This is a genomic window from Aquamicrobium soli, assembly GCF_042646345.1.
GTDB lineage: Bacteria > Pseudomonadota > Alphaproteobacteria > Rhizobiales > Rhizobiaceae > Mesorhizobium > Mesorhizobium soli_A.
In genome coordinates this window covers 1-57,671 of sequence record NZ_JBHRTK010000008.1, presented here as the reverse complement: position 1 = coordinate 57,671, position 57,671 = coordinate 1, and the positions used below count along the sequence as shown (strand labels likewise).

Sequence of the window (57,671 nt, the reverse complement as noted above, 5' to 3'; positions counted from 1 at the left end):
CGAGCGGCTCGACGTGCTCCTCGACGAGGGTTCGTTCGAGGAATACGACATGTATGTCACGCACCGCGCCACCGATTTCGGCATGGCAAGCCAGAAGGTGGCGGGCGACGGCGTCGTTACCGGCTGGGGCACGATCAACGGCCGGCTGGTCTATGTCTTTTCGCAGGATTTCACCGTGCTCGGCGGCTCGCTGTCGGAAACGCATGCGCAGAAAATCTGCAAGATCATGGACATGGCGGTGCGCAACGGCGCGCCGGTCATCGGCCTCAACGACAGCGGCGGCGCGCGTATCCAGGAAGGCGTCGCCTCGCTTGCCGGCTATGCCGAGGTGTTCAAGCGCAACGCCGACGCCTCGGGCGTCATTCCGCAGATTTCGGTGATCATGGGGCCTTGCGCCGGCGGCGCGGTCTATTCGCCGGCGATGACCGACTTCATCTTCATGGTACGCGATTCCTCCTACATGTTCGTCACCGGGCCGGATGTGGTGAAGACCGTCACCAACGAGGTCGTCACCGCAGAGGAATTGGGCGGCGCGCGCACGCACACGCAAAGGTCCTCCGTCGCCGACGGCGCCTATGAAAACGACATCGAGACCCTGGAGCAAGTGCGCGCGCTGTTCGACTTCTTGCCGCTCAACAACCGCGAAAAGCCGCCCGTGCGGCCGTTCCACGATGATCCGTCGCGGTTGGAAATGCGGCTCGATACGCTGGTGCCCGACAGCGCGGCCAAGCCCTACGACATGCGTGAACTGATCCTGGCGATCGCCGACGAGGGCGATTTCTTCGAGATACAGGAAGCTTTCGCGCGAAACATCATCACCGGTTTCCTGCGCATCGAGGGGCAGACGGTCGGCGTCGTCGCCAACCAGCCGATGGTTTTGGCCGGGTGCCTCGATATCGATTCCTCGCGCAAGGCGGCGCGCTTCGTGCGCTTCTGCGACGCCTTCTCGATCCCGATCTTGACGCTGGTCGACGTTCCGGGCTTCCTGCCCGGCACCGCCCAGGAATATGGCGGCGTCATCAAGCACGGGGCCAAGCTCTTGTTCGCCTATTCCCAGGCGACGGTGCCGATGGTGACGCTGATCACCCGGAAAGCCTATGGCGGCGCCTACGACGTGATGGCCTCCAAGCATATCGGCGCCGACGTCAATTACGCCTGGCCGACGGCCGAGATCGCCGTGATGGGCGCCAAGGGCGCGACCGAGATTCTCTACCGCTCCGAGCTTGGCGACCCGGAAAGGATCGCGGCGCGTACCAGCGAATACGAGGCGCGTTTCGCCAATCCGTTCGTGGCCGCCGAGCGCGGCTTCATCGACGAAGTGATCATGCCGCATTCCTCGCGCAAGCGCATCGCGCGCGCCTTTGCCGCCCTGCGCGGTAAGAGCGTGGAGCCGCGGTGGAAGAAACACGACACGATGCCGCTATGAGGTCTCGGATGTTCAGGAAAATCCTCATCGCCAATCGCGGCGAGATCGCCTGCCGCGTCATCAAGACGGCAAGGAAGCTCGGCATCGCCACGGTCGCCGTCTATTCGGATGCCGACCGCGAGGCGCTGCACGTGAAGATGGCCGACGAGGCGGTGCATATCGGGCCGGCCCCGTCGAGCCAGTCCTACATCGCCATCGCGAAAATACTGGACGCGGTGCGCACCACCGGCGCGGACGCCGTCCATCCTGGCTATGGCTTCCTGTCGGAAAACGCCAATTTCGCCGAGGCGCTGAATGCGGAAGGGGTTGCCTTCATCGGCCCGCCGCCGGTCGCCATCGAGGCGATGGGCGACAAGGTCACCTCCAAGAAGATCGCCGCCGACGCCGGGGTTTCGACGGTGCCCGGCCACATGGGGCTGATCGCGGACGCTGAAGAGGCCGTCCGCATTGCCGCTTCCATCGGCTATCCGGTGATGATCAAGGCCTCGGCCGGCGGCGGTGGCAAGGGCATGCGCATCGCCTGGAACGATGCCGACGCGCGCGAGGGGTTCCAGTCGTCGAAGAACGAGGCCAGGGCTTCCTTCGGCGACGACCGCATCTTCATCGAAAAATTCGTCACCCAGCCGCGCCACATCGAAATCCAGGTGCTGGGCGACCAGCACGGCAATCTCGTCTATCTGGGCGAGCGCGAATGCTCGATCCAGCGCCGCAACCAGAAGGTCATCGAGGAGGCGCCGTCGCCGTTCCTCGACGCCGCCACGCGCAAGGCGATGGGCGAGCAGGCCGTGGCCCTTGCCAGGGCCGTCGGCTATTTCTCGGCCGGCACGGTCGAGTTCATCGTCGACCAGGACAGGAAATTCTATTTCCTCGAAATAAACACGCGGCTCCAGGTCGAGCACCCGGTGACGGAACTCGTCACCGGCATCGACCTGGTCGAGGAAATGATCCGGGTCGCCGCCGGCGAAAAGCTGCGCCTTGCCCAGCAGGACGTGAAGCTGAACGGCTGGGCGATCGAAAGCCGGCTCTATGCGGAAGACCCGTATCGCAACTTCCTGCCTTCCATCGGGCGCCTGTCGCGCTACCGGCCGCCGGTCGAAGGCACGCGTGGCGACGGCACGGTCGTGCGCAACGATACCGGCGTCTTCGAGGGCGGCGAAATCTCGATGTATTACGATCCGATGATCGCCAAGCTGTGCACCTGGGCTCCGGGCCGGCTGGCGGCGATCGACGCCATGGCGCAGGCGCTCGACGATTTCGAAGTCGAGGGCATCGGCCACAACCTGCCCTTCCTGTCGGCGATGATGGATCATCCGCGCTTTCGCGAGGGCCGGCTGACGACCGCGTTCATCGCCGAGGAATTTCCGGACGGCTTTGCCGGGGTAGCGCCGGGTGAGGCCGATGCGCGGAAGCTGGCGGCCATCGCCGCCTTGATGAAGCTGCGCCGCGAACAGCGCGCGGTGCTGATTTCCGGGGCGCTCGCCAACCATCCGCGCAAGGTCGGCTCGGATTGGGTGGTGGCGCTGGGCGACTTCCGCTTCAGGCTTGCCGTCGAAGAAGAAGCCGAAGGCGCGACCGTCGCTTTCGACGGGGGCCCAAGCCTCGCTGTCGCCAGCGACTGGACGCCGGGCCGCGCCCATGCCTGCTTCGTCATCGACGGCGTGCCGGCGGGCGTCAAGACGGAGATGGCGGGCACCGGCATGCGCCTGCGCTGGCGCGGCATGGATGTGGTGGCGCATGTGCGCAGCCCGCGCGTTGCCGAGCTCGCCCTGCTGATGCCGGTGAAACTGCCGCCGGACACCTCGAAGATGCTGCTGTGTCCGATGCCGGGTGTGGTCACCAGCCTTGCCGTCAATGTCGGCGACCAGGTCGAGGCCGGGCAGGCGCTGGCCACGGTCGAGGCGATGAAGATGGAAAACCTGCTGCGGGCCGAGCGGCGCGCGACGGTGGCGCGCATCGCCGTTGAGGCCGGCGCCAGCCTCGCCGTCGACGAACTCATCATGGAATTCGAGTAGGGGCGGGACGATGGCCGAGCGCACCAGCCATGAGGCGTGGCACAGGCTTGCCGAGCGGGAGTTGAAGGCCTCGCCGGACGATCTCGTCTGGCGCACGCCCGAAGGCATCGACGTCAAGCTGCTCTACACCGAGGCCGACCTCGAAGGTATCCGCCATCTCGGCACGCTGCCGGGAATGGAGCCGTTCCTGCGCGGTCCGCGCGCCACCATGTATGCCGGCCGGCCATGGACCATCCGGCAATATGCGGGTTTCTCGACGGCGAAGGAAAGCAACCTCTTCTACCGCAAGGCGCTGGCGGCCGGCCAGAAGGGCCTGTCGGTGGCCTTCGATCTCGCCACGCATCGCGGCTATGATTCCGACCATCCGCGCGTCGAGGGCGATGTCGGCAAGGCGGGTGTCGCCATCGACTCGGTCGAGGACATGAAAATCCTGTTTGACGGCATCCCGCTGGAGGAAATGTCCGTCTCCATGACCATGAATGGCGCGGTGATCCCGGTCCTCGCCAATTTCATCGTCGCCGGCGAGGAACAGGGCGTCGCGCGTGAAAAACTTTCCGGGACCATCCAGAACGACATCCTCAAGGAGTTCATGGTCCGCAATACCTACATCTACCCGCCCGAACCCTCGATGCGGATCGTTGCCGACATCATCGACTACACGGCGCGCGAGATGCCGAAGTTCAACTCGATCTCCATTTCCGGCTACCACATGCAGGAGGCGGGGGCGACGCTGGTGCAGGAACTGGCCTTCACGCTGGCTGACGGGCGCGAATATGTGCGCGCCGCGCTCGCCAAGGGGCTCGACGTCGATGCCTTCGCCGGGCGGCTTTCCTTCTTCTTCGCCATCGGCATGAATTTCTTCATGGAAGCGGCCAAGCTGAGGGCGGCGCGGCTCCTGTGGTCGCGCATCATGGCCGAGTTCGAGCCGAAAAAGCCGTCCTCGCTGATGCTGCGCACCCATTGCCAGACATCGGGCGTGTCGCTGCAGGAGCAGGATCCCTACAACAATATCGTTCGCACCGCCTATGAGGCGCTGGCGGCAGCCCTTGGCGGCACGCAGTCCCTGCACACCAATTCCTTCGACGAGGCGATCGCGCTGCCGACGGAGTTTTCGGCGCGCATCGCCCGCAACACGCAACTGATCCTCCAGCACGAGACCGGCATCACCAACGTCGTCGATCCGCTGGCCGGCTCCTACTATGTCGAGAGCCTGACCAACGAACTGGCTGAAAAGGCCTGGGCGCTGATCGAGGAAGTGGAGGCCATGGGCGGCATGACGAAGGCCGTCGCGTCCGGCCTGCCCAAGCGCATGATCGAGGAGGCGGCAACCCGCCGCCAGGCCGCCGTCGACAAGGGCGAGGAAGTCATCGTCGGCGTCAACCGCTACAGGCTGGAAAGCGAAGACCGGATCGACAGCCGCGACATCGACAACAAGGCCGTGCGGCTGGCGCAGGTCCGCCGGCTGGAAGAAATCAGGCGTTCGCGCGACGATGCGCGGGTTGATGCCACGCTCGCCGCGCTGGAGGCCGTGGCCGCCGGAGGTCCGGGCAATATCCTCGAAGCTGCCGTGGAAGCGGCCCGTGCCCGCGCCACGGTCGGCGAGATTTCAGATGCCATGCGCCGCGCCTTCGGTGACCATACGGCCAGGCCCGAGGTCGTCGGCCGGATCTACGGCAAGGCTTATGAAGGCGAGCCGGAATTCCAGACGCTGGCGGCCCGTCTCGATGCCTTCGCCGAGATGCTCGGGCACAGGCCGAGGATCATGGTGGCCAAGCTCGGCCAGGATGGCCACGACCGCGGCGCCAAGATGATCGCTTCGGCTTTCGGCGACATCGGCTTCGACGTGCTGGCGGGGCCGCTGTTCCAGACACCTGCTGAAGCCGCCGAGATGGCCCTCGACGCCAAGGTTCGCGTGCTTGGCGTTTCTTCGCTGGCGGCCGGCCACAAGACGCTGCTGCCGCAACTGATCGGCGAGTTGAAGGCGCGTGGCGGGCACGAGGTCATCGTCGTGTGCGGCGGCGTCGTACCGCGCCAGGACTATGAGCTCCTGTTCGACCAGGGTGTCGCCGCCGTCTTCGGTCCCGGAACCAACGTGCTCGAGGCGGGGCGCGCCGTGCTCGACCTCATGGAAGGCAAGCTGAGGAACGTGGCTTAGGCGACGAAGCCGCCGCCTATTTCTTGAAGGCCTCGATCCGGCGAAACCGGTGGGGGCTCATTCCGGTCCAGTTGCGGAAGGCGCGGGAAAATGCCGACAGTTCCGAATAGCCCAGGCAAAGGGCCACGTCGGTCAGCGGCATGTCGGCGTTCTTCATGTAGTGCAGGGCAAGCTCCTCGCGGGCGGAGCGCAGGATGTCGTTATAGGTGACGCCGATTTCCTTGAGTTGGCGCTGCAAGGTCGAACTGCTCATCCCGAGGATGGCCGCGATGTCGCCGACGCCCGGCGTGCGCTCTCCCAGATACATCTTGATCTGGTTGCGCAGCACGGAAACGATGTCCTGCGGGTCTCCCATGAAGTCGCGCCGCGACCGCAGCAGGGCTTCGATGATGGCGAAGAGATAGGGGTCCGGCTCCGGCATCTTCGTGCTGAGGATGTCGCGGCGGAACGCGAAGGCGTTGGTGCGCCGGGAGAACTGGACGGGCGCGTTGAAATAGCGGGAATGGTCGCTGTCGCCTTCCGGCTTCGCGTGCTCGAACCGGACCTCCAGCGGCGCCCAGTTCTTGCCGAGCGCCGTGCGGAAGATGTTGCAGAACATTCCGAGCGACAGTTCCGCGTCCTGGCGGCGGTCGACGATGCGCGGGTCGGTGATCTGGTAGCTCAGCCAAACGATGTCGCCTTCGGGGATGAAGCCGAAGGTCGACTCGCCCTGGTGGGCCGGGAAATAGGCCTCGACGTTCCGCAGCGCGGCGCCCAGCGTCGGCGACGAGGTTGCGGCGTAGCCGATCGGGCCGAGTTCCCTCGGCTGGAACTGCGCGCCGAACTCGAGGCCGAAATTGTCGTTGCCCGTCTGCCTGGCGGCCTGTTCGAAAAGGTTGCAATACTGGTGCAGGTTGAGTTCGTTGGTCGGGCAGCCGACGTCCGACATACGGATCGCCGCGGACGCGAAGACCGCCTCGGCACTGCCTCCCTTTCGCCGGATCATGTCGATGACACCGTTGGCGGCCGATGCCAGTACCTTCGGTGGCGTGAACGAACGAACCTCGCCCGCCTCTAGCATTGTGCGGCCCCTCCCAGTGTCGCTACCTGCCAATGAAGACTTTGGGCCGATTATCCATCAGACCCGGAAACTTGCAAGACAAACTAATTTCGCACGACAAAGCAACAGCTCGCCGGCTGCGGCGCCGTCGCTCCCCACAAGGTCGTCAATACCGCGCCTTTTGTCAAATCCCCGCTGGCTCATGTCAAGCGGACCGCTTGCGGCCGGCGTAGACTGCCAAGCAAGGTCCGGAGAGACCGTTCGAAAATTTGGGATGAATGGGAGGAGATTCGATGAGGCTTTCGCGCAGGCAATTCAACATGGGGCTGGCCGGGATCGCCGGGGCCGGCATGATGGGGCAGGGGCGCCCGGCTTTCGCCGCCCGCGACAACGAACTGAACATTCTGTGCTGGGAAGGCTACAACACCGACAACGTGCTCGGGCCTTTTCGTGACCTGCACGCCGGTGCGCGCGTCCGTGCCGAAAGCGGCACTTCCGACCCGGACATGATCAACCGGCTGCGCGCCGGCGAGCTGAACGTCTGGGACGTGCTCAACGTCAACCAGCCCTGGGCGCGCCGCCTCGCCCCCGAAGGGCTGATCAAGCCGCTCGATAAGGGCCGGTTCATGCCTTACTTCGAGAAGATGAGCGGCGAGTTCGCCAAGCCCTATCCGCTGGCTTTCGCGGACAACGGCGACCTGCTCGGCATGCCGCAGCGCTACGGTCCGTTCAGCTTCGTGGTCAATACCGACAAGATCAGCCGCGAGACCGCCGAGGAGCAAGGCTGGAAGCTGTTCTTCGATCCGGCCATGAAGGACCGCTACGGCGTCCTCACCTATGGCGACTGGAATATCATGCACCTGGCGCTTGCCGGTGACCTCAATCCGTTCGAGGAAATGGACGAGGCCAAGCGCGCCACGTTCAAGAGCACGGCGGAAACCATCTTCGGCAACGCCAAGCTCCTGACCGACGACCTGGTGGCGATGACCACGGCGCTCATCAACGGCGAGATCGACGCCTACTTCACCGGCGGCACCTACACGGCCTCGCCTGCCCGCTTCGACGGCGCCTCGAACGTGCGCGCCATCACCCCGCGCTCGGGACCGGTCGACGGCAAGGGCGGCCTGGTGTGGGTGGAACTGACCTCGCTCATCAACAATCCCGACCCGTCCGGGCTGGCGGCGGACTTCCTCGAATTCGTGCAGCAGCCGGACGTCGCCAAGACCGTCAGCTTCGCCGAGGGCACCTACAACCCGGTCACCCAGATGGGCGATCCGGCGGTCTTTGCCAAATACTCGGCCGAGGAACTGGACGCCATCCAGTGGGATAGCCTCGAGGAAGAGCTGTCGCGCACGACCCAGTACAACGTGATCAAGGACTACGACGCGCTCAATGCCATCTACACGGCAGCGAAGCGTCGCTGACACCCCGCGCAGCTGGCGGGCAAACGCAGAGCGAGCGTTGATCGAATGTTGAGGGAAACACCGGCTCGCCTGCGCGGGCTGGTGTTCCAGGACAATGGCAAAGGCGCCCGGCGCCGTAGCGCCGGAGTGCATTCTGTTGCAGCAAGTCACGTCTCAACCCCAAAGCAGTGAGCAGGCCAAGCCCATTCTGCGGCTCGAAAATATCGTCAAGCGCTTCGGGGCGCTCACCGTCCTGCGCGATATCAGCCTCGATATCGTCGACGGGGAATTCCTCACCATCGTCGGCCCTTCCGGCAGCGGGAAAACCACGCTGATCCGCATGCTGGTGGGCATGGACGAGCCGACCTCGGGAGCGATCTGGCTGAGGGACCGCCGTATCGAGCGGGTTCCGGCAAACAAACGCCCGACCTGCATGGTGTTCCAGTCGCTGGCGCTGTTCCCGCATCGCAGCGTCGGGCAGAACATCGAGTTCCCGCTGAAGATACGCGGTGTTGCGGCCGCGCAGCGCAAGGAGCGCGCGCTGGAACTCATGGCCCTCCTGCGCCTGCAAAGGGACTACTACGACAAGAGGGTCACCCAGATATCGGGCGGCGAGCGGCAAAGGGTGGCGCTGGCGCGCGCTCTGGCCTTCGACCCCGAAATCCTTTTCTTCGACGAGCCGCTGTCGGCGCTCGACTACCGGCTGCGCAAGGTCCTGGAGAAGGAACTGAAGGACCTGCACGCGCGCACCGGCAAGACTTTCGTCTACATCACCCATTCGTTGGAGGAGGCAATGGTGATGTCGGATCGCATCGCCATCATGCGGGCCGGCCGGTTCGAGCAGATCGACGTCGCCGACGAAATCTATGCGCGCCCGCAGAGCCGCTTCGTTGCCGAGTTCATGGGCGAGGTCAATCTCTTCGATATCGAAGGCGCTGCCGGCGGCGGGTTGAGAGGTGCCGGGATCGAGATCAACCTTCCCGCGGGTTCGGCGCCGGCGTCGGTGTATCTAGCTCCCGGCGCCCGGGCGACGCTGATGGTGCGGCCGGAATTCATCCACTTCCTCGACAATGGCCATGTCAGCGACTTCCACCTGAGCGGCGTCATCCGCTCGGAATACCTGCTCGGCTCGCGCGTCCACTACGAGGTGGAGAGGCGCGACGGGACCATGGTGATCGTGGAAAAGCTGCGCGAGGATCGCTTCACGGGCAGGACCGGGGATGAGGTCCTGCTGGGCTGGGATGTGGAGAACTGCCACATCATCGCGGAACAGGCGCCATGACCGCGCGCGACCGCAAGCTCGGAAGCTTGTCGGCGCTGCCGCTGGGGCTGTTGCTGGCGGGCGGCTTCATTGCGCCGCTTCTGGTCATCTCCGGCTTTTCCATCATGCCGCAGCGCGTGTTCGACCTCGGGCATATTCCCGATTTCTCGGCCTATGTGCTGTTTTTCAAGCAGGGCTATTACAAGTCCCTCCTGTGGTCGCTGGCGATGGCTTTCACGACCACGGTGATCCTGTTCGTGCTGTGCTGGCCACTGGCCTACGGCATGGCCAAGGTGTTCGGCCGCTTCGGCCTCTTCCTGACGGTGGCCGTCGCCGTCACCCTGCTGGTGTCGGAGAATATCCGGCTGTTCGGCTGGGTGGTCACGCTCATGAAGGGCGGCCTGATCGACGGCTATCTCAATGCGCTGACAGGATGGCGCCTCGAAGGCGCGCTCTACAACGTGCCGATCACCATCTTCGGGCTGGTCTACGTCTATTTCCCGTTCATGCTTTTCCCGCTGGCGCAAGGCATCGCCATGGTGCCCGACGATGCCCGCCAGGCCGCGGCGGATCTCGGCGCTTCGCGCTGGCGCATCCTGTGGGAGATCGATCTTCCGCTGGCCGCGCCCGGCATCATGGTCGGCTCGCTGCTGTGCTTCGTCCTCGTCGCCGGGGCGCTCGCCGAATCCAAGCTGCTTGGCGGCCAGTCGGTCATCGTCATCGCCTCCGAGGTGGAAACGGCCTTCTCCTACGGGCAGAACTGGCCGCTGGGCTCGGCCCTGGCGATGAGCCTGATCGTCGTCATCGGTACCCTGGCGATCCTGGCCATTTCGCGCGTCGACCTCGACGCCCTGATGGGGCGGCGGCGCTGATGAAGACGTCGCGAACGGTATCGGCCCTTCTGGTTTGCTACGGCCTCCTGGTCGTGGCCTTCCTCTACCTGCCGATCGTCTCGGTGGGCTTCGCCTCCGTTGCCAAGGCGCGGTACCTGACCTTTCCCATCCGCAGCTACACGCTTCAATGGTACGACAGCGCCCTGACGAGCGGCACGGTCAGCGAGATCGTCGGCACGTCGCTCATCATCGCCACGCTGGTGACCGTCATCTCGATGGTGTTCGGGTTTTTCGGCGCGCTTGCCTTCGCACGCTACCAGTGGCGATACCGGACGCTGTTCCAGAAGTTCGTGCTGCTGCCGATCTTCTTTCCGCAGGCGGTCCTCGGCCTTGCCTTGCTGGTCTGGTTCAATTCGATCGGCATCGTGCCGACCTGGAAGACGGCGATCGTGGCGCATCTGGTCTGGATCGCACCGATCGCGACGCTGGTCGTCGCCATCCAGGCCTACAGCTTCGACCCGATGCTGGAGGAAGCGGCGCGCGACCTCGGCGCCTCCACCGGGCAGATATTGCGGGAACTGACCATTCCGCTGCTGATGCCGGGCGTGCTGGCCGCCGGCCTGTTCGCGTTCCTTCTCAGCTGGGGAAACTTTCCGCTGTCGCTGTTCACCACGGGCGCCGATTCCACGCTGCCGGAATGGCTCTACGCCAAGATGGTCTCCGGCTATTCGCCCCAGGTGCCCGCGCTCGGCATCATTGCCATCGCAAGCTCGGCCGTCATCGTGCTGATCGCGGTGCTCATCTCGTTGCTGTTCCGCGCCGTTCGCGCGGGCCGCGCCGCCAAGACTTGATACTCAGGGAGGATAAACATGCTGACGTCGATCAGGGGTAAAAGCGTCATCGTTACCGGTGGCTCGAAGGGCATCGGGCGCGGTATCGCCAGGGTGTTCGCTGCCCAGGGCGCCAGGATAATGATTGCCGCGCGCGGCAAGGAAGCCTCCGAGGCGGTGCTCGCCGAACTGCGCGGCATGGGTGCTACGGCCGAGGCCGTTGCCTGCGACGTCGCGGACTGGGAGTCCGTCCAGGCGATGGTCAAGGCCACGGAAGCGGCCTTCGGCGGCGTCGACATATTGTGCGCCAACGCCGGCATCTTCCCGCAGGCGAAAATGGTCGACCTCGATCCGGGCGAGTGGGATCGCGTCATGGCGACCAATCTCAAGAGCGCCTTCCTGACGGTCAAGGCGTGCATTCCCTATTTCGAAAAGGCGGGGAAGGGACGGGTCATACTCACCTCGTCCATCACCGGGCCGGTGACCGGCTATCCCGGCTGGACCCACTATGGCGCGTCGAAGGCCGGCCAGCTCGGCTTCCTAAAGACCGCCTCGATGGAGCTTGCCCGCTACAACACCACCATTAACGCCGTCATGCCCGGAAACATCGTCACCGAAGGGCTGGAAGGTCTGGGCCAGGCCTATCTCGACACCATGGCGGCCTCGATCCCGCTCAAGCGCCTGGGAGCGGTCGAGGATATCGGCAACGCCGCCCTGTTCTTCGCGTCCGACGAGGCCGGCTACATCACCGGCCAGCAGATCATCGTGGACGGCGGCCAGATATTGCCGGAATCGCTCGAGGCCATCGCCAGCATCTGAGCTGCCGGCCCTCGGGCAAATTAAAAACACGGACGGAGGTTGCGACATGTCGCAAGAGGTTACTCTTGAGCGGCTTCACGGGCTGGTGCAGCAATCGCTGAACCGTTGGGATGTCCCGGCGGGCACGTCCGCCCGCCTGATCAACATTTCGGAAAACGCCACCTATCTGGTCGAGGCTCCCAACGGGTTCCGCTCAATCCTGCGCGTCCATCGGGAGAACTACCACTCGCGCGACGCTATCGCTTCCGAACTGGCATGGTCGCGGGCACTGGGCCGCGAGGGCGGCGTGGAGACGCCGGATTATTTCCTCGGCCGCGACGGCAGCGCCATCCAGACGGCGACGGTCGACGGGCTGCCGGCCCCGCGCCACATGGTGATGTTCGCGTTCGTGGAAGGGCATGAGCCCGATCCCGATCACGACCTGGTCGCGCCGTTCCGCCAGCTCGGCCAGATAGCGGCGCGGGCGCACCTGCATTCGTCGTCGTGGCGGCGGCCGGCCGGGTTCCAGCGCATGACGTGGGACGAAAGCACGGTTTTCGGCCCGACCCCGACATGGGGAGACTGGCGCGACGGCCCCAACATCGATGCGGGCATCGCCAGCCAGCTCGAGCGGCTGGAAGCCCGGATCGTCAGTCGCCTGGCGAAATTCGGCAAGGGCGCGGATCGCTACGGCCTGATCCATGCCGACATGCGTCTCGCCAATCTTCTCGTTTACAAGGACAAGCCGCGCCTGATCGATTTCGACGACTGCGGCTTCGGCTGGTTCCTCTACGACTTCGCCACCGGCGTGTCCTTCATGGAGGACCATCCGCAGGTGCCCGCCCTGAAGAAGTCCTGGGTCGAGGGCTACCGCACGGTCCGCGATCTTCCGGCGGCCGACGAAGCGGAGATCGATACCTTCGTCATGCTACGGCGCATGGCGCTGCTGGCCTGGATCGGCTCTCACCGCGAGGTCGAGATCGCGATCGAGCTTGCCCCGGTGTTCGCCGAGGGAACGGCAAGGCTGGCGGAAAGCTATTTCAGCACCCACGGCTGAGCGCGCGCTGTCAATCCGCACCCTGTCACTGTCAAGCGGCGGGGTGCGGGAGCCCCTAAGGTCCATCGTGGCGCTGCGATCAAGCGGCCACGATCAACAGGCGAGACTAAGCCGATGAGCCAGGAAAAGCTGGATTTTCTCGAACGGTCACGAGAATTTTGGAATCCGGGCAAGACCCAGGACTGGCAGGACATGGGCGTCGACCTGGTGATCGACCGCCGTGAAGCCTACTACCTCTACGACATGGACGGCCGCCGTCTGATCGACGCGCATCTCAACGGCGGCACCTACAATCTGGGGCATCGTCATCCCGAACTGGTGGAAGTGCTGAAGGCGGGCACCGACCGCTTCGACATGGGCAACCACCATTTCCCGGCACTCGCCCGCACGGCCCTTGCCGAGGCGCTGGCGGCCTGCGCGCCGGGGCCGGATTTCAAATACACCGCCTACGGTTCCGGCGGCGGCGAGGCGATCGACATCGCCCTCAAGACCGCCCGCCATGCCATGCAGAAGAAGAAGATCGTCTCCATCGTCAAGGCCTATCACGGCCATACCGGCCTGGCGCTGAAGACCGGCGACGACCGCTTTTCCAAGCTGTTTCTGTCCGAGGATACGTCGGGCGAGTTCATCCAGGTCCCCTTCAACGATCTCACCGCCATGGAGGACGCGTTGCGCAAGCGCGACGTGGCGGCCGTGATCATGGAGACGATCCCGGCGACCTACGGCTTTCCGATGCCGCACGAGGGTTACCTGCCGGCGGTCAAGAAACTGTGCGAGCGCTATGACGCACTCTACATCGCCGACGAGGTGCAGACGGGCCTGATGCGCTGCGGCGAGATGTGGGCCTGCATGCGCTACGGCGTGGTGCCCGACATCATGGTGACCGGCAAGGGCATCTCCGGCGGCATGTACCCGATCGCCTGCGTGCTCATCTCCGAAAAATGCGGCGGCTGGCTCAAGAAGGACGGCTTCGGCCACATCTCGACCATGGGCGGCGCCGAACTCGGCTGCATCGTCGCCATGAAGACGCTGGAGATCGTGCAGCGGCCCGAAGTGCGCAGCATGGTCAATTTCATCGCCGATTTCCTGCGCGCCGGCCTCGACCGGATCATGGCCGAATATTCGGATTTCTTCATCGGCATTCGCCAGCACGGCGTGGTCATGGGGCTTGAGTTCAACCATCCGCAAGGCGCCAAGCCGGTGATGAAGCATCTCTACCAGAACGGCGTATGGGCGATCTTCTCGACGCTCGACCCGAGGGTGCTGCAGTTCAAGCCCGGCCTGCTGCTGACGCAGACGGATGCCGAGGATTTGCTGCGCCGCGTCGAGATCGCCATCGACCTGGCGCGAACCGAGATCATGGGCGGACGGCGGGTGATCAACTGATGGAACCGCAGATCAAGACGCTTGTCGACATTGCCGGCACCAAGGCGGACCTGCGCGGCCGCGCCGACATGATGCTGGAGCGCGCCCGCTGGGCCGGCCAGGTCTTTCAGCGCTACGACCGCCGGGCGACCATGGCGATCGTCGATGCCGTGGCCAGGGCGGCCTTTGCGAACGCGGCGAAATACGCCGACTGGGCCGTCGAGGAAACGGGCTTCGGCGTTGCCGCCCACAAGAAGCTGAAGAACGAACTGTCTTCCACCGCGCTCGTCGATTTTTACCGCAACGACGACTACGTCAATCCGCGGATCGACAGCGCCGCCAAGATGGTCAAGATCCCGCGTCCGGCCGGCGTGGTGTTTGCGCTCACGCCCTCCACCAACCCGATCGCGACGCTGAACTACAAGATCCTGCTGGCACTGATGACGCGCAACGCGATCGTCATCAGCCCCCATCCGGCGGCGCGCCATTGCTGTGTCGACGCGGCCCGCACCCTGATGGCCGCGGCGCTGGAAGCGGGCGCCCCCGATGCCATCATCCAGATCGTCGAGGAGCCGAGCATTCCCTTCATCGAGGAATTCATGGCTTCGCCGAAGACCTCGGTGATCCTCGCCACCGGCGGCAACGCCGTGGTGCGCGCGGCCTACTCGTCGTCCAACCCGGCGATCGGCGTGGGGCCGGGCAACGCCCCGGTCTATGTCGACCCCTCGGCCGACATCGACAAGGCGGCAAAGCGCATCGTCGACGGCAAGAGCTTCGACAATTCCATCCTGTGCACCAACGAAAGCGTGGTGCTGACGCTGCCGGAGGTCGACAAGCAGTTGCGGCGCTCCATGCAGGCCGCCGGCGCCTATTTCTGCTCGCCGGACGAGACAGAGCGGCTGCGGGCGCTTGTGTTCCACCCGCGCGGCTTCAACGTCGCCTGCGTCGGGCGCGACGCGGTCCTGATCGCCGAAGATGCCGGGATACGCGTTCCGCAAAACACCCGCATCCTGGTGACGCCCATCGAGCAGATCGGGGTGGAAGAGCGCCTTTCCAAGGAAAAGCTCTGCCCGGTGCTCGCCTATCACGTCGCCAAGAACCGCTCGCAGGCGATGGCCCATGCCCGCGCTATCCTGCGCATGACGGGCGCCGGCCATTCGGCGGCGATCCATGCCAACGACCCCGCGGTCGTGATGACGTATGGAAGCACGGTCGAGGCCTACCGCATCGTCGTCAATTCGCCGTGCAGCCAGGGCGCCGCCGGCTTCGGCACCGGTCTCGCCCCCACCTTCACCGTGGGCACCGGCTATTTCGGCCGCAGTTCCATCGGCGAAAATGTCGGTCCCCAGCATCTCGTGCACTGGTCGCGCATTGCCTACAACAGCGACCCCGACGTTCCGTTCGGCAACTTCGACAATCTGGGGCCGCGCTTCGAGGGACCGCTGCCGACCGCGCCGGCCGACGGCATGCCCGGAAGCGCCGCGCCGCGCCGCCCGGCGGCCCCGGGATCGTTCTCCGGCGGCCAGGCAGGCTCGCCGCCTCTATCGGATGCAGCACGAGATGAATTGCGCCGCCTGATCGCGGAAGAACTTCGCGCCGTGCTCAAGGAACGCTGACCAATGGCTGAACTCCGCTCCTTCATTTTCATCGACCAGTTGCAGCCGCAGACGCTGGCCTATCTGGCGACCTGGATCAGAGGCTCGCTGCCGCGCCGCGCCATGGCCGCGCAGATCATCGAGGTCGCCCCCGGCATCGACATCGAGGCGCTCACCGACGTCGCCCTGAAGGGGGCGGACGTGCGGGCCGGCATGCTCGTGGTGGAACGGCAGTACGGCTATCTGGAGTTTCACTCCCGTTCGACGGCGGAGGTCAAGGCGGCGGCGCATGCGGTGCTTTCGGCGCTAGGCGCCGACGAGGCCGATGCCAAGCGCTCCGAGATACTGGCTTCCAGGGTCGTCAACCGCGTCGATCCGCAGCACGCCTTCCTGATCAACCGCAACCGGCTCGGGTCGATGATCGTCGGCGGGGAATCGCTCTACATCCTCGAATGCCAGCCGGCTTCCTACGCGATCCTGGCCTGCAACGAGGCCGAGAAGGCCGCGAACATCAAGCTCATCGACTACCGCATGATCGGCGCCAGCGGCAGGCTGTACCTGTCCGGCGACGAGGCCGAAATCCGCAATGCACGCGATGCCGCCGAGGCGGCCTTGCGGGCGCACGGCGCGCGATAGGGGGGGCGGCATGAGCTCCGACCTCAGGGCGATGATACGCGAAGTGCTGCGGGAAGAACTGGCGGCACGCGGCGTCGGACGCCCTTCGAGCGCTCCGCAGGTTCGCGAGGAATCGGTGTCGATCGGCTCCGACGCCGAACTGGCCGCCTTTGCGCGCCGCATCCTCGCGCTTGCCGGAGACAGCAAGGCGCGCGCCGACATCGAAAGCGGGCGGCACGTGTTCCGGCTGGCCGGAGGCGGCAGCCGCCCCGCGCCGGCGGTCGAGGCCTATGAGCGCGCGCAGCCGAAGCAGAATTTCTCGCCGGTCTCGTTCGAGCGCGGCCTCGTCAACGAGCGCGAAATCCGGAACCTTCCCGAGGGGATCACCGTGATTCGCATCGGCAAGACCGTTCGCCTCACCCCTCTCGCGCAGGACGAACTGCGCCGGCTGGGCATCAAGATCGAAAGGGCTAAGTCATGATCCGCGGGCGCGTAACTGGCCGTGTCTGGTCTTCCAAGGCGATCGAAACCCTGCCGGGCGGGGCGCTTCTGGAAGTCACGACGGAAGGGGGCGCAAGCCTCGTCGCCTTCGATCCGCTCGGCTGCGCCCAGGGCGAGGCCGTGCTGGTCACGCAAGGATCGGTGGCCGCCGCCTATTTCACCAAGATCAGGGCGCCGGTGGATGCCCTCATCATCGGCTCGATCGACGAAACCCAGGACTGACGGCGTCCAGCTTTACCGACTTCTATCCAAACAGAAATTCGAAAAACCATCAGGAGAACAACCATGGCTAATCTGGCAATCGGAATGATCGAAACCCGCGGCTACGTGGCAGCGCTGGCAAGCGCGGACGCCATGGTCAAGGCGGCGAACGTCGAGATCGTGGCCCGCAACGAAGTCGGCGGCGGCCTCGTGTCGGTCGTGATCCGTGGCGACGTCGGCGCGGTCAAGGCGGCGACGGAAGCCGGCGCCGAGGCGGGCAACGCGGTTGGCGAGGTCGTCGCCGTCCACGTCATTCCGCGTCCGCACCAGGACCTGGGCAAGTATTTCACCGCTGCCGTCGTCGCCAAGTAAGGCAACGGCCCGGAAAAAGATGGCCGGCAGGGCGCCGCCTGTCGCCATCTCCTGTTATTGCCAATAACCCCGGCGGGAGTGCCCGAGATGACGGAACTACGGGTCTATCTACCTATCCACGACCTGCAGCCGCAGTTTGCCGCGTATCTGAGCTCGCCCACCCGGGCCAGAGGCTATCCGCCGTTCGCCGGCCAGCACAGCCTCATCATCGAGGTTGCGCCGGCGCTGGCCATCCACCGGATAGCGGATCTGGCGTTGAAGGCCGCGCCCGACATGGAGCCGGGCATCCTGTACACGGAACGTCAGTTCGGGCTGCTCGAACTGCATTCTTCCGACAAGGACGAGTTGGAGGCCGCCGGCCAGGCGATCCTGAGCGGCATCGGGGCGAAGGCGCAGGACCAGCTCGCGCCCAGCATCTACTATCACGACATCATCGAGGACCTGTCCGACCAGCACGCGATCATCCTGAACCGGTCGCGGGACGCTTCGATCCTCGTGCCCGGCCACAGCCTGCTGCTGTTCGAGCTCGCGCCTGCCCTGTTCGCCTGCGTGGCGGCGAACGAGGCGGAGCGGGCAGCTCCGCAAACGGTGATCAACGACGTCCAGATGATTGGGGCGACGGGGCGCATCTTCATGTCGGGCCGCACGTCCGATCTCGTCAAGGCGCGCGATGCGATCATCCGTACCGTGGAGGCGGTGCAGGGCCGGCGTAAGTAATGGTTGGTCAGGGAGGAGGCCGGCGCTGCCGGCGCCAGCAAGGGGTCAAAAGAAAATAGCAGGTGGACCGCTTCTCATGGGCGGTCGGGGAGGGCACCTAGATGAGGCTTCGGGTTTCCGACGTTTCCAAGCGCTTTGAAGGCGTTACCGCCGTCAATAGCGTTTCGCTCGATTGCAGCGCCGGCGAGATCGTCGGCCTGATCGGACCGAACGGCGCTGGCAAGACCACGCTCCTGAACATGATCTCCTCGCTGCTCGACGTCGATGCGGGCGAGATCACGATCGACGGGCGCGCCGTCCACAACATCGGTCCCCGCCGCACGGCGATCGGCGGCATCGCCCGCACCTTCCAGAACATCCGCCTTTTCGCCAACCTGACCGTTCGCCAGAACATCGAGGTGGCCTTCACGACCGCGCGCCGCCATCGCGCCTCCGCCCTGGGATCGGTGACGATCGAGCGCCTGATGGAACAATGGGGCGTCGCCGAGTTCGCGGACCGCAAGGCCAGCGAGCTTTCCTACGGCACGCAGCGCCGGGTCGAGATCGCCCGCGCCCTGGCGCTCGCGCCGGATTTCCTGCTTCTCGACGAGCCGACCGCCGGCATGGTCGAGGGCGAATCCCAGGACCTCGTCAAGGCCATCATGGCCATCCGCGAATGGAAGGGCTGCGGCGTCATCGTCATCGACCACGACCTGTCCTTCATCACCAGCGTCTGCGAGCGGATCTACGTGCTCGACATGGGAAGCCTGGTGGCGTCCGGGCCGCCGTCCGTGCTGCGCGACGACCCCAAGGTCGCGGAAATCTATCTGGGCAGAAAGGCGCGCCGTCGCCTCGAAGAGGGCACGGACGAGCACCGGCAGTCCCGGCAATAATCATCACAACAGGAGGAAGAGACATGACCATGCATGCCCGCCCCAACCGTTTCCTGGCTTCGGCCGCGATTGCCTCGCTACTGGCCTTTCCCGGCTCGTCCTTCGCCGATGGCGACATCATCATCGGCCACGTCGCCGCCGCGACGGGAGAGCTTGCGCCCTACGACAGCGTCACCGGCGTCCAGTGCATGGTCGACATCGTCAACGACAAGGGCGGCGTGCTGGGCGGCCGCAAGCTGAAGCTTCTGTCGCGCGACATGAAGAGCGACGCGGCGCTGGCCGGCACCGCGGCGCAGGAACTGATCGACGCCGGCGCAAAGGTGCTCTTCGGGCCGCCCACTGACGACGGCCTGATTCCGGCGGGCCAGATTGCGCTGCCACATTCGATCCCGGTCCTTTCGGTCGGCTCCACGCAGGTCCAGTGGCCGGCAGCCATTCCCGGCATCGCCTACCTGACGGCCTACGGCGACAACGCCTCCGCCGCCTCGGCCGCGCAGTTCGCGACCAAGCAGGGCTACAAGACGGCGCTGCTGATGATTTCGCACGATGTCGGCAGCTATTCGATCGCCACGCCGCGCTATTTCGGCGAGACCTTCGAACATCTCGGCGGCAAGGTCGTGGGCGAGCTCAACTGGAACCTCGGCACTACCGACTATTCGCCGCAGATCACCGAGATCGCGGCCATGAACCCGCGCCCGGACATGATCTTCTCCGCCTTCGTGATGCCCGACGGCGGCGCCTTCATGCGCCAGGCGCAGGCGGCTGGCCTCGACATTCCGGTCTTCGGCACCGACACGTTCGACGATCCGGCGATGCTGACCGCCGCCGGGGCAGGCAGTTCCCTGATGAACCTCGGCTCGCACGGCTTTCCTTCGGAAGGCAGCGCCCTGAAGGCCTTCTATGACGATTGCTCGGCGCGCGGCTACAAGATCGAGAACGTGTTCTTCGGGCTCGGCGGCGAAGCCGTCGAAATCGTCCGCCACGCGATCGAGACCGCGGGCTCCGACGAGCCCGCCAAGATCAACGAGGCCATTAGCAACATCGAGAACATGCAGGGCATCACCGCGAACTCGATCACCTTCAAGGGCCGCGCGGGCGTGCCGCTCAAGGACGTCGTCATCATCCAGGCCAAGGACGGCAAGTTCGAGCTCGCCGACCGCATCCTGCCCGACTGGGTGCCGGCCGGGGACTCGACCTGGAAACCTGCCAACGCAGCCGAGTGAAGTGACCCGCGCGATGCTGGAACTTGAATCCGTCTCGGTCGACTACGGGGCCGTCAAGGCTGTCCAGTCCGTGAGCCTCAGGGTCGAGGAGGGCGAGGTCGTCGCCCTTCTCGGCCCCAACGGCGCGGGCAAGACTTCCCTGATCTCGGCGGTCATGGGCATCGTGCCGGTGTCGTCGGGCACCATCCGCTTCGCCGGGCAGGACGTGACCTTTGCCTCGCCGGAGGACAAGGTCCGCAAGGGCATCGGCATCTCCCCGGAAGGGCGGCGCGTGTTCAGCAACCTGACGGTGGCGGAAAATCTCCAGCTCGGCGCCAGCGCCCAGCCGGACAAGGCGGTTCGCGCCGAGCAGCTGGCGAAATATCTGGAGATGTTCCCGATCCTGAAGCAGCGCTATCGCCAGAAGGCGGGCACGCTGTCCGGCGGCGAGCAGCAACAGCTCGCCATCTCGCGCTGCCTGATGTCGCGGCCGCGCATCGTCATGCTCGACGAGCCGTCGCTCGGCCTGGCGCCGGTGATCGTCGAGAAGATCTTCGACCTGATCGCCGAACTCAAGGCATCGGGCCTGACCATCCTGCTGGTCGAGCAGAACGCCAACGAAGCGCTGAGCATCGCCGACCGGGCCTATCTGCTGCATTCCGGCCGCCTGCGCTTCGAGGGCGCGGCGCAGGACCTGTTCAATTCGGACGATCTGATGACCCACTATATGGGCGTGGGAGGGGCGCAATGAGCCGGTCGCTTTCCACGATCAGCCAAGGGGTTCGCGCATGGAATATGTAGTCCAGCAACTCCTTAACACGTTGAGCATCGGCGGCAACTACGCGCTTCTCGCGCTGGGACTGGCCATCGTCTTCAGCGTCATCGGCCTGGTCAACTTCGCCTATGGCGAGGTCATCGCGGTCGCGGGCTATGTGATGTTCGCGGTGTTCGCGATCGGCGGCATCGAGTATGCGCTGGTGCTGATGCCGATCGGCGTGCTTGCCGCCGTGGTGATTTCCGTCACGCTGGAGCGGGTGGCCTTTCGCCCCGTTCGCTATGCGCCGGCGGCGACCGGCCTGCTGACCGCGTTCGGCGTCTCCATCCTGATCAAGAATTTTTTCATCACCATCGTTGCGACTCGGTCGAAATCGGTGCCGACCCCGGCATGGCTGGCGCACCAGATCGACATCGGCATCGCCCGGATACAGGTCATCCAGTTGCTGGAAACGACGGTGACCGCGATCGCGCTGCTGCTCCTGCTTCTGATCCTGCGCCGGACCAATATCGGCCTGGCGATGCGCGCGGCGGCGCGTGATTTCGACATGGTCCGTATGGTCGGCATCAACGCCAACAAGGTCATCGCCGCCGCCTTTGCAGTATCCGGCTTCCTTGCCGGCCTGGCCGCGATTTTCATCATCGCCAGGCGCGGCGTGGTCGATCCCTTCATGGGGTTCACGCCGGTGCTGAAGGCGTTCGTCGCCGCGGTGCTGGGCGGTTTCGGCTCGCTGGGCGGGGCCGTGGTCGGCGGGTTTCTTCTCGGCGCCCTTGAAGTGTTCTTCCAGCTCGTGCTGCCGCCAAGCATCGCCGGGTACCGGGACGCCTTCGTCTTCGTGCTGGTCGCCGCGATCCTCGTGTGGCGTCCGCAGGGCCTGGTCGGCACCAAGCGTCAGTTCGGAGACAAGGACGAATGAACGGCTCGCTGCGTTCCCTGAAAGGTGCCGCGCTGACGGCACTGCTGCCCATTGCGATCGCGCTGGTGGTGATTGCGCTGGGGGATGGCGCGCAGGTGCGCATCCTCAGCATCTTTCTCATCAACCTCGTCATCGTCATCGGCCTGCAGATGTTCATGGGCAATTCGAACATCGTGAATCTCGGTCATGTCACCTTCATGGGCATCGCCGGCTACGCGGCGGCGGTGCTGACCATCCCGACCACCATCAAGCAGACCATCATTCCCAACGCGCCCTTCGCCTTGGCCACGTTCCAGCTCGGGCCGATCGAGGCGGGCATCATCGCGGTCGCCGTCGCCATGGCGATCGCGCTCATCGTCGGCGTCGTCATCACCCGGGAATCGGGGATATCGGCGACCATCCTGACGCTGGCCCTGCTGGTCATCATGCATACGGTCCTGGCCAACTGGGTCGACCTGACGAGAGGCATGCGGGCGCTCTACGGCATACCGATGACGGCCAATGTCTGGATCCTGCTGGCGGCGGCGGTGGCGGCCATCTTCTTCGGCCGCTGGTTCCGGGATTCGCCCTTCGGTATCCAGTTGAGGGCCAGCGGCGAAAGCCGCATCGCGGCCGAAAGCGCCGGCGTGAACGTGCGGTTCCTGCGGCTGACCGCGTGGGTGCTCGGCTCGGGCATCGTCGCCCTGGGGGGCGTGCTCTATGTCTACCTGCTCGGCTCGATCAGCCCGAAGAGCTTCTATTTCGACACGACGCTGCTGACCCTGGCGATGCTGATCCTCGGCGGGATGCACAGCATCTCGGGCGCTGTCATCGGCGTCATCGTGGTGACGGCCGGTTTCGAGATCATGCGCTTCTTCGAGACCAGCCCGATCATATTCGGCGTCCAGATCCCCGAATTCCTCGGCCTCACCGGGTTTTTCCTCGGCCTGATCATCGTCCTGTCGATGGCCCTGCGCCCCAAGGGGCTGGTGGGCACCGATGAGATCGACGAGAGCTGGCTGCGGCGGCGAAAAAGCGGACTTGCCGAAAGGCGCTAGCCTTCGGCGGGTACGCCGGCGACCGATCACGCCGGCGCGGTTTCCGGCACGAGAATCCTGGTTTTCGCCGACTCCATCGCCTTGCGCAGGTCGCCGCCCGGCAGGCTGTTCGAGATGAGCAGGTCGACCTGCGGCCACTTGGCGTAGGGGGCGACGTGGATGCGGTTGAACTTGGATGAGTCAGCCAGCACCATGCAGCGCTGGCTGCGCTCGTTCATCGTCCGGTAGACCTCCGCGCCTTCGATCAGCAGGTCGTTCGGCCCTTCCGCGCTGAGGCCGCTCGCTCCCAGGATGCACCAGTCCGCGTTGAAGCGGTTGAGGAATTCGACGGTCTGTACGCCGTGCACGGCGCCTTCGCCCAGGTGGAAGATGCCGGGAGCCATCAGCACGTTGATGGTCGGATTGGCCGCCAGCGCCACCGCGGCGCCGATGGAATGCACGATGACCGTGATGTTGTTGAAGTCCAGCGCGATTCGATGGGCGGCGTGGATCGTGGTCGCCCCCGATCCCATCATGATGGTCTGGACGTCGCCCAGTGCCTGGCTTGCCTGGCGCCCGATCGCCTTGCGCTCGTCGACCAAAAGGTCGTTGCGCTGGGCGACGTTGGAATCGGGTCCCGGACGCAGCAGCGCGCCGCCGTACATCCGGTCTATGCGCCCTTTTTCGGTCAGTTCCCGGAAATCGCGCCGGATGGTTTCGGTGGTGACGCCGAGGTGGCTCGCGATCTCGCTGATCCGAAGCGTCGGCTGCTCGGTCAGCAGCAGGATGATCTCCTGCTGCCGCGTGGTCTTCTTGCGCATGACGCCTGTTCCTCGGATGCCTGCAAAATGTGATATCTCCCACATTATCCGGTGTTTTGGCAAGCTCCGGAGTGCTTGCGCCGCATGGAAACGCGCCGTTTCGGCTGGATAAAACGGGCGAGGGGGCCTGTCGCCACATCCATCGGAATTTTGTGGTAGCAACAATATATATTGCTTGTGCAACATAAAAATTTGCGCAATGTTGCAGTTCTGAAGATTGCTGCAACGGGAGGTGCATGGTGATCGACCTGACGTGGAGCGAGGAGGATATGCGCAGCCACATCATGGCGCTGCCGTGTTTTTCCGGCGTCTCCTCGGTGCAGCCGCTGGTTGGCGGGCTTTGCAACCGCAACTTCGTGGTGGAGGACGCCGTCGGAAAATTCGTCGTCCGCATCGGCGGCGACATCTGGGTGCACGGCATTTCGCAGGTGTCGGTCCAGAATGCCATGCGGGCCGCCGGCGCCCTCGGCGTCACGCCGATGCTGCGCTATGCCGAGGCGGGTCTCGTCGTCACCGACTTCGTCACCGGGCGCGCCTTGCGGGCCGAAGACGTGGCCGACGAGGCGATCCTGGCCGATTGGGTCGCGCGCCTGCGTGAACTGCACGACGGCGTTCGCTCGACCGCCGGCGCGATGACCTATTTCTGGCCCTTCCAGGTCGTGCGCCACTATCTCCACTATTGCCGCGCCAACAAGGGGCCGCATCTTGCGGCGCTGGATGATCTCGACGGCGTCGTCGACGGCCTGGAAAAGCTGGTCAAGCCCTATCGCCCGGTCTTCACCCACAACGATGTCGTGCCGCAGAACGCGATGATCGACCTCGCCGGCCGGGTCCAGCTCATCGATTGGGACTATGGCGGGTTCGGGCATCCCTATTTCGACGTTTCGGGCATAGCCACCAATGCGGACGCCGACCCCGAGGTCGAAGCCCGGGTCATCGAACTCTATGAAGGCGAGGTCACGCCGGAGCCGTGGCGCACGTTCCGCCTGTTCAAGGTGGCGGTCAGCCTGCGGGAATATCTGTGGGGCATCGCGCAGGAACTGTCTTCGGACCTCGACGCCGAAACCGTGGGGGCTGGCATGGCCGCCCTCTACCCCGACGAAACTCCCGGATATTCCGGCTACGCCGACATGAACCGGCGCCGCTACGAGCACAGCCTGGCGGAATTCCGCCGGTTCCACCAATAGCTGCACGCACTCGTGCGGCGCCAGACAGCCCAACGAACGGGATAGATACGCATGTCCACTCAGTTACCGACCCAGGCGAGGGTCGTCGTTATCGGCGGCGGCATCGTCGGCTGCTCCGTCGCCTACCACCTGGCCAAGATGGGCGAGAAGGACGTGATCCTTCTGGAGCGCCATAAGCTGACATCGGGTTCCACCTGGCATGCCGCGGGCGCGATCGGCCAGTTGCGCTCAAGCGCCAACATCACCCGGCTGCTTGGCTATTCGGTCGACCTTTACGACCGCCTGGAAGCCGAGACGGGGCAGGCCACCGGCTGGGTGCGCAACGGCTCGCTGCGGCTTGCGCGCACCGCAGATCGGCGGGCGGAATTCGAGCGCGCCTGCACGACGGCGCGCTCCTTCGGCCTCGAGTTCGACATGATTTCTCCTGACGCGGTCAAGGAGATGGTGCCGATCCTCGACGTTACCGGCATCGACAGCGCCGCCTTCGTTCCCAGCGACGGCGTCGGCAACCCGAGCGATATCACGATGGCGCTGGCCAAGGGCGCCCGCATGAACGGGGCGAGGATCTACGAGGATACCGTGGTCCTCGGCGTGGAGGTCGAGAATGAAACGGTGCGGTCGGTGACCACCGATCGCGGCCGCATCGTCTGCGAGGTCGTGGTCAATTGCGGGGGCATCTGGGCGCCGGAACTGGGCCGCATGGCGGGCGTCAACGTGCCGCTCCAGCCCTCCTATCACCAGTATTTCGTGACGGAGAAGATCGAGGGCCTGAAGCGGCACATTCCGACGGTGCGCGACACCGACTACCAGACCTATTTCAAGGAGGACGTCGGCGGCCTGCAGATCGGCGGCTACGAGTTCAATCCCATCGCCTTCGACGTGCCGCGCATTCCCGACGGGCACGAGTTCAAGCTGATGGAGCCGGACACCGAGCACTTCGAGCCGCTGCTCCACAATGCCTTGGCGCTGGTGCCGGCGCTGGTCGATGTCGGGGTGAAGACTTGGTTCAACGGCATCGAGTCGTTCACCGAGGACGGCATGTTCATCCTCGGCGAGGCGCCCGAGGTCCGCAACTACTTCGTCGGAGCCGGCTTCAACGCCTTCGGCATCGCCAGCGGCGGCGGCGCGGGGCGCGCCCTAGCCGAATGGATTCTGGAAGGGGAGCCGTCCTTCGACCTGGCGAGCGCCGACATCCGCCGCTTCGGCGGGCTTCACCGTTCCCGGCGCAACGTCATGGTGCGCTCGCTGGAAGGGCAGGCCCGCCATTACGCGATGGGGTGGCCGCATCTGGAATCGCAGGTCGGGCGGCCGCTGCGCCGCAGCCCGCTCTATGGAGCGCTGAAGGAGAAGGGCGCGTGCTTCGGCGCGAAGCTCGGCTGGGAGCGTCCGAACTGGTTCGCGCCCAAGGGCGTGGAGCCGGTCGACGACCACAGCTTCGGCCATCCGCAATGGACCGCCCATGTCGCGCGCGAGCACGAGGCGGTGCGCACCCGCGCCGGCGTTTTCGACCAGAGTTCCTTCGCCAAATTCATGGTCGAAGGGCCCGACGCTCAGGCGGAGCTGCAGCGGCTTTGCGCCAACGACATGTCCCGGCCGGTCGGCAGCGTCATCTATACGCAGATGCTGAACCGCCGCGGCGGCATCGAGGCCGATGTCACCTTCTGCCGCCTGGCGGAGGACCGCTACTACATGGTCACCGGCACCGGATACGGCCTTCACGACGCCACGCATCTGCGGCGCAACCTTTCGCCGGGCGCGCGCGTGTCGGTGCATGAGGTGACCTCGGGCTATTCCTGCCTGTCGGTGATGGGGCCGCTGTCGCGCCAGATCCTGCAGCCGCTGGCGGAAGCGGACTTGTCCAGCGAGGCGTTTCCGTTCGCGACCTGCCAGGAAATCTTCATCGCGGGCGCGCCGGTGCTGGCGGTACGCGTCACTTTCGTCGGCGAACTCGGCTGGGAGCTGCATGTGCCCAGCGAATACGCCCTCACGCTCTACGAGGCGCTCCAGCGCGCCGGCGCGGAGCACGGCCTTGCCGATGCCGGCTACCGCGCGATCGATTCACTGCGCCTGGAGAAGGCCTATCGGGTGTGGTCAGCCGACCTCGGCCCCGACTTCACGCCCTATGAAGCGGGGCTCGGCTTTGCGGTCAGGCTCGGCAAGAACGCCGATTTCATCGGCCGCGATGCGCTGGTGGCTGCCCGCGAAAAGCCCTTGAGGCGGCGCCTGATCACGCTCAGCGCCGACCCGTCGGTGGTGCTGCACGGGCGCGAGACGATCTACCGCGACGGCAAGCGGATCGGCTGGCTGTCCTCGGGCGGGCAGGGCCATACGGTCGCCCGCAGCATCGGGCTGGGCTATCTGCGCGCCGACGGCGGGCTGGAGGACGAGCAGCTCAGCGCCGGTGTCTACGAGCTGGAGGTCCGCACGCGGCGGGTTCCCGCAAAACTCCACCTCCAGCCGCTCTACGATCCGAAGGGAGAACGGGCTCGCGGCTGAGGCGAGCCCGGACAGCGGGCGGGCGGCCCATGACCGCCGGCCCTGACAAGGATGGGACGGCCGAAGGAAGCCGTGACCGGCCAGCAAAAACCAGAACAGGGGAATTCAACGATGATGAAGAGGTTCCATATCTCCAGATATGCCATGGCGGCGATGGTTTCGCTTTCGCTCACGGCCGGACCGGCGGTGGCACAGGATTCGCCGGACCCGATCCGCATGGTTCTCAATGACTGGACCGGCCAGCTGATCAGCACGCAGCTGATGGGCGAGGCGCTGAAGCGCAAGGGCCTGAACGTCGAATATGTCCAGGCCGACGCCATGGCCCAATTCGTCGGGCTGAAGTCGGGTGACCTCGACGTGCAGATGGAGGTCTGGGCCACCACCCAGAAGGACCTGAAGGACGAAGCGGTCGCCAGCGGCCAGGTCGAGGACCTTGGCGACAGCGGCATGAAGGCGAAGGAGGAGTGGTGGTATCCCCTCTACATGAAGGAGAAGTGCCCCGGCCTGCCCAACTGGGAGGCGCTGAAGGAGCCGAGCTGCGTGGAAGCCTTCTCCACGCCTGAAACGGCGCCGAAGGGGCGCTATCTCGGCGCTCCCGTTACCTGGGGCGGTTTCGACGAGGAGCGCGTGGAATCGCTCGGCCTCGATTTCGAGGTGATCCACGCCGGCACCGATGCCGCGCTCTTCGCGGAGCTGGAATCCGCCTATCAGCGCAAGGCGCCGATTATCCTGTGGGTCTACAGCCCGCACTGGGTCCCTGCCGTCTACGAGGGCGAGTATATCGAGTTCCCGCCCTATACCGAGGACTGCTACAAGGAGGAGCGCTATGACTGCGCCAAGCCCAGCGGGCCGATCTGGAAAGTCGCCTGGTCGGGAGTGGCCAAGAAGTGGCCTACCGCCCACGACGCGATCAAGAAGTTCCATATCGACAGTGACGAGATGAACGGCCTCATCAAGCGGGTCGATGTCGACAAGGAGCCGCTGGACAAGGTCGTGTCGGACTGGCTGAGCGCCAACGAGGCGCGTTGGCAGCAGTGGTTCCAATGAACCGGAAGGTCATGACCGGCGAGCTTGAACGGCTCGCCGGCCAGCCTTTCCCGCTTCCGGAAGAGCTTCAGGCAGGTTTCATGTCGACAGCGATGCAAAAGCCCGATCGCCCGGTCAAGTTGGCCTGCCGCCAATACTGGAAGCTCTACGGCGCGGCCGCGCAGCGGAAATTCCGCGACGCCGGCGAATTGCGGGAACTGGTCGACAGCGGGCGCGCCGTCGGGGCGCTCCAGGACGTGGATCTCGAGATCGGCGAAGGCGAGATATTCGTCGTCATGGGATTGTCCGGCTCGGGCAAATCCACCCTGCTGCGCTGCCTGGCCAGGCTGATCGAACCGAGTTTCGGCGAGGTGCTGCTCGACGGCCGGCCGCTAATCGGCCTTCCCGCGGCCGAACTGATGAAGGTTCGCCGCCACGAAATCGGCATGGTGTTCCAGAATTTCGCGCTGCTTCCCCATCTGAGCGTGGTGGACAACATCGCGCTGCCGCTGCGCATCCGCCACGACGATCCCGCCAGCATTCGTGAGAACGTGGCGGAGGTCATCCAGCTTGTCGGGCTTTCCGGCATGGAAGCGCGCTTGCCGGCGCAACTGTCCGGCGGGCAGCAGCAGCGCGTCGGCCTCGCCCGGGCGCTGGCGGTCAAGCCGGGTCTGCTGTTCCTCGACGAACCCTTTTCCGCGCTCGACCCGCTTATCCGCCGCGAGCTGCAGGATGAACTGGTGCGTTTGCAGGCGCGGCTGAAGAAGACGATGGTTTTCGTGACGCACGACTTCAGCGAGGCGGTTCGCCTGGGCGATCGCATCGCCATCATGAAGGACGGCCGCGTGCGCCAGATCGGGGCGCCCGAAGAGATCGTCACCGCGCCCGCCGACGATTATGTGCGCAACTTCGCGGCGGGGATCGACCTGACACGCGTGGTGAGTTGCGCGCGCATCGCGACGCAGCCGACGCGTTCCGAATACGCCGTCAAGGTGCCGGCAGACCGGCGCATCGCCGAAGCCGCGGAAGAGGTCGCGCGCGCCGGCGGGCCGGTCGGCCTCGTCGATAGCCAGGGCCGTCTGGTCGGCGAACTGGACGCGGCGGCGATCCTGCGGCTGGTTTCGGGCGGGCTGTATGGTGGTGGCGAGGGCGCCGGCCGATGACCGCGCTCGGCTTCAGCCCGGACCGGCGGCAGCGTCTTTCTCTGGTTGCGCTGGCCGGTGCCGCGATTGCCGTGGCCGTCATGTTGCTGCCATGGGCCGACCGCTTTCCCCGCCAGTGGCAACTGCCCCTGGCCAAGATCGTGACCGCCTGGAACAAGGTCCTGGTCGGCGAGATCGGCTGGATCACGCGGCTGCTTGCCGGCCTCATCGAAGTTCCCATGTCGATCGCGATCGCCCTGCTTTCCCAAGGCGCGGAACTGCGGCTGGCCGGCGGCGTGGTGTCCTTGCCGCCCCTGTCCTGGCTCGGCCTCGTCGGCGTCACGATCTGGCTCGCATGGCGCACGGGGGGACGCACGCTTGCTGTCGTGCAGGCACTCTGCTGCGCGTATCTGCTCGTCTTCGGGCAATGGAGCGCGGCGATGCTGACGCTCGCCTCCGTCGTCATCAGCGTTCCCTTTGCGGTGGGCGTGGGCATCCTGCTCGGGATCGCGGCCTACCGGCTGCCGGGCGTCAACCGATGGCTGGTGACGCCGGTCCTCGACCTGATGCAGACCGTGCCGGCCTTCGCCTATCTGGTCCCGATGCTGATCCTGTTCGGCTTCGGCCCGGTGGCCGCGATGCTGGCGACCGTGATCTTCGCGCTGCCGCCGATGGCCAGGGTGGCGACGCTCGCCTTGTCGAAACTGTCGCCGGAGATCGGCGAACTCGCCACCATCATCGGCTGCACCCGCGCGCAGGCCATGTGGCGGGTCCTGGTTCCCTCCGCCATGCCGGTGCTGCTGGTCGGTTTCAACCAGACCGTGATGATGACGCTGAACATGGTCATCATCGCCTCCATGATCGGCGCCGGCGGCCTCGGCTTCGACGTGCTTCTGGCGCTGCGCCAGCTGGACATCGGACGCGGCTTCGAGGCGGGCTCGGCCATCGTCGTGCTGGCCATCATGCTGGACCGGCAGGGCAGGGCGCTCGCCTCCGGCTGGAGCAGCGGGAAGGAGCGCACGGGCAGCGCCTGGCGGATCGCGCTGGGGATCGTCGCCTGGCTGGCGCTGACGACGGCGCTCAGCCTGTGGATTGCTCCCATCGGCCGATTTCCGGCCGCGCTGACGGTGACGACGGGCAGTTTGCTCAACGACCTCGTCACCTGGATCAACGTCAATTTCTTCGATGCGATCGAGGCGGTGCGCGTCGCCATCCTGCTCCACCTCATGAACCCGATCCGCATTTTCCTGACGACGGCCCCCTGGCTGGCGATCGCCGGCGTCGTTTCGCTCGTCGCGGCCCTGCTTGGGGGATGGCGGCTCTTCCTGCTGTCGGTGTTCGTCCTGGCCTTCTGCCTGGTGACCGGGCTTTGGGAAAAGACGATGATCACGCTTTACCTGTGCCTGTCGGCGACCATCGTCTCCGTGATCGTCGGCCTGCCGCTGGCCTTTGCCGGCGTGTGCTGGCCGAAATTCGGCCGCGCGCTGAACGTCTGGGTGGAACTGCTCCAGACGATGCCGAGCTTCGTCTACCTCATTCCGGTGGTGATGCTTTTCCGCGTCGGGGACGTGGCCGCACTGATCGCGGTCGTCGCCTTCGCGGTGACGCCCGTCATCCGCTACACGATGGCGGCGTTCGAGACCGTGCCGGCGCAACTGATCGAGGCCGGGCAGGCGATGGGATGCTCGCCGGCGCAGATGCTTCGGCATGTACGCCTGCCGATGGCGCTGCCGACGATCCTGCTCGGCATCAACCAGTGCATCCTGTTCTCGCTGGCCATGGTGGTCATCACCGCGCTGGTCGGCACGCGCGACCTCGGACAGGAAGTCTATATCGCGCTGACCAAGGCCGACGTGGGGCGCGGTCTTATCGCCGGAATTTGCCTCGGCCTCGTCGGCATTCTGATCGACCGCATGTTCAAGGTCGCGGTGGACCGCCTGGGTCGCTCGCAAACGACGGCTGGATAAAAACCGACGCCCTGCGCGGGGCCTCGACGAAAGGAAACTGAGAGACATGGTACCAGAGTCAGCCCAGATCGTGATTGTCGGCGGCGGCGTCATAGGCTGTTCGATAGCCTACCATCTGGCCAAGGCCGGCACGACGGACATCGTCGTGCTGGAGCAGTTTCAGCTTACCCACGGCGCCACGTGGCACGCGGCCGGCGTCGTCGGCCAGCTGCGCAATTCGCAGAACGTCACCCGCATGCTGCGCCGCAGCGTCGCCCTCTACGATACGCTGGAGGCCGACACCGGGCAGGTGATCGACTGGAAGCAGGTGGGCAGCCTTCGCATCGCTTCGTCCAAGGACAGAATGAAGGAATTCCGCCGTTCCGCCACGACCGCGCGCTCCTTTGGCATGGAGATGGAACTTCTGACACCGAAGGAGGCGCAGGACCTGTTTCCGATCATGACGCTCGATGGCGTCGAGGGTGCTACCTATATCGCTTCCGACGGCTATGTGGACCCCGCGAGCCTGTGCCAGGCGCTGGCGGCCGGCGCGCGCAAGCGCGGCGTGAAATTCGTCCAGGGCTGCGAAGTCACCGGCTTTTCGATCGAGAACCGCCGCGTCACCGCCGTCGAGACCTCGATGGGCAAGATCCGGGCGGAGACGGTGGTGAATGCAGCCGGCATGTGGGGCCACGAACTCGGCAAGATGATGGGAACGCGCGTGCCCGCCTTCGCGGTGGAGCACCAGTACCTCATCACCGATCCCATTCCGGACCTGCCGAAGGGCATGCCGACCGTGCGCGACCCGGACCTGCTCCTGTACTGGAAGCCGGAGACGCGCGGCATCGTGGTGGGCGGCTACGAGCCCGACACGCCGGCTTTTGCCCGCCAGGGTATTCCGCGCGGCTGGGACCAGCAGCTTCTCCAGGAAAACTACGACCGTTTCGAGCAGCTTGCGGCCAATGCGGCGGTGCGCACGCCCATCGTGTCGACCGTTGGGGTGCGCAAGATGATCAATGGCGCGATCCCGATCTCGGCCGACGGCGACTTTGTCATGGGCAAGGTGCCGGAACTGGACAACGTGTTCGTGTCCTGCGGCTTCGTCTATGGCATCGCGGCCGCCGGCGGCGCGGGCGCGGTCATGGCCGAATGGATACTGGAAGGCAGGCCGGTGCATGACCTGTGGCCGCTCGACGTGCGCCGCTTCAACTTCCATCACAACACGCGCTACTTCATGTACGACCGGGCGGTCGAGATCTACGCCAAGCATTATGCGATGGAATGGCCGGTGGAGGAGCATTCCTCCGTGCGCCGCATCCGCACGTCGCCGCTCTACCCGATCCTGAAGGAGCGGGGCGCGGTGTTCGGCTCGCGCGCCGGATGGGAGCGTCCCAACTGGTTCGCGCCGAAAGGCGTCGAGCCGGTGGACAAGCCGTCCTTCGACTGGCCGAACTGGTTCGAACATGTCGGCGCCGAGCACGCCAAAGTGCGCGAAGGCGTGGCGATGATCGACCTGTCCTCCTTCGCCAAGATGGAGGTGATGGGCACCGGGACGCTGGCCGCCCTGCAGCAGCTCGCGGTGGCGAATGTCGACCGCCCGGTGGGCAGCGTCATCTATACCCAGATGTGCAACGAGCGCGGCGGCATCGAGGCCGACCTCACTTTGTGCCGCCTGGGCGCGGAGCACTTCTACGTGGTGACCGGGACGGCCTATGGCGAGCATGATTTCGCTTGGATTCGCCGCCATCTGCCGCAAGACGGCAGCGTCCACACGGTGGACCTGACTTCCGCCTATGCCGTGATCAACCTGTGCGGCCCGAAATCGCGCGAAGTGCTCGCCAGCGTCAGCGAGCAGGATGTCGGTCCCGAGGCGTTCAGGCACGGCCGCATGCGGCAATTGACCCTGGGTGCGGCCCCCGTGCGCGCCATGCGCGTCTCGTTTACCGGCGAACTCGGCTACGAGCTGCATATCCCGACCGAATATGCGGCCCATGTCTATGGCGTGCTTCGCGAAGCGGGCGAGCCGTTCGGCATAGCCGACATCGGCTACCGCTCGCTCAATTCGCTGCGCCTGGAGAAGGGCTTCATCGTGTGGGCCGGCGATGTCTCGCCCGACTACACGCCGATCGAGGCAGGGCTGGAGCGGCTGATTTCGTGGAAGAAGGGCGACTTCATCGGCCGCGCCGCCCTGGAGAAGATGAAGGCGGACGGCCCGTCGCGCCGGCTGTGCACCTTCACGCTGGACGCCAGGGTGCCCGTCTATGGCGGCGAATGCATCCTGCGCGACGGCAAGGTCCTCGGCGTCACCTGCTCGGGCGATTTCGGGCATACCATCGGCAAGCCCATCGTCTACGGCTACGTGCCTGCCGCCGAGGCCGGGCATGAAGACTACGAGATCGAAGTTTACGGCGAGAGGATCGCAGCGCACCGGGCCGACGACCCGCTCTACGATCCCGAAGGATTGCGCATGCGCAGATGAACGGCGCGGGAGGAGATCGATGAACGCTATCGTTTTGGAGGAGAATATGTTGGCGGACCGGACGGAGATCGAAAGACAGCGGCGCGCGCAGGCGGTGGCCGCCGAATTCGCCTATGGCGGCGCGGTAGAGGCGCAGGAGGTCGCCGTCGAGGCGCTCGCCGGCATGACCAACCGCAACTACCTGGCGAACGCGCTGGGCAAGCGCTTCGTGGTACGCATTCCCGGCGAGGGCACGGAGGAATATATCGACCGCAAGGCGGACGAGGAGGCTGGGCGGCTGACATCCGATATCGGCGTGAACGCGCCCGTCGTCTACTACGACCCGAAGACGGGCACGCAGATCACCCGCTTCATCGAAGGCTGCGTGACCATGAGCGCCGAGGTCTTCAAGGACCCGGGAGCGGTGCGCCGCGCCGCGGTCAGCTTCCACAAGCTGCACACCAGCGGTCGCAAGCTGAAGAACGACTTCAACGAAAAGACCGTCGCCCAGGAGTATCTCGACGTCCTGAAGGCCAGGAACGCGCAGCTTCCCGACGGCTATGAAAAGATGCAGAAGCAGGCCGATTTGATACGGGACGTGCTGCGCGCCACCGCACAGGAAACGGTGCCCTGCCACAACGACCCGGCGCCGGAAAACCTCGTCGACACCGGCGAGCGCGTCTATATCCTCGACTGGGAATTCGCCGGCAACAACGATCCGTTCTGGGATCTGGCTGACCTGTCGGTCGAGACCGCGTTTACCGAGGAGCAGGACCGCATCCTGCTCGAAGCCTATCTGGGCCGGCCGCCGCGCGAATCCGAATATGGCCGCATCGTGCTCTACAAGTCGCTGGCCTTCCTGCTTTGGACGCTGTGGGGCGTGCTGCAGCACGTCAACGCCAATCCACGGCCGGCCTATCATTTCGCCAGCTATTGGGACTACGCGATGGACCGGTTCACCAAGTGCCAGGCCATCATGAATTCCGATCGCTTCGCGGCACTCCTGGAAGCCGTTCGGCTTCGCGCCTGATCGAACTGGCCCGGCGACGACCGGGCCTGCAACGGCTTCAACCGACGAACAGTTCGGTCGGGGCGAATTGCGTGACGTCGATCAGGCCGACATCGGAAATGCGCAGGTCCGGAATGACCACCAGCGCCAGCAGCGAGTGCTGCATGTAGGCGTTGTTGAGCGTACAGCCGCAGCTTTGCATGGCGGCGATCAGCGCGTTGGCCTCGTCGGCGACGGTCTCGGCGCGCTGGTCCGACATCAGGCCGGCGATCGGCAGCCGGACCAGCGCCAACTCTCTGCCCTCGCTGAACAGCACCACGCCGCCGCCGACTTCGCCAAGCCGATTTGCCGCCAGCGCCATGTCGCGCTTGTCGGTGCCGACCACGATCATGTGGTGGCTGTCATGCGCCACCGTGCTCGCCAGCGCGCAGGGCTTGTCGTAGCCGAAGCCGGAGACGAAGGCGTTGACCACCTTGCCGGTGGCGCGGTGCCTCTCGACCAGCGCGATCTGGCAGACATCCGCCTGGCGATCCATGCCGACGATGCCGTTCTCGACGGGCAACGAGTGTTGCAGGGCGCGGGTAGGGGCCTGGTTCTCGATGACGCCGATGACGCGCGCGTCGACCGCGTTGGCGCCCTCGGGTGCGGTGATGTCGAAATCGCTTGCCGCCAGCTTCTTGCCGAGCCGCACCGTGTTCTTGGCGGTCGCGGGATAGTCGTAGGGCGGGATGTCGCCGGTGAGGCTGCCGTTCTCGGCGAGGATTTCGCCCTGGCCGATGACGGTCTCGACCGGCAGCTCGACGAGGTCGGAGGTCAGGATGAGGTCGGCACGGCGGCCGGGCGTGATCGAGCCGAGTTCGCGCTCCAGCCCGAAATGCTGGGCGGTGTTCAGCGTCGCCATCTGGATGGCGGTGATCGGCTTCAGGCCCTGCGCGATCGCGTGGCGCACGACGCGGTTCATGTGCCCGTCATTGACCAGCGTGCCGGAATGGCTGTCATCGGTGCACAGCACGAAGCTGCGCGAATCGAGGCCGTCCTCGGTGATCGCCTTGACCTGCGCGGCGACATCGTACCAGGCCGAACCGAGGCGCAGCATGGCGCGCATGCCCTGGCGCACGCGGGCCTTGGCGTCCTCGCGGCTGGTGCCTTCGTGGTCGTCGGCCGGGCCGCCGGCCGCATAGGCGTGGAAGGGCTTGCCGAGGTCCTTCGAGGCATAATGGCCACCGACGGTCTTGTTGGCTGCCTGGGTGTGGCCGATCTCGGCCAGCATGTTGGCGTCGCTCGCTATGACACCCGGAAAGTTCATCATCTCGCCGAGGCCAATGATGTTGGGCCAGGCCATGGCTTCCTTCACGTCGTCGGGCCCGAGCGTCGCGCCGCCGTTTTCGAGGCCGGGCGCGCTCGGCACGCAGCTCGGCATCTGCACATAGACGTTGATGGGCAGGCCGGCGGCCTCGTCGTGCATCAGCCGGACGCCGGGCATGCCGAGCACGTTGGCGATTTCGTGCGGGTCGATGAACATCGAGGTGGTGCCATGCGGAATGACGGCGCGCACGAATTCGGTGACGGTGACCATGCCGCTTTCGACATGCATGTGGGCGTCGCACAGGCCGGGCACCGCGTATCGGCCGTTGCCGTCGATGACCCTGGTCTTGTCGCCGATGGTGTGGCTGGCGTCAGGCCCGACATAGGCGAAGCGGCCGGCGGCAATGGCGATGTCGGTTGCCGGGATGATCTCGCCCGAATGCACGTTCACCCAGCGCACGTCGCGGATGACGGTATCGGCCGGCGTGCGGCTCATGGCGACGTCCACCAGTCGCGGCGCACTCTCGAACCAGGGCTTCATCATGGTGCTTTTTCTCCTTGGCTGCGGGCCTCCGCATAGGGGCGGACGACCTCGACGCAATAGCGCGGTGTGACGTAGTTGTTCCGTTCGTGGTAGTAGTTCAGGCAGAATTCCAGGAAAGCCGCAAATTTGCGCGAGACGTAGCGGCGGCGCATGTACAGCAGGTTGATCGACACCATTTCGGAACGCCACTCGGGCAGCACCGGCACGAGGTCGCCGTTCATGCATTCGATCTCCGTGAAGAAGGCCGGCAGGTAGACGACGCCTTCGCCGGCGACGGCGAAATATTTCAGCATCCAGTAGTCATTGGCTATGCACTGCGCCTCGGGCGTCTTCTCGAACGCCTCGCCGCCGGATTGCAACCGCCAGGCCTGCACGCCGCTCGCCAGCCGGAAGGCGATCTGGCTGTGCGCGGAAAGATCGGCCGGCGTTTCCGGAATTCCGTGCCTCTCCAGATAGCGGGGGCTGGCGTAAAGGCCGAAGGAAGCCTCGCCCAGCTTGCGGGCGATGTAGTCGGGATTGTCCGGATCGCCCCAATGGAAGATGCCGTCGAAGGGATGGTTCTTTTCCGGCGCGAGAAAATAGCCGAGCGACAGGAACACGACGTCGACATGCACCTGCTGGTACTGCTGGCGGAAGGCGAACAGAAGCTCGGAGGTGAACGAGGTGCCGAATTCGCCGGTCGAGGCTATCGTCAGCGTGCCGGCTATTTCGCTGTGCGCCTCGGCGATGGCCGACTTGGCGCCCTCGCAGCTTTCCTTGATGCGCTGGGCGTGGTCGAGGAATTCGGCGCCGGCGTCGGAGAGCAGCATTTCGCGGCCCTCGCGCACGAACAGGGCTGTTCCGAGCGAATCCTCCAGCTTGCGTATCTTGTGGCTGAGCGTCGACTTCGGCAGGCCGTAAAGCTTGGAGGCGTGCGACAGCGACTGCGCCTCCGCGACTTTCAGGAAGAAATCGACGGCTTCAAGATCCATGGATCGTCCAAATTCCTGAACGAATTGTCCAAAGATGAGAGGCAAGCGGCATTTGCATGGACGGAGTTAATACGACAGGATTAACGGACGCAAGGGCGGATTTTGCATGGCGGCCCAGAAAGGCGCGCCGCCGGCGAAGCCGCGTAAGGAAATTGCAGCGTGGAGCGATAGACTTGTCCGATATCCGTGAATTCATCCGCGCCGGGCGCGCCGAATTGAAGGCGACGCTGATCGTCAGCGGCGGTACGCTGGTGAACGTGGCGTCGGCGGAGATCTACCCGGCCGACGTTGCCGTCTACAAGGACCGCATCGTGGCGGTGGGCGACGTTTCGGACTATCGCGGGCCGGAAACCGAGATCGTCGACGCCACCGGCTACTATCTGTGCCCCGGCATGATCGACGGGCATCTGCATGTCGAATGCTCGAAAATGTCGGTCACCAGCTTTGCCAAGGCGGTGGTGCCGCTCGGCACGACCTCCATCGTCTCGGGGCTGGACCAGATCCTCGTCGTCTCGGGGCTGGAAGGCGCGCGCGAATTCCTTGACGAGGCCAAGGGCACGCCGCTGAAGATTTTCTGGGGCGCGCCGTGCAAGACCCCCTACACGCTGCCGCGCTCCAATGTCGGCTATTATTTCGGCCCGGACGGTCACCGCGCCACCCATTCATGGCCCGAATGCGTCGGCATCTGGGAAACGGTGCGCGAATTCGTCGACATGATGGACGACCATGTCATGCAGGCGATCGAGATCGCCGAAAAGAGTCGGCTGCCGATCCTCGGCTGCTCGCCCATGTGCCGGGGGCACAAGCTGAACAGCTACCTGCAATCCGGCGTGCGCTCGGACCATGAGAGCTATACCGCCGACGAGATGCTGGAAAAGCTGCGCAACGGCGTCAATGTCGTCATCCGCGAATCCTCGATCTCGCATTTCCTGACGGAAAACCTGCGCATCGTCACCGAGATGGGGATCAAGGCGACGAGCCGCATCTCCTTTTGCACCGACGACGTGGTGGCGAGCGATATCCTCAAGCGCGGCCACCTCGACAATATGGTGCGCATGGCCATCGAGATGGGCATCGAGCCGCTGACGGCGATCCAGATGGCGACGATCAACGGTGCCGAGGCGCTGAAGATCGGGCAGAAGGTCGGTTCCATTTCGCCCGGCCTCGCCGCCGATATCCTCCTGGTCAGGGACATTGCCGATTTCCGCGTTTCGGCGGTCATCGCCAAGGGCAAGGTCGCGGCACGCGACGGCAAGCTCGTTTCCGACCTTGCCGCCCCGCCGCGCAGCCGGCTTGTCACCAACACCTTCAAGGTCGGCAAGGTCAGCGGCGACGACCTGGTCGTTCGTGCACCGGACAAGAAGAGCACCGCCCGGGTCTTCACCATGGCGGTGACGCCGGAGCAGATTTTCGTGCGCAAGCGCCGCGACGTGACGCTGCCGGTGCGCGACGGGCTGGTCGAGGCCGACGTCGCGCAGGACGTGCAGTATCTCACCGTGGTCGAGCGCTACGGCAAGACGAAGAACAGGCCGGTGGCGTTCGCTTCCGGTTTCGGCCTGCGCTCGGGCGCGCTGGCGACGTCGACGGCGCCGGACGACAACAATATCGTCTGTGTCGGCACCAACCTCGACGACATGACGGTCGCCATCAATACCATCATCGAAAACAACGGCGGCCAGGCCGTGGTCGACGGCGGCGAGGTCAAGGCCTTCCTGCCGCTGCCGATCGGCGGCATCGTCTCCGACATCGAGCCGGAGGAAATGGCCGCCAAGGAAGAGGAACTGGACGAGGCGGCGCGCGCTTTGGGCTGCACGCTGCCGTGGCCCTTCATGTATATGTTCGTGCTGCAGATCACCGCCATTCCCGATTTCGCCATGACCGATCTAGGTGCTATCGATTGCGTGAAGCTCGAAGTCGTCGACCCGCTTAAAATGGCACTTTGAACAACGATAAGAGGGAGGAACCATGCTGAGGAAACTTGCCGTCGCGCTTTCGGCGCTGGCCGCCATGCTTGTGGCGGGCTCCGCCGCCCAGGCCGAAGACCCCACCACGCTGAAGATCGCCGGCATCCTTTCGGCCGGCAAGGAAGCGCCGTGGGAAACCTCCTTCGTCAATTCGATGGACCGGGTGATCGCGGCCAAGCCGCATGGCCTCGACATCGAGGTCAACTATACCGAGAACGTCTCCGACAATGCCGAGCAGGTGTTCCGCACCTATGCCGAGACCGGCCAGTACGACATCCTGTTCGGCGACACCGCCTATGTCGACGCCATCGAGAAGTTGAAGGACGAGTTCCCGAACATCATGTTCGTGATGAGCGGATCGGGCAACCAGGGCCTCGGCGGCAATGCGTACTGGATCTTCATCCATGCGCATGAGCCGGCCTATGTGATGGGCGAGATCGCCGGCAAGATGACCAAGTCGAACGTCGTCGGGGCGGTTTCGACCTTCCCGGCCGACGACACCAACGACCAGATCAACGCCTTCTTCTCCGGCGCCAAGGACGTCAACCCGGCGGTGAAGCAGAAGATCACCTTCATCCAGTCGTGGTTCGATCCGACCAAGTCGAACGAGGCGACCTCGGCGCAGATCGCCGCCGGCGCCGACATGATCTACCAGATGTCGGGCGCGTTCGAGGTTTGCGAGGAGCGCGGCATCGGCTGTTTCGGCAACTATGTCGACATGTCCAAGGTGGCGCCGAAGTCGATCGTCGCCTCGGCCATCGTCAAGTGGGACCCGCATATCAACTGGCTGATCGACGAGTGGTGGAAGGCCAAGACCACCGGCGCCGCTTTCGATGCGCCGACCGCGCCCAAATGGTTCACCTGGGCCGAAGGCTCGGGCGATCTCGTGCTCAATCCGGCGTGGGAAGCCAAGATGCCGGAGGACGTGAAGAAACTCGTGGCCGACAGCGTCGAAGCGATCAAGAGCGGCAAGAAGAAGGTCGAACTCGACCTTGCCGAGCCGAAGTCCGACTGAGCCCGTGGCGCTCGCTTAAAGACAAGGCAGGAGCCGTGGCCGAAAGCCGATGACGCCCAACGAGACCCCTCGACTTTCGGTCAGGCACCTGACCAAGCGGTTCGACCCGCTGGTCGCCAATGACGATATCTCGCTCGACGTGATGCCGGGCGAATTGCACTGCCTGCTCGGCGAGAACGGGGCGGGCAAGTCGACGCTGTCGTCCTGCCTCTACGGACTCTATCGCCCCGACGGCGGCGAGATATGGGTGGACGGCAAGCCTGTCCATCTCAATTCGCCGAGCGACGCCATCGCTGCCGGCATGGGCATGGTGCACCAGCATTTCGTGCTGGTGCCGAGTTTCACCGTCATGGAAAACATCGCCGTCGGTTCCGGCTCGGGCTGGCGGCTGGACCATGCCGGAGTGCTCGCCCGCATCCGTTCGATCTGCGAGGCCTATGCCATCGAACTCGACCCTTCCCAGCCGATCGGCGAACTGTCGGTCGGCGAACAGCAATGGGTGGAGATCGTCAAGGTGCTCTACATGGGCGCGCGCCTGCTCATCCTCGACGAGCCGACGGCCGTGTTGACGCCCGACGAATCGAAGAAACTGTTCACGGTGATCGAGCGCCTCCTGGCCGATGGCATTTCCGTGCTGCTCATCAGCCACAAGATGGCGGAAGTGATGCGCTCGGATGCCGTCAGCGTGCTGCGCAAGGGCAGGCTGGTCGGCACGGTTCGCACCGCCGACACCACCCGCGACGAACTCACCTCGATGATGGTCGGGCGGCGGGTTTCCGCCCCGGTGCGCGTGGACGGCGAGGCGGCGGGGCAGGAGAGGATGCTGGCGGTTCGCGACCTGGTGCGCCTGCGCGACACGAGACGGGTCTTGGACGGCATCTCCTTCGATGTCGCGAAAGGCGAGATCCTCGGTCTAGCCGGCGTTTCCGGCAATGGGCAGGACGAATTGTTCGAATGCCTGTGCGGGCTGGTCGCGCCGGACGAGGGCAGCGTCACCCTGGCCGACAAGCCCCTGCAGGGCTTGTCGGTGGCGGAGGTCGCCGCCGAGGGGGTCGGCTATGTACCGAGCGACCGCTTCCGGGACGGACTGGTCGCCGACCTGACCGTCAGCGAAAATCTCGTCCTCGGCCAGCACTGGCAGGGGCGCTGGCGCAGGGGCCCGTTTCTCGACCGGGGGGCGCTCGATGCCAATGCCAGACGGGCGATCGAGACCTATTCGATAGCGGCCGGCGGCCCCGATTCCGCCTGCCGCAAGCTGTCCGGCGGCAATGCGCAAAAGGTGATCCTGGCGCGCGAATTCACCAAGGCGAGCAAGCTTCTGCTATGCAACCAGCCGACGCGCGGACTGGATGTCGGCGCCATCGAATTCGTGCACCGCGAACTGGTGCGCAAGCGCGACGAAGGCTGCGCGGTCCTGCTCGCCAGCGAGGAATTGGAGGACCTGTTCGCGCTGTGCAACCGCATCGGCGTCATGTTCCGGGGACGGCTCCTGGCAATCCTCGACGCGCGCTCGGCCACGCATGAGGAGGTCGGGCGGCTGTTGGCCGGACAGGAAAGCGCGGGTGCCGCATGAACGAATTTTCCCTGGCCGGATGGCGGCTGGAGCGCCGCATCGAGCAGAGCCGCTTTTCCCGGCCGATCGGGCTGGCGGTATCGGCGGTCGGGGCGATCCTGGTCTGCAGCGTTTTGTTCGTCTCTGCAGGCGCCAATCCGCTGACGGCATTCGCCACGCTGGCCAAGGGCAGCTTCGGCTCGCTTCGGGTGACGGGCGAGACGCTGGTGAAGGCGACGCCGCTTATCTTCACCGGGCTTGCCGCCTGCGTCGCCTTCCGTGCGCGGCTCTGGAACATCGGCGCAGAGGGGCAGGTGTTCGCGGGCGCCATGTTCGCCTTCTGGATGCAGCACAATCTCGGCGGCTACCCGGCGCTGGTGCAGATACCCGTCGTGGTCGCGGGCGGCATTTCCGGCGGCGCGCTCTATGCCGGGCTGGCAGCAGTGTTGAAAACGCGCTTTTCGGTCGACGAAGTCATCTCGACGGTGATGCTCAACTACATCATCGTCTATGTGCTTTCGATGCTCCTGCTGCGTGGCCCATGGAGCGAGGCGGGCGGCTTTTTCGAGCAGTCGGCACGCATCGACCGCGGCGCGGTCCTGCCGATCGTGCTGGCCGGCACACGGCTCCATGCCGGCTTCCTCCTGGCGATCGCGGCAGCGGTGCTGGTCTATTTCCTGCTGAAGCGCACGCCGCTCGGTTACGAGATCAAGGCGGCGGGCTCGAACCTGCGCGCGCTCGACGTGCAGGGAACCAATTCGCGGCGGCTGATCCTGGTGGTGTTCCTCGTTTCCGGCGCGCTTGCCGGCCTTGCGGGCGTTACCGAAGTCTATGGCGTCCAGTACCGGCTGAAGGCGGGCGCTGTTGCCGGCTATGGCTATAGCGGCATCATCGTCGCCATCCTCGGGCAATTGCATCCGGCGGGCGTGGTCGTCGCCGCCATCCTGTTCGGTGCGCTGCTCAACGGCGCGATACTGATGCAGATCACGACCGGCGTTCCCTCGGCGCTGATCTATGCCGTGCAGGCGATCCTGCTTCTGTTCTTCCTTGCCGGCTGGGCCGCCTGCAATTTCCGCCTGCGGAGGATTGCCGATGCTTGATACCCTGTTCCAGGCGTCGATCCTCGTCAGCATCGCCGCGGCCGCGGTGCGCATCGCCACGCCGCTTCTGCTGGCCGCCCTCGGCGAACTGGTGGCCGAGCGTGGCGGCGTCTACAACATGGGCCTCGAGGGCATGATGCTGATGGGCGCCTTCACCGGCTACCTCGCCGCCTATGAAAGCGGCTCGCTGTGGGTCGGCGTGGCGGCGGCGGGATTCACCGGGGCGCTGATGGCGTTCGTCTTCGCCGTCATGGTCATCACGCTCAAGGTGGAGCAGATCGTCACTGGCCTTGCCGTCAACCTGCTGGGCGCCGGGCTCTCCACCTACTGGCTGCGGGCGGCCTTTGCCGGCGACGGACAGACGCCGACCATTCCGTTCTTCGCCAATGCGCCGATCCCCTATCTCAGCGAACTGCCCTATGTCGGGCCGGTGCTGTTCGACCAGAAATTGATCACCTATCTGGCCTTCCTCATGGTGCCAGCGGTCTGGTTCTTCCTCTACCGTACGCGCTACGGGCTGATCCTGCGCTGCGCCGGCGACAATCCCAAGGCGCTTGATGTCAAGGGCATTGCGGTGGCCCCCGTGCAATATGCGGCGGTGGTGTTCGGCGGCTTGATGGCGGGCCTCGGCGGCGCGTTCCTGTCGGTCGGCTCGGCGGCGCGCTTCGTGCCGGAGATGACCAACGGGCGCGGCTGGCTCGCCATCATCATCGTCATCGCCGGCCTGTGGAGACCGTGGTCGATCCTCGTCGCCGCGCTTTTGTTCTCGTTCCTCGACGCGCTGCAATTGCAGATACAGGGCATCGGCATCGCCACCCCCTATCAGTTGCTGTTGATGATGCCTTATGTAGCGGCCATCGTCGCGCTGATGGTGCGCCGCTCCCGCGCCAGTGCCCCCGCCATGCTCGGCGTGCCCTATCTGCGCGAGTAGGCAGCACCCCCATGGTTGGGGTCATCCGCGACGAGGCCTGCCGCCGTACCGTCAGGAGTGCATGCGCTCCGATGTCCGGTCGTAGAACGGGCTCAGGCCGGCGCTGGCGGGAACCGCCCTGCCGTTGACCTGTATCGCGAACTCGCCTCGGGCTATGAACTCGGCCGTTACCGGTTCGTCGGCCGCGACATAGCCCATGCCGATCGCCGCACCCAGGTGGTGGGCATAGTTTCCCGAGGTCAGGTAGCCGACGGGCTTGCCGTTCATCAAAATGGGCTCGTTGTGAAAGAGGAGGGGCTCGGGTTCCTTCAGCAGGAAGCAGACCATCCGCTTGTTGCCGACGCCGGCTTGTTTCTGCGCGAGGAAGGCATCGCGGCCGATGAAGGGGACGTTCTTGTTCGGCCTGGCGGTGAATGCCAGGCCTGCGTCGACGAGGTTGTCCTCGTAGACGATGTCGTGGCCCCAGTGCCGGAAGCCCTTTTCCATGCGCAGGGCATCGACGGCATGCATGCCGACGGGGCGAAGTCCGAACTCCGTTCCCGCCTTCACGAGGGCGTCGAGGAAGGTGACGCAATCGGCTGCGGGAATGTAGATTTCCCAGCCAAGTTCGCCGACATAGGAAACGCGCTGCGCCCACAGGCGCACGCCCGCCGCCTCCAGCCAGCGGCCGGTGCCGAAGGCGAAGTGCTCCGCCGACAGATCGACTTGCGTCAGTTTCCGCAACAGCGCGCGTGAATTCGGACCCTGCAACGCCAGCACGCCGAACTCGTCGGTGATGTCGGTTACTTCGACGCGGTCTTCCTTCCCGATATGCTTCATCAGCCAGGACCAGTCCTTGACGTGGCTGCCACACGGGGTGGCGACCATGAATTCTTCGTCGCCCATCCTGACGACGGTCAGGTCGGCCTCGATCCCGCCGCGCTCGTTCAGCCATTGCGTATAGACCAGCTTGCCGACCGGCACGGCGACGTCGGCGCAGCAGAGCCGTTGGAGCAGGTTTTCGGCATCCGGGCCCGACACGCGGAATTTCGCCAGCGAGGTCAGGTCGTAGAAGCCTACGTTCCCGCGCACGCATTTGTGCTCCTCGGCGGCGTATGGGAACCAGTTCTGGCGGCCGTAGCTGTACACGTATTCCGGCTCGACGCCCTGGGGAGCGTACCAGTTCGGCCGCTCCCAGCCGGCGACCTCGCCATGCACCGCCCCCATTTCGACAAGCCGGTCGTGGAAGGGAGATTTGCGGATGCCGCGGCCCGAACGATACTGGTAGTAAGGCCAGTGCATCGCATAGGAGCGCTCCAGCGCTTCGGCCACGCGACTCTGGAGATAGGTTTCGTCGCCCTGGAAGGGCATCGCCCGGCGGCAGTCGCTTTCCCAGACATCCATCGGCGGATAGCCGAGGTCGATCCATTCGGCCATGACCTTGCCGATGCCGCCGCCGCCGCCGATGCCCCGGCTGTTGAAGCCGCAGGCGACGAAGAAGTTCTTCAAGAGGGGTGCTTCGCCCATCAGGTGCTGGTTGTCGGTGGTGAAGCTTTCCGGCCCGTTGAAGAAAGTGGGGATGCCGATGTTCTCCAGCGCCGGATAGCGCATCATCGCCCGCTCAAGGTATTTTTCGAAATGCTCGAGCTCATAGGGCAGTTCGCCGAAACTGAAATCGGCCGGCACCTTCGACATCGGCAGCGGATTCCCATTGTCCTCGAAGAAGCCGATCAGGAGCTTGCCGGCGTCTTCCTTGAAGTAGACGCCATGGTCGAGGTCGCGCATGATCGGCAGGCTGGAAGGCAGGCCCGGGACAGGCTCGCTCACCACATAGTAATGCTCGCAGGCGAACAGCGGCAGCACCACGCCGACCTGCCGGGCGAGATCCCTCGACCACATGCCGCCGGTCAGCACGACTTTCCGCGCCCGGACCGTGCCCTGGCTGGTCTCGACGCCGGTAACCTTGTCACCGTCGGTCAGGATCTTCGTGACGGTCACTCCCTCGCGCACCGTCGCCCCGTTCATGCGGGCGCCCTTGATGAGCGCCATGGTGGTGTCGATCGGGTTCGTCTGGCCGTCCTTGGGAAGATACAGGCCGCCCACCAGGTCGCTGGTGTCGATGCCGGGGTAGAGTTCTCCCAGCGTCCGCGGGTCGACGACCTCGACCTCGACGCCGAAGACGCGCGCCATTTCTGCGGTGCGGGTCAGTTCCTCCAGCCGTGCTTCGGTCTGGGCAAGCGACACCGAGCCGTTGCGCTTGTAGCCCGTGGCCTGGCCAGTCTCGGCTTCCAGCTCCTGATAGAGTTGATGCGAATAGGCGCCGAGCTGGGTCATGTTCTTGGTCGGCCACAGCGTGCCGACCAGGCCGGCGGCATGCCATGTCGTGCCGCAGGTCAGCCTGTCGCGCTCCAGCAGCAGCACGTCGGACACGCCGCGTTTGGCGAGATGGTAGGCGATCGATGCACCGCCTATGCCGCCACCGATGATAACGACCTGGGCTTCCGTTGGCAGGTTCGACATGTTGAGCCTTTCCATGGGTACGATACGGCGGGATCGCGATGCGGTTGGTTTTTGAGGGCGGTCGGGTCCGCCTATTCCTGGCCTACCCGGGTCTTGAGGCGCTGGGCACGTGCCTGCAGGGCGTTTGCCGTCAGCATGAGCACGGCGGCGAGCAGGATAAGCAGCGAGGCGACCGCCGTGATCGTCGGGCTGATCTGCTCACGCAATCCGCTCCACATCTGGCGCGGCAGCGTCCGCTGTTCCGAACCGGCCAGGAAGAGCGCGACCACGACCTCGTCGAACGAGGTGACGAAGGCGAATATGGCGCCGGCGACGACGCCCGGCATGATGAGCGGCAGCATGACCAGGCGGAACGCCGTCATCGGCCGTGCGCCGAGGCTTGCCGCCGCGCGCATCAGCCGCGTGTCGAAACCCGACAGCGTCGCTGCCACCGTGATGACCACGAAAGGCGCGCCGAGCGCCGTGTGGGCGATGACCAGACCGGCCAGGTTCCCCACGAGCCCCAGGTAGGAGTAGAAGTAGAAGATGCCGAGCGCGGCGACGACGATCGGAATGACGATCGGCGAAATGATGAGCGCGGCGAACAGGCTGCGATAGGGACAGTCCGGCCGCGACAGGCCGACGGCGGCCAGCGTGCCCAGCACGGTAGCCAGCAGCGTCGAGAAGATCGCGACGATGACGCTGTTGCGGGTTGCCAGTTGCCAGTTCGCCGAGTTGAAGAACTCCTCGTACCAGCGCAAGGAAAGACCCGGCAGCGGATAGGTGAAGAAGGGTTCCGAGTTGAAGGAAAGCGGGATGATCGCCAGGATCGGCGCCACCAGGAACACCAGCACGAGGCTGCAGTAGAGCCACAGCATCCAGCGCTTCGACCGGGGTTGGGCAAGTGCGTTGGACATGGTCAGGCCCCTTTCGTCCGGCGGCTGCCGAACGCGATGGCCAGCGCGATGTAGAGCAGGGCGACGACGGCGAGCAGGATCGTGGCCAGCGCTGCCGCCATGCTCCAGTTGGTCGACTGGTTGACGAAATAGGCGATGAAGGAAGACAGCATCTGGTCGCGCGGGCCGCCGACCAGCATCGGCGTGATGTAGTAGCCGAGCGACAGGATGAAGACGAGCAGCGAGCCGGCCCCTACGCCGGGCAGCGTCAGCGGCAGATAGACGTGCAGGAAGCCGCGCCACGGGGCAGCCCCGAGGGAAGAGGCCGCGCGCATGTAGACGCCCGGTATTCCCTTCATGACGGCATGGACCGGCAGTACCACGAAGGGCAGCAGGATGTGGGTCATGGCGACAAAGACGCCGATCCGGTTGTGGACCAGCTCTATCGGCGACGAAATCAGCCCGGCCCATTGCAGCAGCGAGTTGATGACGCCGCTGCCCTGAAGCAGCACCAGCCATGCGGTGGTGCGCACGAGAAGCGAGGTCCAGAACGGCAGCAGCACGAACATCATCAGCAGGCGCGACGTCCGGTCGTCGACCGAGGCGAGCAGGTAAGCCAGCGGGTAGCCGAGGACCAGGCACAACGCGGTGACGCCGAGGCTGATGGCGACGGTGCGGATCAGGACTTCGATGTAGATGGGCTCGGAGGTGACGGTCAGCGACCCTTGCTGGTCGCGGTCGAGGTCAAGCGCGCGAAGGATATAGTAGCCGGTGAAGGCTGGGGAGGCGGCCTTGAGCGTTTGCCAGATACCCGGCTTGCCCCACACCTTGTCGGCTTCCAGGAGCGCTTCGCGGGCGTTCTCGGGCGCGACGTCCTGAACCCGGCGGGCAGTCTTCATGATTTTCGAGCGGATGCCGGGATCGTAGAAGTTCAGGCGGCGCGCAATATCGGCGGTCGTCGCGCCGGGAGCGGCGGCGAGGTCGGCCGCAAGCGCCCGGTAAGCTTCGTCGGAAGGCATGTCCTCGCCATTCCAGCCTGACAGGACGGCCGCCGTCTGCGGCAGTGCCGCGCTGATCTCGCGGTTGTCGACCGCACGCACCAGCAAGAGCGCGATCGGCAGGATGAACGAGACGACGAGAAACAGGAAGAGCGGTGCGATCAGGCCCAGCGCCTTGAGCCGGCCAATACGGGCTGCGAGCCTGAGGCGGGCGGCAAGGGCGCGACGGTCCACCGGACTGTCGTGGTCGATTGCGGCATTGGCGGTGGCAACTCGGCTGGGCGACACGCGTTCGCTCGTCTATCTCGATGGCGGGTTGGGGCGGGGGCGTAGCCCGCGATCCCGAGGATCACGGGCCACGTCGGCGGCGCGTTACTGCGCCAGCCAGCGGTTGAACCGCTCGGTCAGTTCCTCACCGTGGTCTGCCCAGAATTCGGGGGAAACGGTGAAGGCGGTCTTCATGTTTTCGTCCGAGGTGGGCAGGTTGGGAAGCATCTCCGGATCGACCAGCTTGGTCGCGGCGGTGCGGCTCGGGCCGTAGGAAATGTACTTGGTCTGCACCGCCTGGTTTTCGGGCCGAAGCGCGAATTCCACGAACTTCTCGGCGAGGTCGAGCTTCTTGGTGCCTTTCGGAATAACCCAGATGTCCCAGTCCAGGGCGGCGCCGTCCCAGACGATTTTGAAGTCCTTGCCGCTTTCCTTCACGGCATTGTAGATGCGCCCGTTATAGGCGGTCACCATGTCGACTTCGCCGTCGGCGAGAAGTTGCGGCGGCTGCGCGCCGGCCGACCACCAGACCTTCACGTGCGGCTTGATCTCGTCGAGCTTCTTGAACGCGCGGTCGACGCCTTCATCCGTCTCCAGCACGTCGTAGAGTTCGGCGGCGGGAACCCCGTCGGCGATCAGCGCCATTTCCAGCGTCGACCACGGCGTACGGCGCATCGAGCGCGCGCCCGGGAATTTCTCGACATCCCAGAAATCGGCGACCGTCTGCGGGCCGCCATTCGGGTACTTGGTCGCGTCGTAGGCGATCACCGTCGCATAGGCGGTGATGCCGACGCCGCAGTCCAGCGCCGCACCCGGCTGGAAGCCGTCGCGGCCGCCCAGCTTGTCGTAGTCGATCTTTTCGAGCCAGCCCTCGGCGCAGCCCTGCACCGCATGGCCGGTTTCGACGTTGACGACATCCCACATGACGTTGCTGGTCTCGACCATGCCACGCAGCTTGGCGGTCTCGCCGCTCCACTCCTCCTCCAGGATTTTGATGCCGGTTTCCTTGCTGAAGGGCTCGAAGTAGGCCTTGCGCTGGCTTTCCTGAGCTGCTCCACCGTAACCGGTAATGGTCATCGTCTCCTCGGCAGAGGCAACGGTCGCCACCGCCAGCAGGCTCGCCATCACCAGTCCGGCGACGCCTATTCCGTGTCTCGTATCTGTCATTGCAGTCCTCCCGTTTGTGATGTGTGTGAACCGATTGCCGGATCGGGTTTGCCCGCCGGCTAGGTGGCCGGCGCGAAGGCCCGGCAGTCCTCCGATCGCCAGCCGATGGGAATGATGTTGCCGGGGCTGAATTCCGTCGGCAGCGCGCTCCCGTTCGGAACCTTGATGATGAGGTCGTCGCAGCCGAGCGCCTCGACCCGCAAGCGGATATGATCGCCGAGATAGATGATCTGGCGGATCGTCGCGTCGGTACGGTTGGGCACGTCCGCAGCGGGCGCCACCACAAGCCGTTCCGGGCGAATGGACAGGGTGGCCAGTTCTCCGAGCCTGACCGATCCGGCCCGCACCGAACCGAATGTTCCTTGCGCGGCGCCTTCGATGCTGATCCGGCAGTTCGCGTCGTCGATGCCGACGACCCGCGCCGAGATGGCGTTGTTGTCGCCGATAAACCGGGCGACGAACGGATTGGCGGGCAGGCTGTAGATTTCGTCCGGGGTTCCAAGCTGCTGCACGATGCCGTCGTTGAATACCGCGATGCGGTCCGACATCGTCAGCGCTTCACTCTGGTCGTGCGTGACATAGACCACGGTGATCCCGAGTTCGTCGTGCAGTTGCTTGATCTCCAACTGCATATGTTCGCGCAGCTGCTTGTCAAGCGCGCCGAGCGGCTCGTCCATCAGCACCAGCTTGGGCTCGAACACCAGCGAGCGTGCGAGCGCGATGCGCTGCTGCTGGCCACCGGAAAGCTGGCCGGGCTTGCGGCTGGAGAAGCCGTTCATCTGGACCATCGCCACCGCCCGGTCCACGCGCTGCCTGATCTCCTCGCGCGGCACGCCCCGCATCCGGAGCGGGAAGCCGACATTCTCCTCGATGGTCATGTGGGGAAACAGCGCATAGTTCTGGAAGACCACGCCGATATTGCGCTGGTGCGGCGGCAAGCGCTCGATCGGCTTGCCGTCCAGGTGGATGGTTCCGGCCGTCGGCATTTCGAAACCGGCCAGCATCATCAAGGTCGTGGTCTTGCCGGAACCGGAAGGCCCCAGCATGGTCAGGAATTCACCGCGGCGCACCGACAGGCTGAGGCGTTTCACGACGATGGAGACGCCGTCGTAGGTCTTCTCGACATCCGTGAAGCGCACGAAATCGTCGCTCTCGCGCGGGCCGGCCGACTGGGGGTTCACAGGACCAGCCATTACCGTGATCCCGGCTGCGGAACATCGGCCGCGGCCTTGCCCCGAGAGGTCGCGGCCGCCCGGACCACGGCCCAGGGTCCCTGACGCGACATGCGTCCCGATCGAACGATCGCCTTGTCCGATACCACGAGAGTTTTGAAATCCTTCATTGCGCCTCGGTGTCCGATCCTTGCCATCGTTGAATTAACACGGCTGGCTATTGTCGACAATAGCCCTTTCGCAAGCGATGTGTCATACTGTGGACGACATTGATATTCGGTTGATTTGCGGTATCCGTTTGAGGGTCCCGAGCGGCAGGAGAATTGGGAGGTTCCCGTGGAAATGACAGTAAAACGAACGTCGCTACCCCGGATCGTGAAGATCCCTGCGGAGGTCAGGGCGGCCGATGCCCTGCGGAGCCAAATCGTCGAAGGCCAATTTCCGCCCGGGTCGCGCATTACCGAAGTTCAGCTTGCCGAAGAGATGGGCCTCTCTCGCGCGACCATCAGGACGGCGCTTCACGAACTGGCCAACGAAGGACTTCTGACCCTCGTCCCCTACACGGGCTGGACCGTGATCGAGCTCAGCGTGGAGGACGTGTGGGAACTTTACACCCTTCGCGCCGCCGTGGAGAGGATGGCGGCGCAGCTGGCGGCGAAATCGCAGGTGGAAGAGCAGCGTGCGCAGCTCCGCGCGGCGCTTGAGAAGCTGGTCCAGGCCTGTGAGGACGGCAATTCCTTGCGGATAGCGGAAGCGGATTTCGGCTTTCACAAGGCGATCGTGGACGCGGCCTGCCATCGGAGATTGTCGGCGCAGTACGGGCTGATCGAGCAGCAGATTCGCGTCTACATTCGTTCCAGCGATGCGCTGATCGCCAATCCGTCGGAGATCATCGCCCAGCACAGGCCCATGTGCGATGCCATTCTCGCCGGGAACGCCGATGAAGCGGGAAGGCTTGCCGAGGAGCACAACCTGACCGAGGGGGAAAAGCTGGGCCAGTCGCTCGCCGCCAAGGGGTGAAGAAGCGGCGAATCAGCCGCGTCGCGGATGCTCGGCGGCGGCCGCGATATTTTCCTGTCTCCGCGCTCTATCGGCCTCGCCGATCGCTACCGTAACGGAAGCCGCCTGCCTGGCTTCCGTGGGCATGGCGTGATCTTCCGAACGCGCTTTGCCGCGCCTGGCCTTTGATTTCGCGCATCTCATCGTCCGGAACGGGACCCCATTCGGGCCGCCTTCCCGAAGTATTACGGTTTTTCATATGGGCTATTGTCGACAATAGCCCATATAGGTATAGTCGCCTCGGCTTGGGCTGTGGGCGCCCGGTCAAGAACGATCCCCGGACGCCCTTTCCGCGAACCCTGTCGAGTTCCGTGCATGAAGAAAATTCGAAACGCAGAAGAGATCCTGTCGCAGGGAGACGTCGAGTCCAGGCGTATCGTGCTCGAGATCGCCGACCGGACGCTCGACCGTCTGGATAGCTATCGCCGCATACGCTCCATCATGCGCATGGAAGGCGACGTGCTGCATATCGGCACTCGCTCATGGGATCTGTCGAAGAAGCGCAACGTCTACCTGTTCGGGGCGGGCAAGGCCTGCAACCACATGGCGATGGCGGTGGACCATGTGCTCGGCGACCGACTGACGCGCGGCATCGCCATCGTGAAGATCCACGAGGAAACGGACCGGTTCAACAAAACCGAGGTCTATGTCGGCGGCCACCCGCTGCCCAACCAGGAAGGCTTCCGCGCCTCGAAGACGATCATCGAGATCGTCGAGCGGGCCGGTCCGGACGACCTGTTCATCGTCGTCATCAGCGGCGGCAGCTCCGCCCTGATGTCGTGTCCGATCGACGGCATTTCCCTTCAGGACGAGATCGATACCACCGACGTTCTGCTGAAATCCGGCGCCGGCATCTACGAGATCAACGCGGTGCGCCGGCACATCTCGGCGCTGAACGGCGGCATGCTGGCCAAGCGCATACAGGATGTCGGTGCCGAACTGATCGGCTTCGGCATATCCGACGCCGTGGGATCGCCCGCGACGGGCGATATCGCCGTGCCTTACGCTGCTTACAAGAGCACGCCCATCGGCCCCGACGCCACGACGCTGGACGATGCGCGCGCCACGATCGTCAACTACGATGTCGCCGAGCGCCTGCCGAAGAGCGTGGTCGACTACCTGATGAATGCCGGCCCGGACAACGAAACGCCGAAGGCCTTCCCGGACAACACCTATTTCCTGCTCAACACGCTGCCGGATTCCTGCACCTATGCCAAGGAAGCCTGCGAAGAGATGGGCATCCCGGCCGTCATCGTCACTTCCTTCCTCGAAGGCGAGAGCCGCGGTGCCGGCACCTTCTTCGCCGCTATGGCGCGCGAGATTCAGACCTACGGCAATCCGGTCAAGGCGCCCTGCGTGCTCTTGAGTTCCGGTGAGGTGACGACGCAGATCCTCGATAATGCCGTCATCAGGGGGCACGGCGGCCCCGGCCAGGAAATGACCGTCGGCTTTGCCATCGCCGCCGCCAAGACGAAGGGCGCATGCCTGCTTTCCATCGACAGCGAAGGCACGGACGGCACCGCCAGCGTCGCGGGCGGCATCACCGATTCCTCGAGCCTGAAGGTTGCGACGGGCAAGGGCATCAGCCTGCATCAGGCGCTGCGCGAGCATAGCTGCTTCGAGGCGCTGTCGGCCATCGGCTGCACGGTCTTCACCGGCAACACCGGCACCAATCTTTGCGACCTCAATATCCTTTATGTCCCGGCGATCGAGGAAGGCCAGTAGCATGGAAGACAGGATCGCATCCGTCCGGGCCCAGCAGATCATCGACTGCAAGTGCCGGCCCGCCGTGGAAGTCGAAATCCGCACCGAAAGCGGCGCGGTCGGGCGCGGCGCGGCCCCGACCGGCACCTCGGTCGGCATGCACGAAGCCTTCGTCCTGCGCGACGGCGACCCTTCCAGCTATAACGGCCTTAGCGTCCACAAGGCGGTCGACAAGGTCTTGAACGTCATCGGGCCGGCGCTGGTCGGCATGAACGTGTTCGACCAGCGCGCCATCGACGAAAAGATGATCGCGCTCGACGGCACGCCGGACAAGCGCAACCTCGGCGGCAACACCATTTATTCGGCCTCGATCGCGGCCTTCCGGGCGGCGGCCGATGCGCGCCGGATGCCGCTCTACAAACACATCGCCGGCCGCGACATCCGCACCGTGCCCGTGCCCTGCTTCAACATCGTCAACGGCGGCCGCTACGAGACGCTGACCCAGGCCTTCAACGAATTCCTGATCGTGCCCTACGGCACCGACAGCATCGACTTCGCCGTCGAGATGGCGGTGACGGTGTTCCAGAAGCTCGGCGAGGTCCTGGCAAAACATCTCGGTCACAAGCCTCAGGTCGCCAGTTCCTATGGCTACGCCGCGCCTTCGGACGATCCGGAGGTGATCCTGTCGCTGATGCGGGAGGCGATCGACGCCTGCGGCTATGGCGACCGCATCGCCTTCGCGCTCGATTGCGCCTCCAGCGAGATGTACGACAGCGAGACAGGCACCTATCTGCTGAAGGGCAGCCGGGTCTCGACCGACGATCTGATCGCCTACGCCAAGGGGCTTACCGAGAAATTCGATTTCGTCTTCATCGAGGACCTGCTCGATGAAAACGACTGGGATGGCTATGCCAAGGCGGTGCGGGAACTGACCCGCACCATCGTGCTCGGTGACGACCTCACCGTGACCAGCCCGGCCCTGCTGCAACGGGCTCATGAGACGCACGCCGTCGACGGCTTCATCCTCAAGCCGAACCAGGTCGGCACCATCACCGAGGCGATGGACGCCCATCGCTTCGCCAGCGAACACGGCATGATCTCGGTTCCCTCCGGCCGCTCCGGCGGCGTCGTCGACGACGTGGTGATGGATTTTTCCGTCGGCCTTGAGGTGCCCTTCCAGAAGAACGGCGCGCCGCGTTCGGGCGAGCGCATCGAAAAGCTGAACTTCCTGATGCGCGCCAACGCCGCCAGCCCCGGTTGCCGCCTCTACGACATCAGGCCCCTTCTACGCTTCTAACCAGCAAAGGTTGCTTTCATGGATCCCAGGATCGATTTCCTCTACCTCTCCGAACCCGACATGATCGCTGCCGGCGTTCTGGACGCCAAGCGCTGCGTCGAGGTCTGCGAAGAGACCTTCGCCCTGCTCGGCAAGGGCGACTACCTGATGGGCGGCGCCAATCACAACAACCACGGCATGAACATCGTCTTCCCCAAGGAAACGAAGTTCCCCAACATGCCGGTGGCCGGCCCGGATCGCCGCTTCGCCGCCATGCCCGGCTATCTCGGCGGCCGCTTCGACGTCTGCGGCAACAAGTGGTACGGCTCCAACCACGCCAATATCGAGAAGGGCCTGCCGCGCTCGATCCTGACCATGATGCTCAACGACAAGGAGACCGGCGCGCCGCTGGCGCTGATGTCGGCCAATCTTTTGAGCGCGGCGCGCACGGGCGGCGTGCCGGGCGCTGCGGCGAGGCACCTCGTCAACAAGGGTGCGAAGGTCGTCTCGGTCGTCGGTTGCGGTCCGATCAACAAGGCCTGCTTCACCGCGATCATGACGCAGCTCGAAGGCGTCGAGAAGGTGGTGTGCTTCGACCTCTTCCTCGACAAGGCCAACGAATTCGCACGATGGGTGCAGGGAGAATACGGCGTCGGGGCCGTCGGCGTGGATGATACCGAAGCCGGCTTCCGGGATGCGGACGTGATTACCGTCGCCGCGTCGCGCCTCAGGCCGCTCTACTTCGAGGACGAATGGATCAAGCAGGGGGCGACGATCCTCGTATCCGGCCCCTTCAACACGGACGAGTCCTTCCTGACCAGCGCCAGGATCGTCTATGACCACACCGCCTTGCAGGAGGCCTATGTCGAGGACGCGATCGCCTCGGGCAACAAGGAGGCCTACTACAGCGGCGTCATCGGCGGGCCGTTCTTCCGCCTCATCGATGCCGGCAAGCTGCCGGCGCTCAAGGATTCCACGAGCCTTGGCGACGTCGTCAACGGCGCCAAGCCCGGCCGCGCAGACCTGAAGGAACGTGTGATCTTCATCGCCTGCGGCATGGCGGTCTTCGACATAAGCTGGGGCTTCGAACTGCTCCAGAATGCCAGGGCCAGGGGTATCGGCCAATCGCTCAACCTCTGGGAAAGGCCGCATCAGGGCTGAGCGCCGACACATCATGCCGGCGAGGCGATGTCTCGATAATTGCGATCAAGCGGGAGAGCCGGCGCTGCGATGGCGGCCTACATGAGGCGGACATCACGGTCATCTGCTTGGCACCGTAGCCGTACCAAGGATGCCGCGCTCCAGCGCAGAGGGTAGCCGGCAGCGAGACAGGGGAAAGCAGCGTGAGTCCGGCGCTTATGAGCCGTTACCGCGACATTGCCACCAGCCATCCCCGGAAGGCACGGACCTTGGGCACGAGGGCGTTCTGCGGCGTGGCCAGGAACCAGTAGGCGCCGGAACTTTGCAGTTTGTGACTGGGCGACGAGCAGGCCGCTTGCGAGCTCGCGCTCGATCAGGGCCGAGCGGCCAAGCATGATGCCCTTGCCCTCGACCGCGGCGCGGATTGCCATGATCGACTGATCGAAGGACGTGCCGCCGCTCGGATCGATGCTGTCTATGCCGGCAGAGGCGAGCCAGGCGTCCCAGTCCTCTGCATAGCCCGGCACGTGTAGTAGATCGCTCCCCTTTAGATCTGCCAGCGTGCGAAGCGAGGCCGCAAGCGAGGGGGCGCATACCGGGAATATTTCCTCCCGCATCAGCGCGGTTGCCTCGAGCCTCGGCCAGTCCCCCCAGCCGTAGCGTATTTCCGCGTCGGCCTTGCCGCGGCCTGCCTCCACGCCGTGGCCGAGCGCGGTCAGCCGGAGTTCGATGCCTGGATACGATGCGCGAAACAGGTCGAGCCGGGGCGCTATCCACTGGCTGGCGAACGACGTTGCCACATGCACGACCAGCAATTCGCGCGTGCTCCGCCCCACGAAGTGCGCCGTCGCCTCGTCGATCAGGGCGAAGCCCCGGCCAAGCTCTTCCGCATAGCGCTTGCCGGCCGCCGTCGGCGTCACGCCGTTGGCATGACGGTCGAACAGGCTTTTCGACAGCCGCAATTCAAGCGCGCGGATATGCTGGCTGACCGCCGAGGGAGTTACGTTCAACTCCGCAGCGAACGTGCTGACCGCCGGTTCCACCTGGCATGCTGCGGGCCTGATGGGGCAGTTGCGCAGCAAGGTG

Annotated in this window: 47 protein-coding genes (1 of these 47 running past the window's edge); 37 read left to right on the top strand and 10 right to left on the bottom strand. The window is 65.0% G+C overall.

Translation table 11 applies throughout. The features are described 5' to 3' along the window. The 3 genes in view from ACFOHJ_RS06680 to scpA are tightly spaced (at most 10 nt apart) and all read left to right on the top strand, a layout consistent with a single transcriptional unit that may run on beyond the window. Positions 1 to 1,426, top strand: partial view of an acyl-CoA carboxylase subunit beta gene (locus tag ACFOHJ_RS06680; protein ID WP_378219706.1) — the 3' portion only. 107 nt of this gene lie to the left of the window's left edge; only the last 1,426 of its 1,533 coding nucleotides appear in the window; its start codon lies beyond the left edge, outside the window; the stop codon is at positions 1,424 to 1,426. 8 nt (positions 1,427 to 1,434) lie between these two features. Next, complete coding sequence (locus tag ACFOHJ_RS06675; RefSeq protein ID WP_378219705.1) at positions 1,435 to 3,438, top strand: acetyl-CoA carboxylase biotin carboxylase subunit; 2,004 nt, start codon at positions 1,435 to 1,437, stop codon at positions 3,436 to 3,438. Between the two features lie 10 nt (positions 3,439 to 3,448). Next, entirely contained in the window at positions 3,449 to 5,593 is a 2,145-nt protein-coding gene (scpA, locus tag ACFOHJ_RS06670; RefSeq protein ID WP_378219704.1) for a methylmalonyl-CoA mutase, read from the top strand. A gap of 16 nt (positions 5,594 to 5,609) precedes the next feature. Here scpA and qhpR read toward each other — a convergent pair whose 3' ends face one another. After that, positions 5,610 to 6,653 (bottom strand): AraC-like transcriptional regulator QhpR, encoded by a 1,044-nt coding sequence (gene qhpR, locus ACFOHJ_RS06665; protein ID WP_378219703.1) that lies wholly within the window; start codon positions 6,651 to 6,653, stop codon positions 5,610 to 5,612. A gap of 272 nt (positions 6,654 to 6,925) precedes the next feature. Here qhpR and ACFOHJ_RS06660 point away from each other — a divergent pair, with 272 nt between their 5' ends. From ACFOHJ_RS06660 to ACFOHJ_RS06575, 18 genes are all read left to right on the top strand, one after another. Continuing rightward, positions 6,926 to 8,056: an ABC transporter substrate-binding protein gene (locus ACFOHJ_RS06660; RefSeq protein WP_378219702.1), complete on the top strand. Its 1,131-nt coding sequence runs from the start codon at positions 6,926 to 6,928 to the stop codon at positions 8,054 to 8,056. 136 nt (positions 8,057 to 8,192) lie between these two features. Then, positions 8,193 to 9,317, top strand: coding sequence for an ABC transporter ATP-binding protein (locus tag ACFOHJ_RS06655; protein ID WP_378219701.1), 1,125 nt, complete (start codon positions 8,193 to 8,195; stop codon positions 9,315 to 9,317). Beyond that, the gene (locus ACFOHJ_RS06650) at positions 9,314 to 10,168 is read left to right on the top strand and encodes an ABC transporter permease (protein ID WP_378219700.1); all 855 of its coding nucleotides are present in this window, start codon (positions 9,314 to 9,316) and stop codon (positions 10,166 to 10,168) included. Before ACFOHJ_RS06655 ends, ACFOHJ_RS06650 begins: the two co-directional genes overlap by 4 nt. Then, positions 10,168 to 10,980: an ABC transporter permease gene (locus ACFOHJ_RS06645; RefSeq protein WP_378219699.1), complete on the top strand. Its 813-nt coding sequence runs from the start codon at positions 10,168 to 10,170 to the stop codon at positions 10,978 to 10,980. The genes ACFOHJ_RS06650 and ACFOHJ_RS06645 overlap by 1 nt, the downstream gene beginning before the upstream one ends. Before the next feature lie 18 nt (positions 10,981 to 10,998). Further along, the gene (gene fabG, locus ACFOHJ_RS06640; protein ID WP_378219698.1) at positions 10,999 to 11,778 is read left to right on the top strand and encodes a 3-oxoacyl-ACP reductase FabG; all 780 of its coding nucleotides are present in this window, start codon (positions 10,999 to 11,001) and stop codon (positions 11,776 to 11,778) included. Between the two features lie 46 nt (positions 11,779 to 11,824). Next, a complete protein-coding gene (locus ACFOHJ_RS06635) occupies positions 11,825 to 12,814 on the top strand; it encodes a phosphotransferase enzyme family protein (RefSeq protein WP_378219697.1) in 990 nt (329 codons plus the stop codon). Between the two features lie 114 nt (positions 12,815 to 12,928). After that, entirely contained in the window at positions 12,929 to 14,200 is a 1,272-nt protein-coding gene (locus ACFOHJ_RS06630) for a class-III pyridoxal-phosphate-dependent aminotransferase (RefSeq protein WP_378219696.1), read from the top strand. After that, positions 14,200 to 15,795: an aldehyde dehydrogenase family protein gene (locus ACFOHJ_RS06625; protein WP_378219695.1), complete on the top strand. Its 1,596-nt coding sequence runs from the start codon at positions 14,200 to 14,202 to the stop codon at positions 15,793 to 15,795. The genes ACFOHJ_RS06630 and ACFOHJ_RS06625 overlap by 1 nt, the downstream gene beginning before the upstream one ends. Before the next feature lie 3 nt (positions 15,796 to 15,798). Further along, complete coding sequence (locus ACFOHJ_RS06620) at positions 15,799 to 16,410, top strand: BMC domain-containing protein (protein ID WP_378219694.1); 612 nt, start codon at positions 15,799 to 15,801, stop codon at positions 16,408 to 16,410. Between the two features lie 10 nt (positions 16,411 to 16,420). Next, the gene (locus ACFOHJ_RS06615) at positions 16,421 to 16,870 is read left to right on the top strand and encodes a hypothetical protein (protein ID WP_378219693.1); all 450 of its coding nucleotides are present in this window, start codon (positions 16,421 to 16,423) and stop codon (positions 16,868 to 16,870) included. Then, positions 16,867 to 17,112 carry a EutN/CcmL family microcompartment protein gene (locus ACFOHJ_RS06610; RefSeq protein ID WP_378219692.1) on the top strand — a complete coding sequence of 82 codons (246 nt, stop codon included), beginning with the start codon at positions 16,867 to 16,869 and terminating at the stop codon, positions 17,110 to 17,112. The genes ACFOHJ_RS06615 and ACFOHJ_RS06610 overlap by 4 nt, the downstream gene beginning before the upstream one ends. Positions 17,113 to 17,175: 63 nt before the next feature. After that, the gene (locus ACFOHJ_RS06605; protein ID WP_378219691.1) at positions 17,176 to 17,463 is read left to right on the top strand and encodes a BMC domain-containing protein; all 288 of its coding nucleotides are present in this window, start codon (positions 17,176 to 17,178) and stop codon (positions 17,461 to 17,463) included. 87 nt (positions 17,464 to 17,550) lie between these two features. Continuing rightward, positions 17,551 to 18,180 (top strand): microcompartment protein, encoded by a 630-nt coding sequence (locus tag ACFOHJ_RS06600; RefSeq protein ID WP_378219690.1) that lies wholly within the window; start codon positions 17,551 to 17,553, stop codon positions 18,178 to 18,180. A 101-nt stretch (positions 18,181 to 18,281) separates the two neighbouring features. Further along, positions 18,282 to 19,052: an ABC transporter ATP-binding protein gene (locus ACFOHJ_RS06595; protein ID WP_378219689.1), complete on the top strand. Its 771-nt coding sequence runs from the start codon at positions 18,282 to 18,284 to the stop codon at positions 19,050 to 19,052. A gap of 23 nt (positions 19,053 to 19,075) precedes the next feature. Beyond that, positions 19,076 to 20,275 (top strand): ABC transporter substrate-binding protein, encoded by a 1,200-nt coding sequence (locus ACFOHJ_RS06590; RefSeq protein ID WP_378219688.1) that lies wholly within the window; start codon positions 19,076 to 19,078, stop codon positions 20,273 to 20,275. A 13-nt stretch (positions 20,276 to 20,288) separates the two neighbouring features. Further along, a complete protein-coding gene (locus ACFOHJ_RS06585) occupies positions 20,289 to 21,005 on the top strand; it encodes an ABC transporter ATP-binding protein (protein WP_378219687.1) in 717 nt (238 codons plus the stop codon). 37 nt (positions 21,006 to 21,042) lie between these two features. Beyond that, entirely contained in the window at positions 21,043 to 21,945 is a 903-nt protein-coding gene (locus tag ACFOHJ_RS06580; RefSeq protein ID WP_378219686.1) for a branched-chain amino acid ABC transporter permease, read from the top strand. Beyond that, a complete protein-coding gene (locus ACFOHJ_RS06575; protein ID WP_378219685.1) occupies positions 21,942 to 22,982 on the top strand; it encodes a branched-chain amino acid ABC transporter permease in 1,041 nt (346 codons plus the stop codon). Before ACFOHJ_RS06580 ends, ACFOHJ_RS06575 begins: the two co-directional genes overlap by 4 nt. 26 nt (positions 22,983 to 23,008) lie before the next feature. On the opposite strand, the gene ACFOHJ_RS06570 is transcribed toward ACFOHJ_RS06575, so the two are convergent. After that, positions 23,009 to 23,782 (bottom strand): DeoR/GlpR family DNA-binding transcription regulator, encoded by a 774-nt coding sequence (locus ACFOHJ_RS06570; protein ID WP_378219684.1) that lies wholly within the window; start codon positions 23,780 to 23,782, stop codon positions 23,009 to 23,011. Positions 23,783 to 24,018: 236 nt separating this feature from the next. On the opposite strand from ACFOHJ_RS06570, the gene ACFOHJ_RS06565 reads away from it, so the two are divergent. From ACFOHJ_RS06565 to ACFOHJ_RS06535, 7 genes are all read left to right on the top strand, one after another. After that, entirely contained in the window at positions 24,019 to 24,969 is a 951-nt protein-coding gene (locus tag ACFOHJ_RS06565) for a choline/ethanolamine kinase family protein (protein ID WP_378219683.1), read from the top strand. 51 nt (positions 24,970 to 25,020) lie between these two features. Next, positions 25,021 to 27,465: a GcvT family protein gene (locus tag ACFOHJ_RS06560; protein WP_378219682.1), complete on the top strand. Its 2,445-nt coding sequence runs from the start codon at positions 25,021 to 25,023 to the stop codon at positions 27,463 to 27,465. 111 nt (positions 27,466 to 27,576) lie between these two features. After that, the gene (locus tag ACFOHJ_RS06555; RefSeq protein ID WP_378219681.1) at positions 27,577 to 28,512 is read left to right on the top strand and encodes an ABC transporter substrate-binding protein; all 936 of its coding nucleotides are present in this window, start codon (positions 27,577 to 27,579) and stop codon (positions 28,510 to 28,512) included. Further along, positions 28,509 to 29,654: an ATP-binding cassette domain-containing protein gene (locus ACFOHJ_RS06550; RefSeq protein ID WP_378219680.1), complete on the top strand. Its 1,146-nt coding sequence runs from the start codon at positions 28,509 to 28,511 to the stop codon at positions 29,652 to 29,654. Before ACFOHJ_RS06555 ends, ACFOHJ_RS06550 begins: the two co-directional genes overlap by 4 nt. After that, complete coding sequence (locus tag ACFOHJ_RS06545) at positions 29,651 to 31,600, top strand: ABC transporter permease (RefSeq protein WP_378219679.1); 1,950 nt, start codon at positions 29,651 to 29,653, stop codon at positions 31,598 to 31,600. The genes ACFOHJ_RS06550 and ACFOHJ_RS06545 overlap by 4 nt, the downstream gene beginning before the upstream one ends. Positions 31,601 to 31,646: 46 nt before the next feature. Next, a complete protein-coding gene (locus ACFOHJ_RS06540) occupies positions 31,647 to 34,058 on the top strand; it encodes a GcvT family protein (protein WP_378219678.1) in 2,412 nt (803 codons plus the stop codon). Between the two features lie 19 nt (positions 34,059 to 34,077). Then, complete coding sequence (locus ACFOHJ_RS06535) at positions 34,078 to 35,067, top strand: phosphotransferase (protein ID WP_378219677.1); 990 nt, start codon at positions 34,078 to 34,080, stop codon at positions 35,065 to 35,067. A 37-nt stretch (positions 35,068 to 35,104) separates the two neighbouring features. Here the strand turns inward: ACFOHJ_RS06535 and ade are convergent, their stop codons facing one another. Both ade and ACFOHJ_RS06525 read right to left on the bottom strand, forming a co-directional pair. Then, positions 35,105 to 36,895, bottom strand: coding sequence for an adenine deaminase (ade, locus tag ACFOHJ_RS06530; protein WP_378219676.1), 1,791 nt, complete (start codon positions 36,893 to 36,895; stop codon positions 35,105 to 35,107). Next, positions 36,892 to 37,866: a LysR family transcriptional regulator gene (locus tag ACFOHJ_RS06525; protein ID WP_378219675.1), complete on the bottom strand. Its 975-nt coding sequence runs from the start codon at positions 37,864 to 37,866 to the stop codon at positions 36,892 to 36,894. Before ACFOHJ_RS06525 ends, ade begins: the two co-directional genes overlap by 4 nt. Positions 37,867 to 38,039: 173 nt before the next feature. Between ACFOHJ_RS06525 and ACFOHJ_RS06520 the strand changes: the two genes are divergently transcribed. From ACFOHJ_RS06520 to ACFOHJ_RS06500, 5 genes are read left to right on the top strand one after another with little or no spacing between them, the layout of a single operon-like run. After that, the gene (locus ACFOHJ_RS06520; protein WP_378219674.1) at positions 38,040 to 39,809 is read left to right on the top strand and encodes an adenine deaminase; all 1,770 of its coding nucleotides are present in this window, start codon (positions 38,040 to 38,042) and stop codon (positions 39,807 to 39,809) included. Positions 39,810 to 39,831: 22 nt separating this feature from the next. Then, on the top strand, positions 39,832 to 40,845 hold the full coding sequence (locus tag ACFOHJ_RS06515; RefSeq protein WP_378219673.1) for a BMP family ABC transporter substrate-binding protein: 1,014 nt from the start codon (positions 39,832 to 39,834) through the stop codon (positions 40,843 to 40,845). Positions 40,846 to 40,894: 49 nt separating this feature from the next. Further along, positions 40,895 to 42,418: an ABC transporter ATP-binding protein gene (locus ACFOHJ_RS06510; RefSeq protein WP_378219672.1), complete on the top strand. Its 1,524-nt coding sequence runs from the start codon at positions 40,895 to 40,897 to the stop codon at positions 42,416 to 42,418. Next, positions 42,415 to 43,497, top strand: a complete 1,083-nt coding sequence (locus tag ACFOHJ_RS06505; protein WP_378219671.1) for an ABC transporter permease — start codon at positions 42,415 to 42,417, stop codon at positions 43,495 to 43,497. The genes ACFOHJ_RS06510 and ACFOHJ_RS06505 overlap by 4 nt, the downstream gene beginning before the upstream one ends. Beyond that, complete coding sequence (locus ACFOHJ_RS06500) at positions 43,490 to 44,428, top strand: ABC transporter permease (protein WP_378219670.1); 939 nt, start codon at positions 43,490 to 43,492, stop codon at positions 44,426 to 44,428. Before ACFOHJ_RS06505 ends, ACFOHJ_RS06500 begins: the two co-directional genes overlap by 8 nt. 51 nt (positions 44,429 to 44,479) lie before the next feature. On the opposite strand, the gene ACFOHJ_RS06495 is transcribed toward ACFOHJ_RS06500, so the two are convergent. The 5 genes from ACFOHJ_RS06495 to ACFOHJ_RS06475 form a co-directional block, all read right to left on the bottom strand. Further along, positions 44,480 to 46,927 carry a GcvT family protein gene (locus ACFOHJ_RS06495; RefSeq protein WP_378219669.1) on the bottom strand — a complete coding sequence of 816 codons (2,448 nt, stop codon included), beginning with the start codon at positions 46,925 to 46,927 and terminating at the stop codon, positions 44,480 to 44,482. A gap of 71 nt (positions 46,928 to 46,998) precedes the next feature. After that, a complete protein-coding gene (locus ACFOHJ_RS06490) occupies positions 46,999 to 47,823 on the bottom strand; it encodes an ABC transporter permease (RefSeq protein ID WP_378219668.1) in 825 nt (274 codons plus the stop codon). Positions 47,824 to 47,825: 2 nt separating this feature from the next. Further along, entirely contained in the window at positions 47,826 to 49,088 is a 1,263-nt protein-coding gene (locus tag ACFOHJ_RS06485; protein ID WP_378219667.1) for an ABC transporter permease, read from the bottom strand. 84 nt (positions 49,089 to 49,172) lie between these two features. Next, the gene (locus ACFOHJ_RS06480; protein ID WP_378219666.1) at positions 49,173 to 50,234 is read right to left on the bottom strand and encodes a polyamine ABC transporter substrate-binding protein; all 1,062 of its coding nucleotides are present in this window, start codon (positions 50,232 to 50,234) and stop codon (positions 49,173 to 49,175) included. A 59-nt stretch (positions 50,235 to 50,293) separates the two neighbouring features. Beyond that, entirely contained in the window at positions 50,294 to 51,427 is a 1,134-nt protein-coding gene (locus ACFOHJ_RS06475) for an ABC transporter ATP-binding protein (protein ID WP_378219665.1), read from the bottom strand. Positions 51,428 to 51,748: 321 nt separating this feature from the next. On the opposite strand from ACFOHJ_RS06475, the gene ACFOHJ_RS06470 reads away from it, so the two are divergent. From ACFOHJ_RS06470 to ACFOHJ_RS06455, 4 genes are all read left to right on the top strand, one after another. Continuing rightward, the gene (locus ACFOHJ_RS06470) at positions 51,749 to 52,426 is read left to right on the top strand and encodes a GntR family transcriptional regulator (protein ID WP_378219733.1); all 678 of its coding nucleotides are present in this window, start codon (positions 51,749 to 51,751) and stop codon (positions 52,424 to 52,426) included. A gap of 354 nt (positions 52,427 to 52,780) precedes the next feature. Beyond that, the gene (locus ACFOHJ_RS06465) at positions 52,781 to 54,190 is read left to right on the top strand and encodes a glycerate kinase type-2 family protein (protein WP_378219664.1); all 1,410 of its coding nucleotides are present in this window, start codon (positions 52,781 to 52,783) and stop codon (positions 54,188 to 54,190) included. Between the two features lies 1 nt (position 54,191). After that, a complete protein-coding gene (gene eno, locus ACFOHJ_RS06460) occupies positions 54,192 to 55,466 on the top strand; it encodes a phosphopyruvate hydratase (RefSeq protein WP_378219663.1) in 1,275 nt (424 codons plus the stop codon). Positions 55,467 to 55,484: 18 nt separating this feature from the next. Next, complete coding sequence (locus ACFOHJ_RS06455) at positions 55,485 to 56,606, top strand: tyramine oxidase subunit B (RefSeq protein ID WP_378219662.1); 1,122 nt, start codon at positions 55,485 to 55,487, stop codon at positions 56,604 to 56,606. Positions 56,607 to 56,683: 77 nt separating this feature from the next. Here ACFOHJ_RS06455 and ACFOHJ_RS06450 read toward each other — a convergent pair. Next, positions 56,684 to 57,671, bottom strand: a 988-nt coding sequence (locus ACFOHJ_RS06450) for a LysR substrate-binding domain-containing protein (protein ID WP_378219661.1), incomplete at its 5' end; no start/stop codon positions are given.

Bases quoted from the DNA above. Each gene is read 5' to 3' on its own strand.
- ACFOHJ_RS06565 (WP_378219683.1), top strand. From the start codon at position 24,019: ATGGTGATCGACCTGACGTGGAGCGAGGAGGATATGCGCAGCCACATC.
- ACFOHJ_RS06570 (WP_378219684.1), bottom strand. From the start codon at position 23,782: ATGCGCAAGAAGACCACGCGGCAGCAGGAGATCATCCTGCTGCTGACC.
- ACFOHJ_RS06610 (WP_378219692.1), top strand. From the start codon at position 16,867: ATGATCCGCGGGCGCGTAACTGGCCGTGTCTGGTCTTCCAAGGCGATC.
- ACFOHJ_RS06525 (WP_378219675.1), bottom strand. From the start codon at position 37,866: ATGGATCTTGAAGCCGTCGATTTCTTCCTGAAAGTCGCGGAGGCGCAG.
- ACFOHJ_RS06595 (WP_378219689.1), top strand. From the start codon at position 18,282: ATGAGGCTTCGGGTTTCCGACGTTTCCAAGCGCTTTGAAGGCGTTACC.
- fabG (WP_378219698.1), top strand. From the start codon at position 10,999: ATGCTGACGTCGATCAGGGGTAAAAGCGTCATCGTTACCGGTGGCTCG.
- ACFOHJ_RS06615 (WP_378219693.1), top strand. From the start codon at position 16,421: ATGAGCTCCGACCTCAGGGCGATGATACGCGAAGTGCTGCGGGAAGAA.
- qhpR (WP_378219703.1), bottom strand. From the start codon at position 6,653: ATGCTAGAGGCGGGCGAGGTTCGTTCGTTCACGCCACCGAAGGTACTG.
- scpA (WP_378219704.1), top strand. From the start codon at position 3,449: ATGGCCGAGCGCACCAGCCATGAGGCGTGGCACAGGCTTGCCGAGCGG.
- ACFOHJ_RS06590 (WP_378219688.1), top strand. From the start codon at position 19,076: ATGACCATGCATGCCCGCCCCAACCGTTTCCTGGCTTCGGCCGCGATT.
- ACFOHJ_RS06505 (WP_378219671.1), top strand. From the start codon at position 42,415: ATGAACGAATTTTCCCTGGCCGGATGGCGGCTGGAGCGCCGCATCGAG.
- ACFOHJ_RS06465 (WP_378219664.1), top strand. From the start codon at position 52,781: ATGAAGAAAATTCGAAACGCAGAAGAGATCCTGTCGCAGGGAGACGTC.
- ACFOHJ_RS06495 (WP_378219669.1), bottom strand. From the start codon at position 46,927: ATGTCGAACCTGCCAACGGAAGCCCAGGTCGTTATCATCGGTGGCGGC.
- ACFOHJ_RS06660 (WP_378219702.1), top strand. From the start codon at position 6,926: ATGAGGCTTTCGCGCAGGCAATTCAACATGGGGCTGGCCGGGATCGCC.
- ade (WP_378219676.1), bottom strand. From the start codon at position 36,895: ATGATGAAGCCCTGGTTCGAGAGTGCGCCGCGACTGGTGGACGTCGCC.
- ACFOHJ_RS06625 (WP_378219695.1), top strand. From the start codon at position 14,200: ATGGAACCGCAGATCAAGACGCTTGTCGACATTGCCGGCACCAAGGCG.
- ACFOHJ_RS06585 (WP_378219687.1), top strand. From the start codon at position 20,289: ATGCTGGAACTTGAATCCGTCTCGGTCGACTACGGGGCCGTCAAGGCT.
- eno (WP_378219663.1), top strand. From the start codon at position 54,192: ATGGAAGACAGGATCGCATCCGTCCGGGCCCAGCAGATCATCGACTGC.
- ACFOHJ_RS06480 (WP_378219666.1), bottom strand. From the start codon at position 50,234: ATGACAGATACGAGACACGGAATAGGCGTCGCCGGACTGGTGATGGCG.
- ACFOHJ_RS06630 (WP_378219696.1), top strand. From the start codon at position 12,929: ATGAGCCAGGAAAAGCTGGATTTTCTCGAACGGTCACGAGAATTTTGG.
- ACFOHJ_RS06475 (WP_378219665.1), bottom strand. From the start codon at position 51,427: ATGGCTGGTCCTGTGAACCCCCAGTCGGCCGGCCCGCGCGAGAGCGAC.
- ACFOHJ_RS06635 (WP_378219697.1), top strand. From the start codon at position 11,825: ATGTCGCAAGAGGTTACTCTTGAGCGGCTTCACGGGCTGGTGCAGCAA.
- ACFOHJ_RS06550 (WP_378219680.1), top strand. From the start codon at position 28,509: ATGAACCGGAAGGTCATGACCGGCGAGCTTGAACGGCTCGCCGGCCAG.
- ACFOHJ_RS06535 (WP_378219677.1), top strand. From the start codon at position 34,078: ATGAACGCTATCGTTTTGGAGGAGAATATGTTGGCGGACCGGACGGAG.
- ACFOHJ_RS06675 (WP_378219705.1), top strand. From the start codon at position 1,435: ATGTTCAGGAAAATCCTCATCGCCAATCGCGGCGAGATCGCCTGCCGC.
- ACFOHJ_RS06600 (WP_378219690.1), top strand. From the start codon at position 17,551: ATGACGGAACTACGGGTCTATCTACCTATCCACGACCTGCAGCCGCAG.
- ACFOHJ_RS06555 (WP_378219681.1), top strand. From the start codon at position 27,577: ATGATGAAGAGGTTCCATATCTCCAGATATGCCATGGCGGCGATGGTT.
- ACFOHJ_RS06560 (WP_378219682.1), top strand. From the start codon at position 25,021: ATGTCCACTCAGTTACCGACCCAGGCGAGGGTCGTCGTTATCGGCGGC.
- ACFOHJ_RS06575 (WP_378219685.1), top strand. From the start codon at position 21,942: ATGAACGGCTCGCTGCGTTCCCTGAAAGGTGCCGCGCTGACGGCACTG.
- ACFOHJ_RS06620 (WP_378219694.1), top strand. From the start codon at position 15,799: ATGGCTGAACTCCGCTCCTTCATTTTCATCGACCAGTTGCAGCCGCAG.
- ACFOHJ_RS06545 (WP_378219679.1), top strand. From the start codon at position 29,651: ATGACCGCGCTCGGCTTCAGCCCGGACCGGCGGCAGCGTCTTTCTCTG.
- ACFOHJ_RS06540 (WP_378219678.1), top strand. From the start codon at position 31,647: ATGGTACCAGAGTCAGCCCAGATCGTGATTGTCGGCGGCGGCGTCATA.
- ACFOHJ_RS06580 (WP_378219686.1), top strand. From the start codon at position 21,043: ATGGAATATGTAGTCCAGCAACTCCTTAACACGTTGAGCATCGGCGGC.
- ACFOHJ_RS06605 (WP_378219691.1), top strand. From the start codon at position 17,176: ATGGCTAATCTGGCAATCGGAATGATCGAAACCCGCGGCTACGTGGCA.
- ACFOHJ_RS06650 (WP_378219700.1), top strand. From the start codon at position 9,314: ATGACCGCGCGCGACCGCAAGCTCGGAAGCTTGTCGGCGCTGCCGCTG.
- ACFOHJ_RS06645 (WP_378219699.1), top strand. From the start codon at position 10,168: ATGAAGACGTCGCGAACGGTATCGGCCCTTCTGGTTTGCTACGGCCTC.
- ACFOHJ_RS06455 (WP_378219662.1), top strand. From the start codon at position 55,485: ATGGATCCCAGGATCGATTTCCTCTACCTCTCCGAACCCGACATGATC.
- ACFOHJ_RS06470 (WP_378219733.1), top strand. From the start codon at position 51,749: ATGACAGTAAAACGAACGTCGCTACCCCGGATCGTGAAGATCCCTGCG.
- ACFOHJ_RS06510 (WP_378219672.1), top strand. From the start codon at position 40,895: ATGACGCCCAACGAGACCCCTCGACTTTCGGTCAGGCACCTGACCAAG.
- ACFOHJ_RS06500 (WP_378219670.1), top strand. From the start codon at position 43,490: ATGCTTGATACCCTGTTCCAGGCGTCGATCCTCGTCAGCATCGCCGCG.
- ACFOHJ_RS06490 (WP_378219668.1), bottom strand. From the start codon at position 47,823: ATGTCCAACGCACTTGCCCAACCCCGGTCGAAGCGCTGGATGCTGTGG.
- ACFOHJ_RS06515 (WP_378219673.1), top strand. From the start codon at position 39,832: ATGCTGAGGAAACTTGCCGTCGCGCTTTCGGCGCTGGCCGCCATGCTT.